General features: G+C 64.5%; 59 protein-coding genes, 2 tRNA genes, 1 rRNA gene and 1 pseudogene (1 of these 63 only partly in view). 27 read left to right on the top strand and 36 right to left on the bottom strand.

Annotated elements, in window-relative coordinates; genetic code table 11:
• Positions 1-540 carry the beginning of a glutaminase gene (locus Cocul_RS00310; protein ID WP_055121977.1) on the bottom strand. The gene continues 732 nt to the left of window position 1, outside the view, so the window shows 540 of its 1272 coding nt (coding positions 1-540); its start codon is at positions 538-540; its stop codon lies off the left edge, out of view.
• 133 nt (positions 541-673) lie between these two features.
• Between Cocul_RS00310 and Cocul_RS00305 the strand changes: the two genes are divergently transcribed.
• On the top strand, positions 674-1255 hold the full coding sequence (locus Cocul_RS00305; protein WP_055121341.1) for an isochorismatase family protein: 582 nt from the start codon (positions 674-676) through the stop codon (positions 1253-1255).
• A gap of 66 nt (positions 1256-1321) precedes the next feature.
• On the opposite strand, the gene Cocul_RS00300 is transcribed toward Cocul_RS00305, so the two are convergent.
• The 5 genes from Cocul_RS00300 to Cocul_RS00280 all read right to left on the bottom strand — a co-directional run bounded on the left by Cocul_RS00300 (position 1322) and on the right by Cocul_RS00280 (position 5184).
• Positions 1322-2173 carry a serine hydrolase gene (locus Cocul_RS00300; protein ID WP_055121340.1) on the bottom strand — a complete coding sequence of 284 codons (852 nt, stop codon included), beginning with the start codon at positions 2171-2173 and terminating at the stop codon, positions 1322-1324.
• Positions 2170-3048, bottom strand: a complete 879-nt coding sequence (locus Cocul_RS00295; protein ID WP_055121339.1) for a hypothetical protein — start codon at positions 3046-3048, stop codon at positions 2170-2172. Before Cocul_RS00295 ends, Cocul_RS00300 begins: the two co-directional genes overlap by 4 nt.
• A gap of 72 nt (positions 3049-3120) precedes the next feature.
• On the bottom strand, positions 3121-3399 hold the full coding sequence (locus Cocul_RS00290; RefSeq protein ID WP_055121338.1) for a DUF3618 domain-containing protein: 279 nt from the start codon (positions 3397-3399) through the stop codon (positions 3121-3123).
• Positions 3400-3588: 189 nt separating this feature from the next.
• Positions 3589-4422 (bottom strand): cytochrome c biogenesis CcdA family protein, encoded by an 834-nt coding sequence (locus Cocul_RS00285; protein WP_055121337.1) that lies wholly within the window; start codon positions 4420-4422, stop codon positions 3589-3591.
• Positions 4423-4425: 3 nt separating this feature from the next.
• Positions 4426-5184 carry a DsbA family protein gene (locus Cocul_RS00280; RefSeq protein ID WP_055121336.1) on the bottom strand — a complete coding sequence of 253 codons (759 nt, stop codon included), beginning with the start codon at positions 5182-5184 and terminating at the stop codon, positions 4426-4428.
• A 43-nt stretch (positions 5185-5227) separates the two neighbouring features.
• On the opposite strand from Cocul_RS00280, the gene bcp reads away from it, so the two are divergent.
• Positions 5228-5686, top strand: coding sequence for a thioredoxin-dependent thiol peroxidase (gene bcp / locus Cocul_RS00275; protein ID WP_055121335.1), 459 nt, complete (start codon positions 5228-5230; stop codon positions 5684-5686).
• A gap of 41 nt (positions 5687-5727) precedes the next feature.
• On the opposite strand, the gene Cocul_RS00270 is transcribed toward bcp, so the two are convergent.
• From Cocul_RS00270 to Cocul_RS00255, 4 genes are read right to left on the bottom strand one after another with little or no spacing between them, the layout of a single operon-like run.
• Complete coding sequence (locus tag Cocul_RS00270; protein WP_055121334.1) at positions 5728-6801, bottom strand: ABC transporter ATP-binding protein; 1074 nt, start codon at positions 6799-6801, stop codon at positions 5728-5730.
• A 12-nt stretch (positions 6802-6813) separates the two neighbouring features.
• Positions 6814-8145 carry an ABC transporter substrate-binding protein gene (locus Cocul_RS00265; protein WP_069723531.1) on the bottom strand — a complete coding sequence of 444 codons (1332 nt, stop codon included), beginning with the start codon at positions 8143-8145 and terminating at the stop codon, positions 6814-6816.
• 21 nt (positions 8146-8166) lie between these two features.
• Positions 8167-9006, bottom strand: coding sequence for a carbohydrate ABC transporter permease (locus Cocul_RS00260; RefSeq protein ID WP_055121332.1), 840 nt, complete (start codon positions 9004-9006; stop codon positions 8167-8169).
• A 1-nt stretch (position 9007) separates the two neighbouring features.
• Positions 9008-9955 carry a carbohydrate ABC transporter permease gene (locus tag Cocul_RS00255; protein WP_055121331.1) on the bottom strand — a complete coding sequence of 316 codons (948 nt, stop codon included), beginning with the start codon at positions 9953-9955 and terminating at the stop codon, positions 9008-9010.
• 397 nt (positions 9956-10352) lie between these two features.
• On the opposite strand from Cocul_RS00255, the gene Cocul_RS00250 reads away from it, so the two are divergent.
• From Cocul_RS00250 to Cocul_RS00230, 5 genes are all read left to right on the top strand, one after another.
• On the top strand, positions 10353-10868 hold the full coding sequence (locus tag Cocul_RS00250; RefSeq protein ID WP_055121330.1) for a CAP domain-containing protein: 516 nt from the start codon (positions 10353-10355) through the stop codon (positions 10866-10868).
• A gap of 326 nt (positions 10869-11194) precedes the next feature.
• The gene (locus Cocul_RS00245) at positions 11195-11743 is read left to right on the top strand and encodes an OsmC family protein (protein WP_055121329.1); all 549 of its coding nucleotides are present in this window, start codon (positions 11195-11197) and stop codon (positions 11741-11743) included.
• A complete protein-coding gene (locus Cocul_RS00240) occupies positions 11740-12783 on the top strand; it encodes an acyl-CoA dehydrogenase family protein (RefSeq protein ID WP_055121328.1) in 1044 nt (347 codons plus the stop codon). Before Cocul_RS00245 ends, Cocul_RS00240 begins: the two co-directional genes overlap by 4 nt.
• Positions 12784-13257: 474 nt before the next feature.
• On the top strand, positions 13258-13455 hold the full coding sequence (locus Cocul_RS00235) for a PLDc N-terminal domain-containing protein (protein WP_055121327.1): 198 nt from the start codon (positions 13258-13260) through the stop codon (positions 13453-13455).
• A 9-nt stretch (positions 13456-13464) separates the two neighbouring features.
• Entirely contained in the window at positions 13465-13695 is a 231-nt protein-coding gene (locus Cocul_RS00230; protein ID WP_055121326.1) for a PLD nuclease N-terminal domain-containing protein, read from the top strand.
• 18 nt (positions 13696-13713) lie between these two features.
• Here Cocul_RS00230 and Cocul_RS00225 read toward each other — a convergent pair.
• Positions 13714-13798 (bottom strand) — tRNA-Leu (locus tag Cocul_RS00225).
• Between the two features lie 89 nt (positions 13799-13887).
• Between Cocul_RS00225 and Cocul_RS00220 the strand changes: the two genes are divergently transcribed.
• Together Cocul_RS00220 and Cocul_RS00215 are read left to right on the top strand one after the other, a co-directional pair.
• Positions 13888-14307, top strand: coding sequence for a hypothetical protein (locus tag Cocul_RS00220; protein WP_055121325.1), 420 nt, complete (start codon positions 13888-13890; stop codon positions 14305-14307).
• A 26-nt stretch (positions 14308-14333) separates the two neighbouring features.
• Positions 14334-14708 (top strand): DUF3817 domain-containing protein, encoded by a 375-nt coding sequence (locus tag Cocul_RS00215; protein WP_055121324.1) that lies wholly within the window; start codon positions 14334-14336, stop codon positions 14706-14708.
• Here Cocul_RS00215 and rdgB read toward each other — a convergent pair.
• From rdgB to Cocul_RS00200, 3 genes are read right to left on the bottom strand one after another with little or no spacing between them, the layout of a single operon-like run.
• Positions 14705-15313: an RdgB/HAM1 family non-canonical purine NTP pyrophosphatase gene (rdgB, locus tag Cocul_RS00210; RefSeq protein ID WP_055121323.1), complete on the bottom strand. Its 609-nt coding sequence runs from the start codon at positions 15311-15313 to the stop codon at positions 14705-14707. The two genes, Cocul_RS00215 and rdgB, sit on opposite strands and share 4 nt — an antisense overlap.
• A 2-nt stretch (positions 15314-15315) precedes the next feature.
• Positions 15316-16050, bottom strand: coding sequence for a ribonuclease PH (rph, locus tag Cocul_RS00205; RefSeq protein WP_055121322.1), 735 nt, complete (start codon positions 16048-16050; stop codon positions 15316-15318).
• 22 nt (positions 16051-16072) lie between these two features.
• Complete coding sequence (locus Cocul_RS00200; RefSeq protein ID WP_055121321.1) at positions 16073-16840, bottom strand: MBL fold metallo-hydrolase; 768 nt, start codon at positions 16838-16840, stop codon at positions 16073-16075.
• Positions 16841-16949: 109 nt separating this feature from the next.
• On the opposite strand from Cocul_RS00200, the gene Cocul_RS00195 reads away from it, so the two are divergent.
• The 9 genes from Cocul_RS00195 (at position 16950) to Cocul_RS00155 (ending at position 24319) form a co-directional block, all read left to right on the top strand.
• Complete coding sequence (locus Cocul_RS00195) at positions 16950-17207, top strand: helix-turn-helix transcriptional regulator (protein ID WP_055121320.1); 258 nt, start codon at positions 16950-16952, stop codon at positions 17205-17207.
• A 98-nt stretch (positions 17208-17305) separates the two neighbouring features.
• Positions 17306-17713 (top strand): hypothetical protein, encoded by a 408-nt coding sequence (locus Cocul_RS00190; protein ID WP_160318471.1) that lies wholly within the window; start codon positions 17306-17308, stop codon positions 17711-17713.
• A gap of 34 nt (positions 17714-17747) precedes the next feature.
• On the top strand, positions 17748-18278 hold the full coding sequence (locus Cocul_RS00185; RefSeq protein ID WP_055121318.1) for a hypothetical protein: 531 nt from the start codon (positions 17748-17750) through the stop codon (positions 18276-18278).
• A gap of 2 nt (positions 18279-18280) precedes the next feature.
• A complete protein-coding gene (locus Cocul_RS00180; protein ID WP_055121317.1) occupies positions 18281-18838 on the top strand; it encodes a hypothetical protein in 558 nt (185 codons plus the stop codon).
• A gap of 12 nt (positions 18839-18850) precedes the next feature.
• Complete coding sequence (locus Cocul_RS00175; RefSeq protein WP_055121316.1) at positions 18851-19732, top strand: ABC transporter ATP-binding protein; 882 nt, start codon at positions 18851-18853, stop codon at positions 19730-19732.
• Positions 19729-20892 carry an ABC transporter permease gene (locus Cocul_RS00170; protein ID WP_055121315.1) on the top strand — a complete coding sequence of 388 codons (1164 nt, stop codon included), beginning with the start codon at positions 19729-19731 and terminating at the stop codon, positions 20890-20892. The genes Cocul_RS00175 and Cocul_RS00170 overlap by 4 nt, the downstream gene beginning before the upstream one ends.
• A 214-nt stretch (positions 20893-21106) precedes the next feature.
• A complete protein-coding gene (locus Cocul_RS00165) occupies positions 21107-21469 on the top strand; it encodes a DUF485 domain-containing protein (RefSeq protein WP_055121314.1) in 363 nt (120 codons plus the stop codon).
• A gap of 10 nt (positions 21470-21479) precedes the next feature.
• The gene (locus tag Cocul_RS00160; RefSeq protein WP_055121313.1) at positions 21480-23093 is read left to right on the top strand and encodes a solute symporter family protein; all 1614 of its coding nucleotides are present in this window, start codon (positions 21480-21482) and stop codon (positions 23091-23093) included.
• A gap of 56 nt (positions 23094-23149) precedes the next feature.
• Positions 23150-24319 carry an MFS transporter gene (locus Cocul_RS00155; protein WP_055121312.1) on the top strand — a complete coding sequence of 390 codons (1170 nt, stop codon included), beginning with the start codon at positions 23150-23152 and terminating at the stop codon, positions 24317-24319.
• Here the strand turns inward: Cocul_RS00155 and murI are convergent.
• Positions 24290-25105: a glutamate racemase gene (gene murI, locus Cocul_RS00150; protein WP_150114340.1), complete on the bottom strand. Its 816-nt coding sequence runs from the start codon at positions 25103-25105 to the stop codon at positions 24290-24292. The genes Cocul_RS00155 and murI overlap by 30 nt on opposite strands.
• A 130-nt stretch (positions 25106-25235) precedes the next feature.
• On the opposite strand from murI, the gene Cocul_RS00145 reads away from it, so the two are divergent.
• Positions 25236-26189 (top strand): aldo/keto reductase, encoded by a 954-nt coding sequence (locus tag Cocul_RS00145; protein ID WP_055121310.1) that lies wholly within the window; start codon positions 25236-25238, stop codon positions 26187-26189.
• Positions 26190-26202: 13 nt separating this feature from the next.
• On the opposite strand, the gene Cocul_RS00140 is transcribed toward Cocul_RS00145, so the two are convergent.
• The 4 genes and pseudogenes from Cocul_RS00140 to clpS form a co-directional block, all read right to left on the bottom strand.
• Positions 26203-26802 (bottom strand): rhomboid family intramembrane serine protease, encoded by a 600-nt coding sequence (locus Cocul_RS00140; RefSeq protein ID WP_055121309.1) that lies wholly within the window; start codon positions 26800-26802, stop codon positions 26203-26205.
• A pseudogene (locus Cocul_RS00135) lies at positions 26799-27736 on the bottom strand (P1 family peptidase). Before Cocul_RS00135 ends, Cocul_RS00140 begins: the two are co-directional and overlap by 4 nt.
• On the bottom strand, positions 27733-28281 hold the full coding sequence (locus Cocul_RS00130) for a DUF2017 domain-containing protein (RefSeq protein WP_055121308.1): 549 nt from the start codon (positions 28279-28281) through the stop codon (positions 27733-27735). Before Cocul_RS00130 ends, Cocul_RS00135 begins: the two are co-directional and overlap by 4 nt.
• A gap of 32 nt (positions 28282-28313) precedes the next feature.
• Positions 28314-28613, bottom strand: coding sequence for an ATP-dependent Clp protease adapter ClpS (gene clpS, locus Cocul_RS00125; RefSeq protein WP_082422080.1), 300 nt, complete (start codon positions 28611-28613; stop codon positions 28314-28316).
• A gap of 205 nt (positions 28614-28818) precedes the next feature.
• Here clpS and Cocul_RS00120 point away from each other — a divergent pair, with 205 nt between their 5' ends.
• The 3 genes from Cocul_RS00120 to Cocul_RS00110 all read left to right on the top strand — a co-directional run bounded on the left by Cocul_RS00120 (position 28819) and on the right by Cocul_RS00110 (position 33686).
• Positions 28819-30168 (top strand): nicotinate phosphoribosyltransferase, encoded by a 1350-nt coding sequence (locus Cocul_RS00120; RefSeq protein WP_055121976.1) that lies wholly within the window; start codon positions 28819-28821, stop codon positions 30166-30168.
• A gap of 164 nt (positions 30169-30332) precedes the next feature.
• Positions 30333-31706, top strand: a complete 1374-nt coding sequence (locus Cocul_RS00115; protein ID WP_069723530.1) for a PepSY-associated TM helix domain-containing protein — start codon at positions 30333-30335, stop codon at positions 31704-31706.
• A 6-nt stretch (positions 31707-31712) separates the two neighbouring features.
• On the top strand, positions 31713-33686 hold the full coding sequence (locus tag Cocul_RS00110) for an ATP-dependent DNA helicase (RefSeq protein WP_055121305.1): 1974 nt from the start codon (positions 31713-31715) through the stop codon (positions 33684-33686).
• On the opposite strand, the gene serB is transcribed toward Cocul_RS00110, so the two are convergent.
• The 3 genes from serB to nrdF form a co-directional block, all read right to left on the bottom strand.
• Positions 33683-34957: a phosphoserine phosphatase SerB gene (serB, locus tag Cocul_RS00105; protein WP_055121304.1), complete on the bottom strand. Its 1275-nt coding sequence runs from the start codon at positions 34955-34957 to the stop codon at positions 33683-33685. The genes Cocul_RS00110 and serB overlap by 4 nt on opposite strands.
• Positions 34958-35043: 86 nt before the next feature.
• Positions 35044-36741: an aa3-type cytochrome oxidase subunit I gene (ctaD, locus tag Cocul_RS00100; protein ID WP_055121303.1), complete on the bottom strand. Its 1698-nt coding sequence runs from the start codon at positions 36739-36741 to the stop codon at positions 35044-35046.
• Positions 36742-37087: 346 nt separating this feature from the next.
• Complete coding sequence (gene nrdF / locus Cocul_RS00095) at positions 37088-38086, bottom strand: class 1b ribonucleoside-diphosphate reductase subunit beta (RefSeq protein ID WP_055121302.1); 999 nt, start codon at positions 38084-38086, stop codon at positions 37088-37090.
• Positions 38087-38258: 172 nt separating this feature from the next.
• Between nrdF and Cocul_RS00090 the strand changes: the two genes are divergently transcribed.
• A complete protein-coding gene (locus Cocul_RS00090) occupies positions 38259-38753 on the top strand; it encodes a ferritin (RefSeq protein WP_055121301.1) in 495 nt (164 codons plus the stop codon).
• 111 nt (positions 38754-38864) lie between these two features.
• On the opposite strand, the gene nrdE is transcribed toward Cocul_RS00090, so the two are convergent.
• The 5 genes from nrdE to Cocul_RS00065 all read right to left on the bottom strand — a co-directional run bounded on the left by nrdE (position 38865) and on the right by Cocul_RS00065 (position 43834).
• Complete coding sequence (gene nrdE / locus Cocul_RS00085; protein ID WP_055121300.1) at positions 38865-41021, bottom strand: class 1b ribonucleoside-diphosphate reductase subunit alpha; 2157 nt, start codon at positions 41019-41021, stop codon at positions 38865-38867.
• A gap of 50 nt (positions 41022-41071) precedes the next feature.
• Positions 41072-41512 (bottom strand): class Ib ribonucleoside-diphosphate reductase assembly flavoprotein NrdI, encoded by a 441-nt coding sequence (gene nrdI, locus Cocul_RS00080; RefSeq protein WP_055121299.1) that lies wholly within the window; start codon positions 41510-41512, stop codon positions 41072-41074.
• A gap of 91 nt (positions 41513-41603) precedes the next feature.
• Complete coding sequence (nrdH, locus tag Cocul_RS00075) at positions 41604-41837, bottom strand: glutaredoxin-like protein NrdH (protein WP_055121975.1); 234 nt, start codon at positions 41835-41837, stop codon at positions 41604-41606.
• Between the two features lie 409 nt (positions 41838-42246).
• On the bottom strand, positions 42247-42369 hold the full coding sequence (ykgO, locus tag Cocul_RS00070) for a type B 50S ribosomal protein L36 (protein WP_005288826.1): 123 nt from the start codon (positions 42367-42369) through the stop codon (positions 42247-42249).
• Between the two features lie 97 nt (positions 42370-42466).
• Positions 42467-43834, bottom strand: coding sequence for a sugar porter family MFS transporter (locus Cocul_RS00065; RefSeq protein WP_055121298.1), 1368 nt, complete (start codon positions 43832-43834; stop codon positions 42467-42469).
• 34 nt (positions 43835-43868) lie between these two features.
• Here Cocul_RS00065 and nadE point away from each other — a divergent pair, with 34 nt between their 5' ends.
• Positions 43869-44699, top strand: coding sequence for an ammonia-dependent NAD(+) synthetase (nadE, locus tag Cocul_RS00060; RefSeq protein ID WP_055121297.1), 831 nt, complete (start codon positions 43869-43871; stop codon positions 44697-44699).
• Positions 44700-44703: 4 nt separating this feature from the next.
• On the opposite strand, the gene Cocul_RS00055 is transcribed toward nadE, so the two are convergent.
• The 6 genes from Cocul_RS00055 to Cocul_RS00035 form a co-directional block, all read right to left on the bottom strand.
• Positions 44704-45480: a fructosamine kinase family protein gene (locus Cocul_RS00055; RefSeq protein WP_055121296.1), complete on the bottom strand. Its 777-nt coding sequence runs from the start codon at positions 45478-45480 to the stop codon at positions 44704-44706.
• Complete coding sequence (locus Cocul_RS00050) at positions 45480-45908, bottom strand: pyridoxamine 5'-phosphate oxidase family protein (RefSeq protein WP_055121295.1); 429 nt, start codon at positions 45906-45908, stop codon at positions 45480-45482. The genes Cocul_RS00055 and Cocul_RS00050 overlap by 1 nt, the downstream gene beginning before the upstream one ends.
• Positions 45909-45965: 57 nt before the next feature.
• Positions 45966-46748, bottom strand: coding sequence for a cation transporting ATPase C-terminal domain-containing protein (locus Cocul_RS12560; protein WP_211257080.1), 783 nt, complete (start codon positions 46746-46748; stop codon positions 45966-45968).
• Positions 46675-48732, bottom strand: coding sequence for a cation-translocating P-type ATPase (locus Cocul_RS00045; protein ID WP_211257079.1), 2058 nt, complete (start codon positions 48730-48732; stop codon positions 46675-46677). Before Cocul_RS00045 ends, Cocul_RS12560 begins: the two co-directional genes overlap by 74 nt.
• Before the next feature lie 284 nt (positions 48733-49016).
• Positions 49017-49089 (bottom strand) — tRNA-Ala (locus Cocul_RS00040).
• 110 nt (positions 49090-49199) lie between these two features.
• A complete protein-coding gene (locus tag Cocul_RS00035; protein WP_055121294.1) occupies positions 49200-49949 on the bottom strand; it encodes a DsbA family protein in 750 nt (249 codons plus the stop codon).
• Positions 49950-50077: 128 nt separating this feature from the next.
• On the opposite strand from Cocul_RS00035, the gene Cocul_RS00030 reads away from it, so the two are divergent.
• Together Cocul_RS00030 and Cocul_RS00025 are read left to right on the top strand one after the other, a co-directional pair.
• On the top strand, positions 50078-50425 hold the full coding sequence (locus Cocul_RS00030) for a fluoride efflux transporter family protein (protein ID WP_245622051.1): 348 nt from the start codon (positions 50078-50080) through the stop codon (positions 50423-50425).
• Positions 50422-50751 carry a FluC/FEX family fluoride channel gene (locus tag Cocul_RS00025; RefSeq protein WP_055121293.1) on the top strand — a complete coding sequence of 110 codons (330 nt, stop codon included), beginning with the start codon at positions 50422-50424 and terminating at the stop codon, positions 50749-50751. Before Cocul_RS00030 ends, Cocul_RS00025 begins: the two co-directional genes overlap by 4 nt.
• 10 nt (positions 50752-50761) lie before the next feature.
• On the opposite strand, the gene Cocul_RS00020 is transcribed toward Cocul_RS00025, so the two are convergent.
• Positions 50762-53269 carry an ABC transporter permease gene (locus Cocul_RS00020; protein ID WP_342669489.1) on the bottom strand — a complete coding sequence of 836 codons (2508 nt, stop codon included), beginning with the start codon at positions 53267-53269 and terminating at the stop codon, positions 50762-50764.
• A gap of 48 nt (positions 53270-53317) precedes the next feature.
• Positions 53318-54106: an ABC transporter ATP-binding protein gene (locus Cocul_RS00015; RefSeq protein ID WP_082422079.1), complete on the bottom strand. Its 789-nt coding sequence runs from the start codon at positions 54104-54106 to the stop codon at positions 53318-53320.
• 7 nt (positions 54107-54113) lie between these two features.
• Here Cocul_RS00015 and Cocul_RS00010 point away from each other — a divergent pair, with 7 nt between their 5' ends.
• Positions 54114-54458: a hypothetical protein gene (locus Cocul_RS00010; RefSeq protein WP_055121291.1), complete on the top strand. Its 345-nt coding sequence runs from the start codon at positions 54114-54116 to the stop codon at positions 54456-54458.
• A gap of 579 nt (positions 54459-55037) precedes the next feature.
• On the opposite strand, the gene rrf is transcribed toward Cocul_RS00010, so the two are convergent.
• Positions 55038-55155: ribosomal RNA gene (rrf, locus tag Cocul_RS00005) — 5S ribosomal RNA — on the bottom strand.

Raw genomic sequence — 55155 nt, 5'->3', positions numbered from 1 at the left:
GATCACTCCGTAGCTGCGCAGCATGTGCGCGATGGAGAGGTTGCGGTCCGCGTGGTCGAGCTCGGAGTAGCACAGGGACTCGTTGAATCCGAGGTCTCGGCCGGCGAGGTCGCTCATGAGGGAGCGGATGACCTCCACGCGATCCTCTACCGTGGAGTCCTCGCCGTTGATGAGTTGGTTCACGGCGATGGCCCCGGCGTTAATCATGGGGTTCATGGGGAGGTTGGATTTTCCGTCTAGGGAGAGTTCGTTGAAGGCCTCCCCGGAGGGTTCCATGCCCACGGTGGCCATCACCGTTTCTATGCCGCGTTCCTGGAGGGCGAGCGCGTAGGCAAAGGGCTTGGAGATGGATTGCAGGGTGAAGGGGACGTCGCAGTCACCGGCGGAATAGATGCGCCCGGAGACGGTGCACATGGCGATGCCGAGGGGGTTGGGGTCTGCGCTGGCGAGTTCTGGGATGTAGTCGGCCACGTGGCCGGATTGCTCGTCGCGCACGGCGTCGAGGAGGGCGGAAAGGTACTGCGGGATAGGGGAGGTGATTTCTTGCACCGCCCCAGGGTACCTATTGCGCCGCCGCACGGCCCTTCTCACCAGATGAGATGGTGTGCCGGGGGCGACAGATTCACCATGCCGAACACGATTTTTCAGCCATAATGTGCAATAATGCTTATCCGTGAAGGCCTTGGTTATTGTAGACGTTCAAAAAGATTTCTGCGCTCTCGGCCCGCTGGCCACCGCCGATGGTGACCTCGCGGCCGATAGCATCCGCAGCCTCCTCGAATGCGAGGAGACCATGCGCGATTATGCCCACGTGGTGGCCACCCAGGACTGGCACATTGATCCGGGCGATCATTTCTCCGATTCCCCGGATTTCATCGACACCTGGCCCCCGCACTGCCGGGCGGGTACCCCCGGCGCGGCCATTCACCCGGTGGTGCCCCTCAAGAGCATCGAGGCGTTCTTCCTCAAGGGCAATTACAGCGTGGCCTACTCCGGCTTCGAGGGCTTCGCCGAGGGCGTCTCGCTTGCCCAGTGGCTGCGCGAGCGGGGTGTCACGGCTATCGACGTCGTGGGTATCGCCACCGACTACTGCGTGCGCGCCACGGCTCTCGACGGCCTCAAGGAGGGCTTCGATGTTCGCGTGCTCTCCTACTACTGCTCACCGGTGGACCCTAACCGCGGACAGGCGGCCCTCGACGAGATCGAAAAGGCTGGGGCGGAGGTCATCAACACCCCGCTGCGCAACTGCTCTTAGCGCCTCCGGGTAGCCGCAAAAGCGGGAGCGGGTTCACCTTCACGCCCCGCCCCGCTTCTGTGTTTCTTACTCGCAGCGCAACGCGGCGCTCACGTGCTGCGCCTCCTCGGTGAGCAGCCTCTGCGCGGATTCGTAGCTGCCGTCGGGGGCCTGCGCCGCTACGGCCACCCCCTTGCGCCCGCATGGGGTCTCGATGACGCCGAATTGGCGTACCGTGTAGCGCCCGTCGGGGTCCGGGCCCCATCCGCCTTTGAACCTCATGCCCTCGATGGTGCCCAATCCATAGGATTGCTCCGGGATTACCCGACCCATCGCGTCGAGCACGGGCTGCGCGCCGTCGAGGGTGGGCAGCACCACGGCAAAGGCCGCCTGATCTTCCAGCGTCCACGCGGTCTGCCCAAAGCTGGAAAACTCCGGGCGCACCTTGCGCGTTTCCACCCGCGTGTGATCATCGCCCGCCTCCCGCAGGATCGCCTGCACGGCGGCCCCCGCTTCTTCCGGGGTGCCCAGGGATTCCCACAGCCGCGCGGCGGCCTGATTATCCGAGGCGGTCAGCGCCGCCTCTACGTCCGCCCATGCTTCCGGGGAGGCCCGCAGCGCCGCGAGAGAAAGGGGTACCTTGCTGGTAGACCAGGCCGGACCCTCGTGCGTATCCCCCGCTGTGGTCACTCTCACCGAGCCGGCCGCCGTGTCAGCCACCGCCACCCTTGTGCCGGCCACGGCGGTGAGCACCGGGGCCGAGGGGGCCGGGCTGGCGCTTCCCCAGGCGCTCGGGGGAGCACTGCCGCCGGGGTTCTCTGCCGTGTTCCCGGGGCCTGCCTGCTCAACCTCCCCGATGGTGCAGGCGGAAAGCACCGCCGCCCCCAGGGCCAGCAGCGCGGCCGCGTGCCTATTCTGGGATTTCTTTGAGTGGCTCATCCGATGTACACATTCGCATTATCCCCGCCGGTGCAGTGCACATATTCCCCGGCATCACGGCAGGTCATCGTGTAGTTTTTCCCGGTGGTGGGGCTGTAGGCCTGCACCGTGGCATTGATCTGTCCGGTGTCTCGGTATTCGGAGAGCCACTGCCGGTGTACCACCTGGGCGAAGTCATCGCTGGTGGCCCCGGAGGCCCATACCCGCTGGTACTGCTCGCCGGTGTTGTTGCGTGCCGCGCTGTTGACCGGAGTGGCCTCCCCCGGCACGGCAGGTACGGACGCGCTGGGTGCGGGAGACGCGGAGGATTCCGGTCCCGCGTCCCGTGGGGCGCTCGTGATCGAGGCGCGCGGGGTGGCGGGTTCCGCAATGTCCGCCGTGGGCCGTTCTTCCCTCGTGGGCTGCGCGTGAGACGAGGGCGCGATGCTGCTGGGGCTCGGCGTCGCGCTGCGCGCCGTGGTGCGGCGCGTGCTCGTCGGGGCGGCCGACGCCGTGCTGGTGGCTCTTGCGGCAGACGAGGCACTTTCCGCGCTCGGGCTCTCCTCGGTAGAGGTATCCGCAGCCACGGCCGAGCGATCCCCCTCCCCACCGCCGGAGGAGAACAGGAAGATCCAGGTTCCCGCGCCCACGAGAACGAGCACGAAGAACATCGCCGCGATCGCCACGATCATGCTGGAATTGCTGCTCTCGAAGCGCGGCTTCCGGGGGCCTCGCGAATGCTCCGAATCAGAGTCCGCCTCCTGATAGGTGCCCACTGCTTCCGGGTCTGCCTTGGCGGACACGCGAGGAAAATCGGCGTAGTCCCCCTGCACGTTCTGTGCGGGAAAACGCCGCGTTGCCGGTTCGCGGTCCTCACCGCCGTGTTGGCTCGTCATGCTCGCCTATGCTGCCACACCAGGGGCGCGGGAGTCACCCGCCCTACCCCTTTTTCCACCCGGTCGCGGGGCTTAATCGCGCCCGGCCAGCAGGCGCTGCAATTCCTTGATGTCCTTGTTCTTCTTGCGGTTGCGCGCGATCGTCAACACGATGGCGGTAGCAAAGACCGCGCCCACGGCCGCCAGGATCTTCTGCGTCTGCGGGTCCTGGAGTTTTGCCGTCGCCTCACGCTTAGCATCGTCCACGAGGTTCTGCGGCTTGCTGCGGTCCGCAAGCTGATCCAGGGTGCTGGCCAGCTGGCGGCGGGTGCGCTCAATATCGCGCTGGATGTCCTCAATACTGCGTGCCACGTTCAATCTCCCAACAAATGCGAGTCAATTATTCCTTGTGCGACGTCTCTTATGCAGCCGCTGCCGCACTTATACCCACCGCGCCCGTGGAGTTTACCCCGCGCGGCGCGGTGGGCAGAAACACACCAACGATGCCCAGCGCCGGCTCAAACAACCGCTCAGGCAAATCCGGTGGTTCCTCTCTGCGCGTCATTCTAGCCTGTTCGCGGAATCCGCCGCAGCAGACTTCCGCCACCGGCGCGCCGCCAGCAACCCCACCCCGCTGAGCAGCGCCACCCCGGCCACCACCGCGGCGTCGGGAATCTGCGCGGTGGTGCGGATCACCCAGTTCTCCATCTCCGCCTGCTGGCTTACCCCCACAAAGCCGCCCAGGCTGGTGGTTCCGCTGGTGATCCACATCATCGCTCCCACCGCGATGGTCAAGAGACCACCCACGATGTTATTCCAGGAGTTCGTCCAGCGCCCCACCCGCACCCCGCGCGGGCGCACGAGGCCCTGCACCACGGGCAGCCGCGACCACAGCAGGCTAAGCACCACGAGCGGCACCGCCATGCCCAAGGCAAAGATCAGCATGGTGATCCCGCCCATCACGGCGTTTCCGCTCACCGCGGCCATCGTGAGCACCATGCCCAGCAGTGGGCCCGCGCACACCCCGGCCAGACCGTAGATGGTGCCCAGCACGTACACCGCGGCCAAGGAACTTCCTCCCGCCGCTCCGGCGTTGCCCGGCAGCGGGATCTCGATGCCCGCCAGCATGATGAGCCCCAAGGCGATCACCACGATGGAACCGCCCATCACAAAGGTCTCCCTGTTCTCACTGACCAGCGCCCCCACGGAACCGGCCAGCACGCCCATCGGCAGCAGCGTGGTAATCAGGCCCACGTAAAACACCCCGGTGCTGGTAATCAGGGAGGTAGGACGGGAGAAGGCATAGGAGAAAAAGGCCGGCAGCAGCATGGCCGAGCACGGGCTCAACAGCGTGAGCACGCCGCCGAGGAAGGCTCCAAGCAGGCTCAATTCCACGGTTTAGCTGGCCTCCTCAATCGCCTGATCCAGGAACGCCCGGAAGTTATCCAGGGGCTGCGTTCCGGCGAGCACCGAGCTGCCCACGGCAAAGAACGGCACGCCCTGCACACCCAGCTGGCGGGCCTGTGCGGTCTCCTCCTGAACCTCGGCCAGCAGATCCGGGTCCTTCATGTCCGCCTTAAAGCGCTCCATGTCCGGCACCCCGATCTCCTCGGCCACCTCCACCAGTTCCTCATCGGGCAACTCCGGGTGGCCGCTCTCCGGGGCACGGGCATAAATAGCCCGCAGATAATCCACGTACTTGTCCTGCTTAGCCGCGGCGCGGGCCGCCGCCGAGGCGGAGGCCGAGCGATCCCCGAAGTACACCACATCGCGGAACTCAATGCGCACCTTGCCGGTGTCCACGTACTCCTCCTTCAGCGTGGGCAGGATCTCCCGGGAGAACAGGCCACAGAACGGGCAGCGCAGATCCGTCCATTCCACCATCACCAGGGGGGCATCCACCTCACCGATCGCGCGGGGATCGTCCGCCTCGCGCCGCTCGATCAACGCCTTCAGCTCGGCGTCGGGATCGTCGCTCGCCGGGGCGCTCGCCGCGCTCTGGCCACTCGCCTGTTCCGAGGCGGAGTCCCTCCCCGTGAACTGCGCGATCAGTACCACCACCAGGAAAATCGCCAGCACGGCCAGCACGATATAAAACGGCGCGGTTCGGTACCACGGGCGCTGCGGATTGACGTAGGTATCGAATCGAGTTTTCACACCACGCAGGATACAGAACCACAGGTGCGGCTATGGTGGTGCCATGACGCTGAACACAGGAGACACCGCCCCCGGCTTTTCGCTTATCGACGACCGCGGAGCCACCGTATCCCTAAACGATTACGCCGGGCAGCGGGTGATCGTGTACTTCTACCCGCGCGCCAACACCCCCGGCTGCACCAAGGAGGCCTGCGATTTCCGCGATAGCCTCAGCGAACTGAACGGCATGAACATCGCCGTGGTGGGCATCTCCCCCGATACTCCAGAAAAGCTCGCGGAGTTCCGCAAGGATCACGAGCTCACCTTCCCCCTGCTCTCCGACCCCGATAAGACCGTGATGAAGGCCTACGGGGCCTTTGGCGAGAAAAAGAACTACGGCCGCATTGTAGAGGGAGTGATCCGCTCCACGTTCCTCATCGAGCCGGACGGCACCATCGGCGTGGCCAAGTACAACGTCAAGGCCACTGGACACGTGGCGCGGTTCATCCGGGATCTGGATTAAGACAACCTAGATGAGGCCCTGCCCACCTTTACCGTAGATCGTTACCCCACCCGTTGCCCCTCCGCGTCAAAGACGTGAATCACGGGGGCGTCGGAAAGCACCAGGGAGTACTCCTCCCCCGGGGTGAGGCTCACACGCCCCTCCATGCGCACCGCCACCGTGTCCGCCGCACCCGCCACGCGGAAGAAAGCATAGGACTCGTACCCCAGCTGCTCCACGTGCTGCACGCGGCCGTCCAGGCCCGCCCCCGGCGCCGCCAAGGTCAGATGCTCGGGGCGGATTCCCAGTCGAATCTTTCCGCCCACGGCGGCCTCTCGCTGTGGCTGGCTCAGGGCCACGAGCTGTTCGCCCAGCATCGCCCCGGTCTCGGTTACCTGGGCCTCCACGAAGTTCATGGCGGGGGAACCAATGAACCCCGCCACGAAGGCGTTGGCCGGGCGCTCGTAGATGTCCTGCGGGGAAGCCACCTGCTGCAACTTCCCGTCCTTGAGCACCGCCACCCGATCCCCCATCGTCATGGCCTCCACCTGGTCATGAGTCACGTACACGGTGGTGGTGCCCAGGCGTTTTTGGAGGGCCGAGATTTGCCCCCGGGTGGAAACTCGCAGCTTGGCGTCCAGGTTGGAGAGCGGCTCATCCATGCAGAACACCGCGGGATCGCGCACGATGGCTCGGCCCATCGCCACGCGCTGGCGTTGCCCGCCGGAGAGGTTCGCGGGCTTGCGGTCCAACAGGGATTCCAACTGTAAGATGCGCGCGGCCTCGTCCACCTTGCTGGCGATGGTGGCTTTATCCGCCCCCTGATTCCGCAGAGCAAAGCCCATGTTCTGGGCTACGGTCATGTTGGGATACAGGGCGTAATTTTGAAAAACCATTGCCACGTTGCGCTCTGCGGGAGATACCCCGGTGACATCGCGGCCGCCGATGGTAATGCGGCCTCGATCAGTGGGTTCTAATCCCGCCAGCATGCGCAGGCTGGTGGACTTCCCGCAGCCGGAGGGCCCCACGAGCACCAAGAACTCGCCGTCCGCGATGTCCAGGTTCAGTTTTTCCACCGCAGGAGTGGCGGATTTTCCATAGATACGGCTTACGCCCTCATAAACTACCCGTGCCATGTGTGCTGCCTCCTAAATAAGCGGTTTAACCTGATTCTCATAAATGCGGCTCATGATGTTATTGAGGTTATTCATCACGGTATCCACGTCCTTGCGGCCCGTGGCCACCATTTCCAGCGAACCGCCGATGCGGGGATCGGCTCCAGGAAGGGCCACGCGCACGTTGTCCTGCGGGCGGGTGTGCGGAAGTTGCTCCACGGCCACCCGGAAATTGGGGTTATCCGCCATGAACTTCTGTTGCTCGGGGTCCTCCACCGCCGTGGTGCGTACCGGCATGTAGCCCACGTTGCGGGACCAATAGGCGGTGTTTTCCTTATTGGTGATGAAGTCGATGAACTGGGCGGCGGCAATCTTGCGCTTTTCCGGCAGATTACGCGGGATCGCCAGGCCCGCGCCTCCCGTGGGGCATCCGCCCTGCCCGAGAGGATTGGGCAGTGGCGCAGTGCCGTATTCAAACTTGGCCTGCTTGCTCACCCCGCTGAGATCACCCGTGGAAAGCATGCCACTGGCGCAACGTCCGGCGGAAAAGTCCACGGCTAAGTCGGTGGCGATATAAGACCAGCCGGTATCCGGGGTGGTGGCCTCCTGGAACCAGCGCACCGCCGCGAGCGTCTCCGGGGAGGTCAAACGCAGATCCCAGCCCTGGGAGTACGCCCCGCCCATCGTCCACAGTGGCCCGCTAAACGTCCAGGAGAGGTTGTTGGCGGCGTTGTACCAGCCAAAGGGGCGCTGCTTGGGGTTTGCTCCCGCCAGCTCCCGGCCCCACTGCGCCATTTCCTCCCAGGTTTCCGGCCCGCGCTCGGGCAATCCCGCCTGCGCCCAGGACTGCTTGTTGTAATAGAACAGCGGCGTGGAGCGGGCATAGGGGAAGGCGTAATAGGAGGAATCAATCCGATAGTCCTCGTACAGCGCCGGAACATAGGTGGAGGGATCAATTCCCGCCTTATCCACCAGCTCGGATACCGGGGTGATCTGCTGGTTAATGGCAAAGTTGTACCACCAGACATCGGAAAGCACTACCACGTCGGGCAGATCAATTCCCGTGAGCGAGGCGTTAAACTTATTGGCTACCTCGGAGTAGTTCTTGCCCGCGTCCACCAGGTTGATCCGAATATCCGGGCGCTGCTGCTCCCACCGGCGGATCAACTCCAGCTCATGGTCCTTGGAGGAACCGGGGTGATTAGACCACCAGGTCAGGGAGGTCACGGGGCTGCCGTCATCGGCCGTGTTATCCATGCCGGCGGTGGAACCGGTGCCCGCGCAGGCGCTCAATCCCCCGGCGGCACCCCCGAGCAGCGCCAGCCCGGCGAGGGAGAGGAAGGAACGTCGCTTCATCGTCGTCATGATCTTCTTTACGCTCCTTAATTATCCCTTGACCGCGCCCGTGGTGAGGCCCTTAATCATGTACTTCTGCAAGGCCAAAAAGATCAGCAGGATCGGAATGATGGTGAGCACCGTGGCCGCCATCACCGGGCCCCAGTTGGATACGCCGTCGTTGTTTTGCAGCATGGTCAGCCCCACCTGGAGCGGGGCAACATCTGCGGTATCGGCCATGAGGAACGGCCACAGGTACTGATTCCACTCATTGACCAGCGTGATCACCGAAAAAGCCACCAGCGTGGGCATAGAAATGGGTAGGAGCACGCGGGTGAGCAGGCGCACCGGCCCGGCCCCGTCCATGCGGGCGGCCTCCACCAGTTCGTGCGGCAAGGAGAGGAAATGATTACGCATGAGGAAGGTACCAAAGGCCACGCCCGCCAGGGGCAAAATGATGCCTTGGAAGGTATTGCGCCAGCCCAGGGAGTTAACCAAAGCGTAATTGGAGATCACCGTGATCTCGCTGGGAACCATGAGCGCGGAAATAACTATGAGGAACACAAGGTTGCGCCCGGGAAAACGCAGGATCGCCAGTGCGTAGGCGGAGAGCACTCCGAGCACGATCTTCAAGAGGCACAGGAAGAAAGTGATAATGACGGAGTTGCGCAGATACTGCCAGAACGGCACCCGGGTGGTGGCCTCCTGGTAGTTCTCCGGGTACCAGGTGGGGGGAAGCCAGGTCACCGGGTCCGTATAAATATCGGCGCGGTGTTTAAAGGAGGTCATGAGAATCCAGAACAGCGGAACTCCAATGAGGATCAGCACCGCGATGATTCCCGCATAGCCGCCCAGGAGTTTCCACCAGGGGGCCTTGTGTGATTGCGCCATTTTACTTACTCCTCCCCTTATCCATGTACCGCACCTGCACCAGCGTGATGAGCAGCAAAATGAGGAACAAGATGGTGGCCGCCGTGGCCCCATAACCCGCACGGAAGTTCACGAATGTTTCCTGATACACCTGGTACACCAGCGTGGTGGTGCCCTCGATCTGGGGGCCGCCCCGCGTCATCACATTGATGATGTCAAAGACCTGCACGGAGTTCAGCGTCACCGTAATGGAGAGGAAGAAGGTGGTGGGGCGCAGCTGCGGCAGCGTCACCTTGGTCAGGCGGGTCCACCAGCCCGCGCCATCAATGGCGGCCGCCTCGTCGAGGTCCTTGCTCAACCCCTGCAAGGCCGCCAGGTAGATCACAAAGGTGTACCCCAGGTTCTTCCACACGAAAGTAGTGGTGACCATGAACAGGGCCCAACCGGGCACCTGGTAAAAATTGGGGCTTTCTAGCCCGAACCACCCCAGCACCGCCTGAATGAGCCCAAAGGAAGGATCAAAGATGAACTGAAAGGCCACGCCGATGGCCGCGCCGGAAATAGCAAAAGGAGCAAACACCACGGAACGGGCGAAGTTGCGCCCCATCAGTTTCTGATCCAGCAGCATAGCTAGCCCAAGGCCCAGCACCATCGAGCCGACCACGGCACACAGCGTGAAGATCAGTGTGTTGCCAAGGATCGTGCGGGTGTCCTCGCGGGTGAACCACTCCACGTAATTATCCAGGCCGATGAATTGCGCGGTGGGGCTGGAAATATTCCAGGCGTAAAAGGAAAGGCGGATGTTATCCACCAGCGGCCGGTACGTGAAGATGCCGAGCAGGAGGAGATTCGGCGCGAGGAGGGCCAGCGCCAGGAGGGCCTCCCTACGCCTGGAACCCGCACTCCGTTTTCTCCGCTCCCTCTCGGCCGGCCGGGAGCCTCGTGGAGGATCAGCGTATGCGTGTGTCACGGGGAATCATGGTGTCCCAGGAAAGTGAACGCCAAGCATCTGCCGCGTGAACAGTAGCCGTCAATTAGGCAAACAAGACGGGCATGCCGCTTCCGGTTCGGGGGCAAGATCAGAGGATAGACCGAGAACCCGCTCCCCCTCCGACGACAGTCATCATACGCCAAACCATATTTTTTGCCCGCCCGCATAAAGCACCCTGTAATACGTCCGACGAGAAGCCAAAAGCTCCAATTTAACCGCTCACCCACCCGCCACACACCCCGAACAAAAAACCTTTTATCCGCACTGGGGGAAGGTAAGGCAAGTGAACTTCTCACCGCTCATACCTTTTGTGGACACGTCAAAATACTTCCCCTACGCTCCCTTATAAACGCACCAGTCATTAAAGGAGAGACACGTGAAAGAAAAGAATGACACCGTAGAAAAAGCCGCCGGCATCACCGCCCTGGCCGCGGCCGGAGTAGCCGCGGCGGCGGGTAGCGCCACCGCAGAAGAAGCAGACGTCATGTCCACCGAGATTGCCTCCAGCGAAGGCGTGGAAATCATCTCCACGGAAACCCCAGACTCCTCCGTGGCCTCGGCAGAAAAAGACGCCCGCGACATTGTAGAAAAGACCAATGACATTCGCTCCGCCCACGGCCTGGAGGAACTCTCCGTCAACGAGGACCTTTCCGAGGGAGCCCACCAGTGGGCACAAACGCTCAGCGCCACCGGCACGGTGGAGCACGCCGAGGGAGACTTTGGCGAAAACCTGCACTGGGTGGGCGAGAAGACCCCCGTGGACGAGGTCATGCAGGACTGGATGGACTCCGACGAGCATCGCGTGAACATCCTTGACCCGGAGAGCACGGAGATCGGCACCGCCGTGGTGCACGATGAAAACGGAATGCACTCCGTGCAGCGCTTCCCCTGATCACCCTCGCCACCCTCACCATTCTCGCCGCGCAATGCCCCGACACCCCGACGCTTCCTACGATGACAACAACGCGGAAGCGATGGCAGCAGGAGCGAAACGCCAAGGAGACTCCACGCGGGCCGAAGGACTCCACGGTGAACGGAGCAGACCAAGACCAAGCGGTCTAGGCATTCTTCACCGCATAACATGGGAAACGCTGGGGCTGAGGAAATAAAAGTACAGACAGACTTGTTCACTACATGCATGGCGTGTAGTCTTGGGCGACAACACCGCGAGGGGCACCGCCCCTCGCTCCCCAGAGAACCAAAGAACAAGGAGAAACAATGTCTGACCTCACTCCGAACCACAAGGACGGCGAAGCCCTGGAGCCCATCGACGCCCAGAAGCTCTCCGAGCTAGCCCAGAAGAACATCAATAACCCCGAGGGCGGGCGCAAGAAGATCCGCACCCACACCGAAGCCGATGGCTTCTTCCGCAATTACACCCAGGTGCGCGACCTCGCCCCGGTGCTAGTCTCCGAGCCGCCGCAGCTGCTGGGCGATAACTCCGCCCCCAACCCCACCGAGGTGGCCCAGGCCGCCCTGGCCGCCTGCATCTCCGTGGGCATCCAGGCCATCGCCACCAACCGCGGCGTGACGCTGACCAAGATCGCCATTGATATTGAATCCGACATCGACATCTCCCCCACCTGGGGCACCGGCGACCTGGGCGATCACAAGCGCCCCGGCGTGTCCGATGTCCACGTGAAGATCGACCTCGACGGCGACGCCGACCGCGAAACCCTCGATCAGATCCAGAAGGACGCCATCACCTGGTCCCCCGTGGTGAACACCTACACTCGCCCCGCCAACCTCACCTCGGAGCTGGTATGAGCACGCTGACCTTCACCCCGCTGCCGGAGGACGTCCGCGAGGCCGTCGCCAGCAACGCCAAGGACGTCGATAAGGGCAACAAGGACGCCCGCTACGTGCTGCCGCTGCTGGCCGAGCACCGCCTGATCGGCACCGGCGTGCGCGATACCGCGCGCACGATCCGCGCGTTATCCGCCGAGGACCTCTCCACCGGGTTCACCCTCTGGGCCACCCGCTGCGCGCTGCTGTACCTGGAAACCGCGGGCACCGAATACGCGCTCTCGCTGACCGATCAGCTCCGCTCCGGTGAGCGTCCGGGCGTGTCTGGCATGGCCGGGGCGTTCAAGGACTTCACCGGCGCGGGCGAGATCACCCTGCGCGCCGAGAAGGCGGAGGGCGGCTACCGCATCAACGGCAAACTGAACTGGGCCTCTAATCTCTACGAGGACGCCATCGCCGTCACCGGAGCCAAGACCGCCGAGGGGCACCGCTTCCTCTTCGCCTTCGAGGCCGGGCATGAAGGCATCACCTTCGGCGCGCCCTTTGGCCTACTCGGGCTCAACGCCACCGCGTCCGCCTGGGTGGAATTTAAGGACGTCTTCATTCCGCAGGAGCAGGTGCTCACCGAGGACTTTGCGGACTTCGTGCCCAAGGTACGCCCCGCCTTTGTACTCTTCCAGATCGCGGAGTGCCTGGGCGTGGCCGAGGCCACCACGGCCGCCGCTACCGAGCGCCTCACCGGGCTCAACGCCACCTTTGCCGAAGATCACGCCGCCGTGCAGGAGAAGGTACGCGAGGCCATCGAGCGCCACGAGGAGATCCTCGGCCGCGTGGAGGCCGGCGAAAAGGTCCTGCCGGTGGAACTGCTGGAGTTGCGTCTCGACGCCGCCCAGGCCGCCGTGGAAGCCGCCAACATCGAGGTGCGCGTGGCCGGGGGCGCGGGGTACGCCAAGAACTCCCCCACCTCCCGCCGCTACCGAGAGGCCTCCTTCATTCCCGTGCAGTCCCCCTCCGAGGCGCAGTTGCGCTGGGAATTGGCGCGGGCCAAGAAGAACGCGTAGCGCTGTAGTTTTGCTGTATTTTTTCTGATCCCCATGCCGCCGGGATCGCTATCCTGGCGGAAATGGTCTATTTTCCTTCTGTCCCCGCTAGCGTCCCAGGTTTAGCCTCGCCATCGCATCTTCCACCAATCACCCTCGCGAACTCAGTTCCGTATTCTCTTTCACCGGAACCAACCAGCATGCTTTAAAGAACAGAATCGAAGCATGGAATATTACGGGGAAAGGGAGGTACTCTGAAAATTTCAGATACCACGATCGGCATTACCAACGGAACTCCCATCAGGGCCATCTACCGGCTCCTAAAGGAGAAAAGGCTTGGGACATATGTGCACAAGCCGAAAAGCAATGGAAACTCATTGATGTTCACCCTTTGCCCCATCACAAGGTAAAGGATCATGCCGACAATACGGAAGCCATGCTACTGCACACATAAGGAGCAGCCCCCACCGACTCATCTCTGTTATTCTGGACACTATGCTCCTCACCATCCTCATTCCGCTCCTCTTCATCGGCTTACCTCTCGCCGCCATCATTGTGCTGCTCAGGGATAAGCGTCCGGGACAGGAAACCGCGATATGGGCTCTGGTGATCATATCTGCCCCGGTTTTCGGGGCAGCCATCTACCTCATCTGGCGCCTAATGGAAAAGAGAAAAGCCGCACCCCGCTACTAAGGAGTCACCATGCCCAACATTGGCACCACAGAATTATTAATCTTCGCCCCGTTCGCCATGGCGATGTTCGTCTTACCCATCGTCGCGCTTATCTTCTTATTCCGGGATCGCCGCCCCGGGGTAGAAACCGCCGTCTGGTGCCTGGTCATCGTCATCGCCACGTTCTTGGGCCCCATCGCCTACCTCGTGTGGCGTAAGGTTGAGCAAAAAGATAGCCCCGCTAAGCCCCCGCTGCCCTGATTCGTGTGGCTACGTAAATGGTGCGCCCGGGGGGACTTGAACCCCCACGTCCTTAGACACTGGAACCTAAATCCAGCGCGTCTGCCAATTCCGCCACGGGCGCGCGCAAGGGGAACTATACCACGGCACCCCTCGCGCCCAGCGCACCGCACCTGCTGGGATCAATCCACCAAGCGGGGTACCCTAGACCCCATGAGTGCGCAGAAGCAGGGTCGCGCGCGCAAAAAGGTGCGCGCCTCACACGTCATCTTCCTCGCCCTCGCCGTGGTGGCTACTCTTGCGCTGGCCTGGTGGCAGTGGACGCGCTTCCGCTCCGGTTCCGGTACTTTCCAAAACCTGGGTTATGCCTTGCAGTGGCCCGTGTTCGGCGCTTTTTTTGTGTATGCCTACCGCAAGTTCATGGAGTATGAGAACGAGCGGATCGACGCGGAAAACGCCACCAATGATCCCGATTTCCTCTACGAACGCGATGTGGAGCGCTTCGGCGCCGAGCCCACCGCCATCGATGAGGATTTCCTGCCGCAGCGCCCCACTATCGACGTCGCGGAGTTCAACCAGCGGCACAAGCCCCGGCGCGGTGGCAATGCCCTCGACGGCGTGCCCCGCGAATAGAAACCAATAACGTATAAGGAAAAACTATGACGCAGCCTGCACAGCCTAAGATTCATCCCGAACGCCAGCGACGAGTGCGCAATGCCCTCACATTCTTTTCCATCGCCGCCTGGGTCACAGGTGTATTTTTGCTTGCGCTCTGCGCCGTGATGATCCTCCGCGAACTAACCCCCGTTGATGTTCCCGAGTGGAGTAAGTACGTGGCTATTTTCCACGGCTGGGTGTACATCGTCTTTGTTCTCTCCGCGTTTAACCTGGGCCTTAAGGCCCGGTGGGAGCCTAAGACCTGGATTATCACCGCGCTGTGCGGCGTGGTACCGTTCCTCTCCTTCTACGTGGAGAAGAAGCGCCGCGAAGAAACCATCGAGCGTTTCCAGCTTGGCAATCCCAAGGTTCTTTAGCCCTCCACCAACCCCGCGATTTTCTCCGCCAGCCCCGCCAGCGCCCGCGAGCGGTGGGAACTGGCGTCTTTTTCTTCCGGGCTCAGTTGCGCGGAGGAGCGCCCATCACCATCAGCAGGAGCAAAGAGGGGATCGTAGCCGAAGCCGTTTTCCCCCACCGGCTCGCGCAGAAGGCGGCCCTCCCAGCGGCCCTCGGAGAGGAACTCCTCGCCGCTGGGCAACACCAGGGCGCACACGGACACAAAAGCGGCCGCGCGGCGCTCGTCGGGTACGTCCTTCATCTGGGCCAGCAGCAGGCGGTTATTGGCCTCGTCGTCGCCGTGGCCGCCGGACCACCGCGCGGAGAGCACGCCCGGCATGCCGTTCATTTCCTCCACGGCCAGGCCGGAATCGTCGGCCACGGTGGGCAGGCCCGTGTGCGTGGCCCCGGCGCGGGCCTTGATGAGGGCGTTATCGGCAAAGGTGCGGCCGTCCTCCACCGGCTCGGGGTAGGCGGCTGCCTCGGAGAGGGAGAGCAGTTCCACTCCGGCCACGTGGGCGGAGTCGAGTATGCGGCGCAGTTCGCGTAGTTTCTTGGGGTTGTTGGAGGCTACGAGCAGTTTCATGATTATCCCTCCAGGGCGGCGCGCTGGGCCTCGATGAGGTGCGCGCACCCGGCGGCGGCGGCGTCGAGAAGCTCTCCCAGCTGGGCGCGGTCGAAGGTGCCGTCCTCGCCGGTGCCCTGGATCTCCACGAAACGCCCGGAGGCGGTCATCACCACGTTCATGTCCACCTCGGCGCGGGAGTCCTCCTCGTAGGGGAGGTCGAGGCTCACGCGGCCGTCGATGATGCCCACGGAGACCGCCGCGATGGGCTCACGCAGCGGGGAGCCGGTGACGGCGCCGCGCTCGCGGAGGGTGGCCACGGCGTCGGCCAGCGCCACGTAGGCCCCGGTGATCGCGGCGGTGCGGGTGCCGCCGTCGGCCTGGAGCACATCGCAGTCGATCTGGATGGTGTTCTCTCCCAGCTCGCGCAGGTCTACGGCGGCGCGCAGGGAGCGGCCAATCAGGCGAGAGATCTCGTGGGTGCGGCCCTTGACCTTGCCTTTCATGGATTCGCGCGGCATGCGCTCGGAGGGGGCGGCGGGCAGCATGGCGTATTCGGCGGTGAGCCAGCCCTCGCCGGAGTCTCGCTTGAAGCGGGGCACGCCTTCCTCTGCGGTGGCGGTGCACAGCACCTTGGTGTTGCCGAACTCCACGAGCACGCTGCCCGCGGGGTTGGTGGTGAAGCGGCGGGTGATGCGCACGGGGCGCATTTCGTTGAGGGCGCGGCCATCGGCACGAGTGAAATCCTGAGAACTCATGCTTGTGAGGGTACCCGGCGCGCTAGACCTCGTACACGGTGCCCGGCCAGCCGAACTCCACGGGACCGTCAAACTCCTTTTGCGCCGCCGTCACGGCCTCCTCCGGGTCGAGCCACGGCGGCACGTGCACGATCACCAGGCGTTTCGCCCCGGCCAGGCGGGCGGCGCGCCCGGCTTCCCCACCGCTGAGGTGCATGGCGGGGGCTTTGTTATCGGTACTGGTGCCCCAGTTCGCCTCGCAGAGGAAGAGGTCTACGTCGCGGGCGGCGTCGATAAGGCTGCGCGTCCAGGCGGTGTCCCCGGAGAAGGCTATCGACGCCCCCGTGCGTTCCGTTACCCGCAGCGCGTAGGCCTCCACGGGGTGCACGACCTTAAACGGGGTGACGCTGAGGCGATCGATGGTTTCTTCTTGGCGATCCTGCCAGGGGCTGAAGGCGAAGGTGTCGGAGAAGTCATCCACGCCGTCGGGTTGATCGTCGGAGAAGAGGCGGCCCAGGTGCACCGGGGCGTAGCCGGGGGCCATGAACTGGTGGCGGCGCTGCGCGGCCAGGGTGGGGTGGTAGCGCCGCCACACCAGCAGGGAGGGGAAATCCATGCAGTGATCCGCGTGGAGGTGGGAGAAGATGACGTGAGCCTCCGAGGGGTTGCTCAGCGTTTGAAGATTAGCCAGGGTGCCTGGGCCGAGATCCATGATGACCCCCGGCATGCCTGGGGCCTCGATGAAGTATCCGGACGCCGGGTTGCCGGGGGCACCGAGGCTTCCTGAACTACCAAGGACGGTCAACTTCATGGGTTTTACAGTGCCATGAATCGCACGGTTTTACTAACCCTCGGGCAGGGAACGCGCGACGTGGTGTTAAAAATTGACAGATCGTTGTGTTTATACAACACTATATGGTATGTCCCCAAAGAAAAAGGCGAAGGATCCCATCTTTAACCGGATCAGGGTCCTGCGCGCGGAACGGGACATGTCGCGCGTACAACTCGCGGAGCTCATCGACGTCAACCCCCAGACCATCGGAGCCCTAGAACGCGGGGATCACTCCCCCAGCCTCGACCTCGCGTTCCGCATCTGCGAGGTCTTTGACCTCCCCGTGGAAGCCGTGTTCAGCCGCACCGAGTTCGCCCCCATGTCCACCGCCATGTACCAGAAATGAGAGTTATCGCTATGCCCTCCTCCCCCGCACCCCCTACCAGCGCCAGCGTCCGACGCCGCTCTATCCTGGGCGCCTACGTCAGCCTGGGCCTTGCAGTGGTGTCCATTCCCCTTTCCTTCATCTTCCTTACTCCATCCATGATTCTCTGGGCAGTGGGCATAGCAGGATATGTCGGTTGCGTGGTCTCCTTACTCAAAGCCACGGGCGGTCAAACCCAATCATCACGCCTCGACGATCTCGACGAATATCAACGAGAACGAGCTCTTATCGCCAGAAGCCGCGCCATGAATATTTTGCTATGCGGTCTACTGGCTGTCATGTTGACGCTACTCACACTGCCCGCGCTCATCACCACACTTCAACCCAGCCCGGAGGAAACAGCCACCTGGGTGCGCGCGATAGGCATGTCCGCCGGAATCATCGCCTTGGGTTCCACCATCGCCATATTCAGAGACATCGCCACCGGTATGAACCGCGATGAAACCCTATCCCCAGACCTTGGTTAACCCCCTCCCTATAGAAACAGCCCCAAGGAGAACCATGTCCCTCACCGACTTCATCATGGGTTACGACGAGCGCCAGGCCCGGCGCTGGCACGCCAAACAAGAACGTCGAGGCACCCCACTTCCCGCCTGGCGCACCCCGCAGCGCCAACGATTGCTCATCGGCACGTATTTTGGCGCTCTCTCCGTGAGCTTCATCGCCGCCATAGGAGTCTTCTTTTCGCTCCCCTTCATCTGGCTGTGGATTTTCACAACGCTCATCAGTTTCGGCTCCTGGTGCATATTGCGGGAAACCATCGACCACAAAGATTTTGCCCCCGCCGCCGTGCTCGATGAGTACGAGAATCAGGTGCTCAATACCTGGCGCTCCCTGGCCTTTGGCCTATGCACATCTATTCTTCCACTTTTAGCCTGTGCCCTCGGTGTACTCAGCGTCCTTGACTCCGCAAATCTGAGCCGTTGGCTCTTCTCACTAGCTCTGTTAACGGCAAGTACCGGTTTTCTCATCGGAATGCTCCCCGCCGTGGGATACAGCCTCGCCTTCCACACCTCCGATCCAAAGGAATAACCATGATTTCCCTCGATACCCTGTACCGCAATCACGAGGCGGCCAAAGCCCGGCGCTGGGAAAAGAACCAGGCACAGAGTGGTGCCTGGCTTGCCTCCTGGCGCAACCGCACCACCACCCTGAGGCTCGTATTTTCCCTGTGGGGTTTATGCGCGCTGGCCCTCACCCTCGCCGTGATCGGGCTGTGGTGGCGGCCTGCATATTTTGCCAGCCTCGTTGTCATGCTTCTTGTCTGCGTACCATGGATACTGCTGCGGATCACCATTAATTCCAAGGAAGATGCCCCTGCCACGGTGCTCGACGAGTACGAGAACTCCGTGGTGAATTTCTGGAATCGCATCACCTTGCGCCTGCTCATCGCGTGGGGTTTTGCCTTCTTTCTCATCCTCAGCCTTACCAATTCTTTCTCCCTATATACCGCAGTCGATACTCCCCCAACCTGGTGGAACGTCATTCTCGGAGGGATCTTTCTCATTGCCTCCCTCCTCATCACCACCCTCCCCGCCGTGGGCTACGCCCTCACCTTTCACGCCCGCCCCGACACCGATTCCACAGAATAAGGAGTAACCACCATGCCCGATCTTCACATACGCGGCCTCAATAAATCCTATGGCGATCACCGCGTGCTCACCGATATGACCTTTTCCGTGCGCGAGGGCGAGGTCTATGGCTTCGTGGGCTCCAACGGCGCGGGCAAGTCCACCACCATGCGCATCGCGCTGGGCGTGCTGGCCGCTGATTCCGGCGAGGTGCTGCTGGGTAATTCCCCGCTCGACGATGATCTGCGCCGCCACATCGGATACATGCCGGAGGAGCGCGGCTTGTATAACAAGGAGCCCATCGCGGACCAGCTCATTTTCTTAGGGCGCCTCCACGGCATGACCAAGGCCGCCGCCGCCCGCAGCGCACAGGACCTCCTGGAGAAGTTGGGCCTGGCCGAGCGCGCTAAGGATCCCCTCAATGACCTTTCCCTGGGCAACCAGCAGCGCGTGCAGCTGGCGGCCTCCTTGATCCACGATCCCCGCGTGCTCATTCTCGATGAGCCCTTTTCCGGACTTGACCCCGTGGCCGTGTCCGTGATGAGCACCATGCTTTTAGAGAGGGCCGCCGCCGGGGTGCCTGTTCTCTTTTCCTCCCACCAGCTCGACCTGGTGCAGCGGCTCTGCGATCGCGTGGGCATCATCTCCGGCGGCGCCATGCGCGCCGAGGGCACCGTGGCCGAACTGCGGCAGCGCGGCCCGCGCCGCTACGAGGTGAGCACCCCGGCGCGCGGCTGGTACCCGCCGGGGGCCACGGTGGTGGAGGAGACGTCGGAAGCCGTCATCGTGGAACTCGCCGCCGAAGCCGATGAGCAGCAAGTGCTCCGCGCTGCCCTGGCCGCCGGGCCCGTCCATTCCTTTACTCCGCACGTTCCCGATCTCACCGACCTGTTCCAGGAGGTTGTCCAGGCATGAGTTACTCCCGCATGAACACCATTGGCACCGTGGCCGCCCAGGAGGTGCGCATTGCCACGCGCAATAAGGCCATCAAGTTTTCCCTCGCCATCATCATCGTGGCCATCGTTGCCGCCTGCGGCGTGTTTAGTTGGCTGCAAAACCGCGATGCCGATCAGCCGCACCTGGTGGTGGCGGGCATGGAGGCCTACGAGTTTCAGGAACTCTCCGGCGCTCCCGGCATCGAGGTTTCCACCGCCGACGCCCCCACCGCGCGCGAGCAGGTAAAAGATACTGCCGACGCCGCCCTCATCGCCACCCCGGAGGGCTGGGAATTGCTTGCCGACGGCACCCCGGATTCCACTATCGCCGCCGCCACCGAGGCCGCCGCGCAGGCTATGGCGCACCGCCACGCCCTCGATTCCCTGGGGCTCAGCCCCACGGATTACGCGCAGGCCGCCGACCCCGTGAATATCACCCACACCACTATCGGGGAGGAAACGGACTTTGGCACTGTATCCTCCGTTCTGGTCGGAATAATAGTGGTGATGTACTTCATCATGCTCTTTGCCGGGAATATCGGCGGGCGCGTCACGGAGGAGAAGTCCTCGCGCGTGATCGAGTTGATCCTGGCCACCGCCCGGCCAATGGACTTCCTGGCGGGCAAACTCCTGGGCAACCTCGCCATCGGGTTTATCAGCACCCTCATCGTCAGCGCCGTGGGTGTGACGGCCCTCAATGTCACTGGCCTGGCAGAGAATATCAACTTTCACTTCGCCCTGCTGCCGCTCTTCCTGGTGGCGTTCGTCCTGGGCATGTTGTTCTTCGGCACGCTGTGGGCGGCGGCGGGTTCGATGGTCAGCCGCAGCGAGGATCTGGCCTCCACACAGGCGCCCATCATGACGCTGGCCTTTGCCACCATCTACGCGGCGTCCTTCGGAATGAACGCCACCGATTCCACCATCATGCACGTGCTCGCCTGGGTTCCGCCCTTCTCCCTCACGGTGGCCCCCACTCAGTACGCCGCCGGGGAGATGAGCGGCCTGGGCCTCGGGTTGAGTTATGGGGTGCTGGCCCTCGCCGTGTTGGCGGCGCTGGCGCTCACCGCCCGGGTCTATCGCCGCTCCATCCTGCGCAATGGCCAAAAGGTCACCTGGCGCGCGGCCCTGAGCGGCAACTAGCCCTTCAACACCACACGGATACCCCCACGTACCACCCCCACGCTCCCGGCATTTCCACTGGTCACCACGCTTCCCCCACCCACATGATTGGGTGGGGGAAAATTATTCCCTACAGTTTTTCAGCGGAACGCAACCTTTATGTACACTATCCGACAATCTCACACATATAGTGAGTCAACCCACTCATTATGGACTACGGATAGGCAGGCTACGCATGACCACCGCCACCTCCGGGGCCGCGCCCCACACCCCCACTAGCGAGGAGTTCCGCCGGGCCCAACAAAGCCCGGAGTTCCTCGAATTGCGCTCCAAGATCCGCTCCTTCACGTTCCCCATCACCATCGCAGGCCTGACATGGTTTGTGCTCTACATCGTCCTAGCTATGTATGCCCCCAGCCTCTACGCCACCCCCGTGATAGGCAACATCAACCTCGGCATCGTGCTGGGACTGCTGCAATTCCTCACCACGTTCCTCATCACCTGGGCCTACGTGCGCTACGCGGAGCGCCAGATTGAGCCGCGTTCCTCCGCCCTGCGCGAGAGCCTCGAACAGCCCCACACCGCGGACCACGCCTAAAGGAGCCACCATGAATCACACTCACATCCTCGCCCAGGGCGATACCGGCAATCCCCTGCTCAACATCGGCGTCTTTGCCGCCTTCATCATCGCCACCATGACCATCGTCATGCGCGTGGGCCGCACCACCACCAAGGCATCGGACTTCTACACCGGCGGGGCCAGCTTCTCCGGGCGGCAAAACGGCCTGGCCATCGCCGGGGATTATCTCTCGGCGGCGTCCTTCCTCGGCATCGTCGGGGCCATCTCTCTGACCGGCTATGACGGCTTCCTCTACTCCATCGGGTTCTTCGTGGCCTGGCTCGTGGCCCTGCTGCTGGTGGCCGAGCCGCTGCGCAACACCGACAAGTTCACCATGGCAGACGTGCTTTCCTTCCGCCTCAAGCAACGCCCGGTGCGCATCGCCGCCGCAATGGCCACGCTCTTCGTCTCCCTCTTCTACCTGATCGCACAGATGGCTGGCGCAGGCGCCCTGGTCTCCGTGCTGCTGGATATACACGAGAAATCCGCCCAGGCGCTCGTCATCGCCGTGGTGGGCGTGATTATGACGGCCTACGTGCTCATCGGTGGCATGAAGGGCACCACATACGTGCAGATGATTAAGGCCGTGTTGTTGTGCGGCGGCGTGATCGTGATGACCATCATCATTCTGGTCATCGTGCGGGGCAACTTCTCCGAACTCCTCCACATGGCCGTGGACAAGCACGGAGGCAACACCGCGATCCTGGAGCCGGGCATGAAGTACGGGGCCTCCAACACCTCCAAGCTGGACTTTATCTCCCTGGGCCTGGCCCTGGTTCTCGGCGTGGCGGGCCTACCCCACGTGCTCATGCGCTTTTATACCGTGCCCACCGCCCGCGAGGCACGCAAGTCCGTAACCTGGGCCATCGTGCTCATCGGCGGGTTTTACCTGCTCACCCTCCTCCTGGGCTATGCCGCCGCGGCCCTGGTGGGCCCGGACGCCATCAAGGAGGCCCCCGGCGGAGCCAACGCCGCCGCACCCCTGCTGGCCCTTTCCCTGGCCGGGCCGATCTTCATGGCCCTGATCTCCGCGGTGGCCTTTGCCACGGTGCTGGCCGTGGTGGCGGGCCTGGCCATTACCGCCTCCGCCTCCATCGCGCACGATATTTATGATGCCGTGCTACGTGACGGCACCTCCACCCTCGAGGAGCAGGTGCGCGTCTCACGGATCACCGTGATTATCATCGGCATCGTCTCCACCATTTTGGGAATCGCCGCCATGGATCAAAACGTCGCCTTCTTGGTCTCCCTGGCCTTCTGCACCGCGGCCTCGGCCAACGTGCCCACCATCTTGTTCTCCCTGTACTGGAAGCGCTTTAACACCACCGGTGCGGTGGCCTCCATGTACACCGGGCTCATCTCCTCCCTGGTGCTTATCATCTTCTCTCCGGCGGTCTCCGGCTCGCCCACCTCGGTGATCCCGGGGGCGGACTTCGCGTTCTTCCCGCTGAATAACCCCGGGCTCGTCTCCATTCCCTTGGGATTCCTGGCCGCGATCATCGGCACCTACCTGGGCCGCCCAGATAACCTCGATCATCTCCAGGCGGAGATGGAGGTGCGCTCGCTCACCGGCGTGGGGGTGGAGGCCCCGGTGCAGCACTAAAGCAATTCGGGGGTAGGGTTTTCTATAGATCAAACGAAAACCCTTAAGGGAGGCCCATGCGCCAGCACACCTGGATTCTGCTGCTCATCGTCATGGCCCCGCAGCTGGGCCTCTCCCTGCTCAACCCGGCCAACTCCACCATCGCGGCGGATCTGGGAATACCGCTGAACCAGGTGGAGTTCACCCTCACCCTATACATGTCCGGGTACGCGCTGAGCATGTTCCTCGCCGGAACCCTGGCGGATCGCTTTGATGCCCGCCGCCTGCAATCCCTAGGCTTAGCACTCTTCGCCCTGGGCAGCCTGATCTGCGCGGCGGCCCCAAACATCGCTGTGCTGGGAGCAGGCCGTTTTCTCCAGGCCCTCGGCGGTACCTCGGCCACGGTGCTCTGCCGGATCATCGTGCAGCGCCACTATCCCGCCGAGGCCCGCGTGGGCGTGCTGGCCTCCATGTCCATGATGATCTCGCTCACCCCGGCGCTCTCTCCCTTAGTGGGCGGGGCGCTCTCCCAGGTCGCGCCCTGGCGCATGCTGTTCCTGTTCACCGCGATCTTCGCAGTGGCGCTCATCCCCTTGCTGGAGTTACTGCTGGCCCCCGCCACACCCACCAACCCCAGCCGCCCCTCGGCGCGGCAGTACGCTGACGCCATCACCCAGGCCCTGAGCAACAAGCATTTCCGCTGGTACGCCCGGTGCATCTGCCTGGTGTGGATGACGTACTTCGGTTTCATTCATTCCTCCAGCACGCTGCTGCAATCCATGCTCGGGCAATCCTCCCTGGCCTACGGGGCTCTGGTGGCCATTCCCGCGCTGGGTTATCTGTGCGGCAGCTTGATGGTCAAGCGCTCCGCCTCGCTCAACCAGGCGATGACCAGGGCAGTAACCAGAGCTATAGCCTGTGGAGCGGCGGGGCTGCTGCTCAGCGTGGGAGCGGGGCTGCTCGCTCACCCGCTCGCCCTGGTGATAAGCCTGGCGGTGGCGTTCGTCGGGGTGGGTGCCGTGATCCCCTACGCCCAGGCGGGGCTGCTCGGGGTGCGGACCACCTATCCGGGGCTTAGCACCGGCTTCTTCTTTTTCCTGCAAATGGCCAGCGGTGCGCTCTACGGGGTGGTTCTCAGCACCCTGGCCCCCGCCACTGTTCCCGCCCTGCTCGCCGCGATCCTCCTGCCGCAGGCGGTGCTCACCGCGTGCTTCGTTTTAGCCCACCTGCGTGGTTCCCGCGTCTAGATCCGCCACGCCGGGGCCAAGGAATCGGCTGGCGAGCTGGGCGAAGAGGGCGGGATCGCCGGTGGTTTCAAAGCGGCGCACAGGCGGCGCTGCACCGGAAGCGGCGGCGTCGGCAAGCAAATCTCGCTGGGACAGAGCCTTGAGCACGTCCTTGGTGGCCTCCTCGGCGGAAGATACCAGGGCCACATTATCGCCCATTGCCAGCTGAATCACGGCGGAGAGCAGCGGGTAATGCGTGCAGCCCAACACCAGGGTGTCCACATCCTGCTCCTTGAGCGGGGCAAGGTATCCGCGCGCCACGTCCAAAATCTCCGGCCCGGAGGTCACCCCCCGTTCCACGAAGGGCACGAACTGCGGGCAGGCCTGGGCGGTCACTCGCACGCCGGGGTTGATGGAAAAGAGGTCTTGGTACGCCCCGGAGTTGATGGTGCCCTGGGTGCCAATCACCCCGATGCGCCCGTTGCGGGTGGTGGCCATGGCGCGCCGCACGGCGGGGTGGATGACCTCGATCACGGGGACGTCGTAGCGCTCCCTGGCATCGTGCAGGAAGGAGGCGGAGGCCGTGTTGCAGGCGATGACCAGCATCTTGCAGCCGCGGCCCACCAGTTCATCGGCGATGCGGGTGGCGTGGCTGCGCACCTCCGCAATGGGCAGGGGGCCATAAGGGCCGTGGGCGGTGTCTCCGATGTAGATCACCGATTCGTTGGGCAACTGATCCATCATGGTGCGCGCCACGGTCAGCCCGCCGAGGCCGGAATCAAAAACACCAATGGGCGCGTTGCGCATCGCAGTATCCGTATCCACGTCTGGCCATCCTACGCCCCCGCGCTATGCCTCCTACCCCACACTCAGCGCGCCGCGGAGGAAACGCCTACCATCGCTCAGGAGACATATTCCTCGCCCGGAAAGGCATTCCATGAGGCCCACCGTTGCTCTCCCCGGCACCGACCTCCGCGTATTCCCCCTCAACCTGGGCGGAAATACCTTCGGTTGGACGGCCGACGAAGCCACCAGCTTCGACATTCTGCACTCCTACGCCCAGGCCGGGGGCAACTTCCTCGACACCGCCGACGTCTACTCCGCCTGGGTTCCCGGCAATCGGGGCGGGGAATCGGAGAGCATCATCGGCTCCTGGCTGCATACCCTCAGCGCCCCGGAGCGCGAGGAGATGGTGATCGCCACCAAGGTGGGCCGCCTGGAGCCTCACGCCTCGGTGGGCGCGGCGGACATCATCGACGCCACCTGCGCCAGCCTGGATCGCCTGCGGATCGACACCATCGACCTGCTCTACCTGCACTTCGACGATGACACCACGCCCATCGAGGAGCAGATCGAGGCCTGCTGCGACCTCATCAAGCGCGGGCACGCCCGCTACATCGGTCTTTCCAACTACGCGCCGCAGCGCATGCGGGCCTTCCTCGACCTCTCGCGCGGCACCGAGGCCGCCCCCGTGGCGCTGCAACCGCACTATAACCTGCTGCACCGCCACGACTACGAGCGCACGCTGCGCCCCCTGCCCCAGGAGCACCGCACGGCCGTATTCCCGTATTACGCCCTGGCCTCGGGCGTACTCACCGGCAAGTTTCGACGCCGCGAGGACACCTCCGGCACCGCGCGGGAGAACAGCACCGCCGCGCTGATAACCCCAGAAACCGAGGCCGTGCTGAACACCCTAGACCGCCTCGCCTCGCTTCACGACGCCTCCCCCGCCACCATCGCGCTGGCCTGGCTGCGCGCCAAGGGAGCCACCGCCCCCATCGCGTCCGTCTCTCGGCCCGATCAACTCCCCGAACTCATGGCGGTGGCGCACACGCAGCTCTCCGTCTCGGAGGTCATGCAACTCGACGCCGCCTCGCAGCCCTTCGCCTAGCCCCACGCCCCGCCTACAGCGGCTGCGGCTCCACCTGCTTGGCGCGCGGCTGGGGATCGTCGGAAGTAATCACCATCGCCGCCACGATGCCCCCGAGCGCCCCAAAGAGGTGCCCCTGCCAGGACACCCCGGCGGTTCCCGGCAGCACCCCCCAGATCAGGTAGGAATACGCCGAACCCAGGATCACTCCCAGCAGGATCTGCCGCAGGCTGCGGTTAAACAAACCACGAACCACCAGGTAGGAGAGCCAGCCGTACACCATACCCGAGGCACCCACGTGGGTGGTGCCCACCCCGCCGAAAAGCCACATGCCCATTCCGGCGAAGATCACCACGAATCCCGTGACCTCCCACCAGGTGCGCGGGCCGGTCACGCCGATGAGGAAGCTGAAGATCGCCCCCGGCACAGTATTAGACATCAGGTGGGCGTAATCCCCGTGCAGGAGAGGAGCCGTGAAGATCGCCCACAGGCTCGACACGTCGCGGGGATGCACGCCAAAGGCCACGAGGCCGCCGCCAAAGACCGCGTCATTAATGATGTGCACCGCCCAGATGGCCACCACGTAAAGCGTGGCGAAGCTCAGCCCGGAGACCAGCCGGGAGCCGGCCGTCACGAGGCAATCTCCCGGTAAGCGGTCACCTCAAGGTCCTCGCTGGCCTCTGCCGAAACCACCGCGTCCACGATCGCGCGGGCCACCACCTCGGCGGCCCCCGAGCACAGGTGCGCCAGCACCGGCACCGCCACACCCAACGGCTGCCAGGCCGTAGAGAGCGCGAAGAGGGTATCGCCGTCCATCGGCAGGTGCGCCGGGCGCACCGCCCGGGAGAGGCCATCGTGACCGGACATGGCCAGGCGCTTGGCATGGGTGCTGGTGAGCGGCGCGTCCGTGGCGATCACGCCGATGGTGGTGTTCAGGTTGGCCCCCGGCGCGCTGAGCTTGCCAAAGGCCTGCGGGTCCACCTTGCGGGAGGGATCCGCCCACAGCGTGCCGTCCTGGGGGTTCACCACCCCCCCATCGGGTTGGCCACCACTAGGGCGGCCACCCGGTAATCGCCCACCTTGAGCGCGGCCTGGCCCACCCCGCCGCGGAGGCGGCCCGCGGTGGCCCCGCAGCCTGCGCCCACGCTGCCTCGGCGCGGTTCCTGAGCGCGATAGGAATCCTTCAACGCCTCTACCCCCTGGGCGGCGCCCGGCAGGCGCTGATCGCCCACCAGGAGATCAAAGATCACGGCCCCCGGCACAATGGGAATGCGGATGTTCTTGGTGGCCGGAAAGCCCACCTTTTGCTGCGCCAGGCCGCGCATCACGCCGTCGGCGGCCGCCAGGCCAAAGGCGGAGCCTCCCGCCAGCGTGATCGCGTGAACCCGCTCCACGGTGTTGTGGGGATCGAGCAGGTCGGTCTCCCTGGTGCCGGGGCCGCCGCCGCGCACGTCCACGGCAGCGAGGGCGCCGTCACCGTCGGTCACGCGGATCACGGTGACCCCGGTGCTGTCCATGCTGTGATGCCCCACGGCCAGGCCGGGGATGTCTGTTAAGGAACCGCTCATCGCTCTCCCATCATCGCTTCCAAGAGGGAATCCTGGTGATAGGCCAACCACTCCACCAGGCGCTCCGCCTCGCGCACCCCTTGCGGGGTCTCGCCGCCCTGCGCCCCGGCGGAGACGTAGAGCCGCAGGTCATTGACGGCCGCCAGCCAGGAGTGCACCTGGGATTCCTCCAGGGTCACGTTCACCGAGCCGTCCGGCCCCAGGGCCTGCACGATCACCTGGAGGTTCTCCAGCTTGCCGCGCACGATGTCGTTTTCGTGGAAGGAACGCAGCAGGGAGTTGTCTCCCTCGAACTCCTCGTCGCCCTCGCGCTCAAAGTCCGGCAGGAGGCGCGCCAGGGAGGGGTCCTCCGGGGCCTCCTTGTGCCCGGTGGACAGGCCGGTCATCTCCGCTAGTTCATCCCTGGGGGCCGAGCGCACGCGTTCGATCAGCGCCTCGGAGACCGCCGAGGCAAGGTTGCCCATCACCTCGCGCTCCATGGGGTCGAGCACCGTGGAATACTTGGGCGCCCGCATGAGGCTTTTCTTTTTCCGCCACTGCTGCATGAGTGTTTTTGTTGCTCCTTGTGTTCCTGCGGTTAACCGGCTTGCTGCATGGTCGCCCACAGGCCTGCCACCTGGAGCTTTTTCACGTCGCCCTCCACCTTGTCTCGCTCGCCGGAGGACACGGCCGCCTTGCCCTCCGTGTGCACCTGCATCATCAGCTCGGTGGCGCGCTTGCGGTCATACCCCAGCACGGTCTGGAACACGTAGGCCACGTAATTCATCAGATTCACAGGGTCATCCCACACCACACACACCCACGGCAGGTTTTCCGCCGAGGCCACGTCCACCTGGACCTCTTCATCCAACTCGGGCATGGCCATTGGGGAACTCATGGCTACGGGGCAATTCATGCCACACAGCCTAGTCAACACCCCACCCCGGTGCGAGGCCCCACCCCGCTACCCCCGGCATGCGCCCCGGACGCACCCAGTCCGAACGCACCAGCCCTCGCCCAGAAAACAGGCGCCCGCACCCGGCTCCCACAACCAGCGCCCAAAAACGGGGGCACTGAGCCGGGAAGATACTAAGATGGTGGCGATGAACACATCTCGTACCTCCGGTTTCGCCCTGCCGGCGCAGCGCTCCACCTCCCTGCTCACCGATAAATACGAGCTGACCATGCTGCAAGCGGCCCTGCGCGACGGCACCGCCCACCGCCAGTGCACCTTCGAGGTCTTTGCCCGGCGGCTGCCCAACGAGCGCCGCTACGGCGTGGTGGCGGGCACCGCGCGCGTCTTAGAGGCGGTCTCGGACTTCATCTTCACCGAGGAGCAACTAGCCCACCTGGACTTCCTCGATGAGCGCACCCTGAATTATCTGCGCGATTTCCGCTTCTCCGGCCACATCGACGGCTACCGCGAGGGCGAGCTGTACTTCCCCTCCTCCCCCATTCTCACGCTGCGCGGCACCTTCGGCGAGTGCGTCATCCTTGAGACCGTCATTCTCTCCATCATGAATGCGGATTCCGCCGTCGCCTCGGCCGCCGCCCGCATGGTCACCGCCGCCGACGGCCGCCCGATCATCGAGATGGGATCGCGCCGCACCCACGAGTACGCGGCCGTCTCCGCCTCCCGCGCCGCCTACCTGGGTGGGTTTAGCGCCACCTCCAACCTTGAGGCCTCGCAGCGCTACGGCATTCCCGCCTCCGGCACCTCCGCGCACTCCTGGACGCTGCTGCATATCGACGCCGACGGCCAGCCCAACGAGGCCGCCGCCTTCCGCGCGCAGGTCGAGGCCCTGGGCACGGACACCACGCTGCTGGTGGATACCTACGACATCACCCAGGGCGTGCGCACCGCCATCGACGTCGCGGGCACCGAACTCGGCGCCGTGCGCATTGACTCCGGCGACCTGGGCGTGATGACGCGCCGCGTGCGCAAGCAACTCGACGAGTTAGGGGCCTATAACACCAAGATCGTGGTGTCCTCCGACCTCGATGAGTTCACCATCGCGGGCCTGCGCGGGGACCCGGTGGATTCCTTCGGCGTGGGCACCTCCGTGGTGACCGGATCGGGCGCGCCCACCCCGGGCATGGTGTACAAGCTCGTAGAGGTGGAGGGGCACCCCGTGGCTAAGCGCTCCCGCGGCAAGGCCATGACCGGGGGAACCAAGCGCGCGCTGCGCACGCACCGCTCCACCGGCACCGCCATCGAGGAGATCGTGCTGCCCTTCCACGCCCCCGATCCCGACCTCGGCAACGTGCAGTCCCGCGAACTCACCATCGCGCTCATGCGCGACGGCGAGGTGGTGGCGGATCTGCCCAGCTTGGATGAGTCCCGTGACTTCCTCGCGGAGCAGCTGGTCACCCTCCCCTGGGAGGGCCTGGCGCTTTCCCGCGATGAGCACGTGGTGCCCACGCGCTTCATCGGCTTTGATCCGGCGCTATAAGCACGCGCCATAGGTCGCCGTAGATCGCTGTCCCCGGGCCCAGGCCCCGGGTGTGATCTTCCCCGATCCCGGGAACTTTCACCGGGGGTATTATGGGTGTCTTTGCCGGTCACGACTTTGCCCCGGCGCGGAACCCGCTTAGCAATGCGTCCGACTTCTAGGACATGAGTACTTCCATCGAGACACCCTCGCGGCCCCCGCGCGCGGGGGCGGCGTCGCCACGGCGGGTGGGCAACCTGCGCGCCACCCTCTACCGCATGCACAGCTGGGCCGGGATTCTGGTGGCCCCCTTCCTGGTGATAGCGGCGCTCACCGGCCTGCTCTACGCCCTCGCCCCCACCCTGGAGCAGGTTGTGTACCGCGATGCCCTCACCACCTCCGCCACCGGGGAGCACATTTCCGCCGCCGAAGCCATAGAGATCGCCAGGGCGGAGCACCCCGACCTTGACCTGGCTGCCGTGCAGGTGGATGACCGCGAGGACGCCACCATGCGCGTACTATTCACCGATCCCTCCCTGCCCAGTTCCACCTACCGGCAGGCGGTGTTCCTCGATCCCGTCACGGGGGAGGTGGTGGGGGATATGCCGCAGTACGGCAGCTCTAGCTCCCTGCCGCTGCGTGCCCTGCTCAGCGAGGGCCACGCGAACCTGTGGCTGGGCGAGCCCGGCCGCTTCTACTCGGAGATGGCGGCCTCCTGGCTGGGGGCCATGACGCTGACCGGCATGTTCCTGCTCTTTCAGCGGTGGCGGCGCTCCACCAGCAAAAAGAACGCGCCGCGCCGGTGGCACTCCCTCGTGGGGCTGCTGTGCATTCCGGGCTTCCTCTTCCTCACCGTCACCGGCCTCACCTGGTCGAGCACCGCGGGCGGCACCATCGGGGAGATCCGCACCCAGCTGGATTGGCGCCGTCCCACCCCGGACGTCACCGCCTCCCCGCTGGTGGAAGCCCCGGGGACGGCGGGCGGCCTCACCGCCGCTCCGGCTGGCGACGCCGGGGCGGACGTCGCCATCGCCACGGCGCGCGAGGCCGGACTCACCGGGTTCATCACCGCCTCGGCCCCCACCGAACCCGAGGCCCCCGATGTGTGGTCGATCGCGGAATCCACGGCCCAGCCCTGGGTGTTGAGCTATGACGCCGTGGCTGTCAACGCCGCCACGGGTGAGGTGGTGGACTCGGTGCCGTTCTCCGCTTGGCCGCTGCCCGCCAAGTTCACCGAGTGGCTGATCCGCGCGCACATGGGAATCCTCTTTGGGTGGATCAACCAGGTTGTTCTGGTGGGCCTCGCCCTGGGGCTCCTCGCTGCGGTGGTGCTGGGGTACGTCATGTGGTGGCGGCGCGGTAAGAACTCCTCCTTTGGCCGCCTGCCCGCCCCCCGAAGCTGGGATAATGTCTCGCGCCCGGCGCTGATCTCCTTCCTGGTGATCTTGATCGTCTACGGCTTTTTCGCCCCGTACTTTGGGCTCAGCCTGCTGGCCTTTCTGGTGCTCGACGCCGCCTACCGGGCATTCCGGCGGCGCCGCGCCCGCCCGCTACACTGAGTCATCATGCCCGACGCTCCGCTTAGCCCCTCCACCGACGATCTCCTGGACGCCGCCGTCTCCGCCCTGGGCGGGGCCCGGCGCGAGGGCCAGGTGCGCATGGCGCAGGCGGTCACGGCCGCGATGGAAAAGGAGCGTCACCTCGCGGTGCAGGCGGGCACGGGCACCGGGAAGTCCCTGGCTTATCTAATTCCCGCGCTGCGGCACGCGCAGGCCACCGGCAGCACCGTGATCGTCTCCACCGCCACCATCGCGCTTCAGCGCCAACTGGTGGATCGGGATCTGCCGCGCCTGGCCGACGCCCTGGAGCCGCTGATGGAGCACCGCCCCACCTTTGCCATTCAAAAGGGGCGTTCCCATTACCTCTGCCTCAACAAGATCGCCCGCGAGGAACCGGAGGAACAGGAGGCCCTCCTCGACGAGGAGGAGCTGAGCTGGCTGGGCCGCCATATCCGGCGGGTGACGGACTGGGCGCAGGAAACGGAGACCGGTGACCGCGACGACCTCGAACCCGGCGTGCCCGATCAGGCGTGGCGGCACGTCTCCGTCACCTCCACCGAATGCATAGGGGCCACCCGCTGCCCTCACGGCGAGGAATGCTTTGCCGAACTCGCCCGCCAGGCCACCCGCAACGTAGACGTGGTGGTCACCAACCACGCGCTGCTCGCCATCGACGCGCTCTCCGACGCCCCCGTGCTCCCCGAGCATGACGTGGTGATCGTGGACGAGGCCCACGAGCTCGACGGCCGCATCACCGCCGTGGCCACCGCCCACATCACCGCCACCGCACTCACCCTCGCCGCCAAGCGGGCGGGCAAACTCGGCGCGGACGGACAGGATGCCAAACTTATCGACGCCGCCGAGGCCTGGGACGCCCACGTCCCCGCGCTCCCGGTAGGGCGCTGGACCAGCGTGGACGATCACACCCGCAGCCTGCTCGTGGCCCTGCGCGACGAGATCTGGGGCACCCGCTCCCGCATCGCCAAGGCCCCCGAGGGGGAATCCGCCAACGATCCCGAGACCTTTGCGGAGCGCCACCACCTCTCCGCGCACCTCCTCGAACTCCACGACGCCCTCGTGCGCATGCTGGAGGTCTTTGATACCACCGACCCCGGCCAGCAAAGCGACGTCGTATGGCTCACCGTGGACGAACGGCGCGGCACCTCCCTGACCGTGGCTCCGCTCTCCGTGGCGGGGCTGCTGCACACCCGGCTCTTTGCCGAGAACACCGTGGTGCTCACCTCCGCCACCCTTTCCGTGGGCGGCAACTTCCAGGCCCTCGCCGCCGCCTGGGGGCTACCCAAGGGCACCTGGGACGGCCTGGACGCGGGCACGCCCTTTGATCCACAGCGAGCCGGGATCATGTATGTTCCCACCGCCCTACCCGATCCAGGGCGCGAGGGCCCCACACCCGAATCCCTCGACGAGATGGCCGAACTCATCACCGCCGCCGGGGGCCGCACCCTGGGGCTGTTTTCCTCCCGCCGCGCCGCGCAGCTGGCCGCGGAGAAACTCCGCGCGCGCCTGCCCTTTGACATTCTCCTTCAGGGGGAGGACAGCACGGGCGCGCTCGTGGAGGCCTTCGCCCACAACGAGAACACCTGCCTTTTTGGCACCCTCACCCTGTGGCAGGGGGTGGACGTTCCGGGGCCGTCCTGCTCCCTCGTGTTGATTGACCGCATCCCCTTCCCCCGCCCCGACGACCCCCTCCTTCAGGCCCGCAAAGAGGCCGCCGACGCCGAGGGACGCAACGGCTTCATGGAGGTGGCCGCCACCCACGCGGCCCTGCTCCTGGCGCAGGGGGCTGGCAGGCTGCTGCGCTCGGTGCATGATCGTGGCGTAGTGGCGGTGCTGGATCGACGGATCGTGACCAAACGCTACGGGGGTTTCCTGCGCGCCTCCATGCCTCAATTCTGGGCCACCACGGACGGCCAGAAGGTGCGCGGAGCGCTACGCCGCCTAGTGGCCGCTTCTGCTTAATCCGTGCCCAGCGGCACCCGGCGATAGGTACCGGCTTCCCTTTCTGCGGCCTCCACCTCGTCACGCGGAATCCCCAGAATGTGCAGCACCTCGTCTAAGAAAGGGTGCGTCACCGCGGTATCCGCCACCTCCCGCAGCGCGGGCTTGGCATTGAAGGCGATGCCCAATCCGGCGGCGGAAATCATGTCGATGTCATTGGCGCCGTCCCCCACGGCCACGGTCTGCTCCATGCCAATGTGATTCTCCTCCGCGAAATCACGCAGGAAGCGCGCCTTGGCCGCTCGATCCACCACCTCCCCGATGACCCGGCCCGTGAGCACGCCGTCCGCTATCTCCAGGGTGTTGGCCCGCACATAATCCACGCCCAGTTCCTCCGCAAGATCCTCCAGAACCTGGGTGAATCCCCCAGAAACCACCGCCACCGTGTATCCCATGCGTTTGAGAGTGCGCACGGTGGTGCGGGCCCCTGGGGTGAGCACGATGGCCTCCGCCACCTCATCGAGCACCGTCTCCGGCAGGCCCTTGAGGGCGGCCACCCGCTCGCGCAGCGATTCCTCGAAGTCAATCTCCCCGCGCATGGCCCGCTCCGTTACGCGGGCCACCTCCTCTTCACGCCCGGCGTGGACGGCCAGCATCTCAATGACCTCGCCGGTGATCAACGTGGAATCGCAATCAAAACACACCAGCCTCTTGGATCGCCGCGCCAGGCCCGCGCGCTCCACCGCGATGTCCACCCCCGCCTCCCGGGTGTGCTCGGCCAGGGCCTTGCGCAGCCCAGCCACCCCTTCCGGGGAGCCGTCCGCCACGGTGATGGAGAGTTCCAACCCGGTAACGGGATAATCCGAGATACCCCGGATGCGGTCGATGTTGGCCCCCTGATCCGCCAACACCCGCCCCACCACGGACATGTCCGCCGCGCAGATCTGGTGCCCCAGCATCACCACCGCGTGCGTGGAGCGAGGACGCGCCGCTATGTGTTCGACGTCGCGCTCCACCGTCACCCGCTGACCCAGGGGGCTGAGCGCGGAGGTCAGTTCCTCCTCAAGGCCGTTGGCGGCGGAGTCCGACAGGTGGACGAAGGCGGCCAGGGAGAGCCTGCCCCGGAAGTCCGATTGCTCGACGTCCAGCAAGGGAATACCCCGGGTAGACAGGACGTGAAAGAAGGCGGCTGAGACTCCGGGGCGATTGGGGCCGGTCACGGTGATCACGGCCGGGTTATCAGGGGAGGCAGCCGGTAGATCGGCGGCCTGGGCGAGGTTCTTGTTCTCCATCGCCTTATTCTTACACACGGAAAGCCCCCTTCGGGGAGAAAAACCGAAGGGGGCAAACTACGTGTAGTCAGCAGGCTTGGGGTGGCTTAGTGGCCGCCGCCCGTATGTGCCTCGCGGCGCATGCGCTCCACCATGTGCGGGTAGTGCAGCTCGAAGGCGGGGCGCTCCGAGCGGATGCGCGGCAGGGACACGAAGTTGTGGCGCGGGGGCGGGCAGGAGGTGGCCCACTCCAGGGAGTTGCCATAACCCCACGGATCGTCCACGGTCACAACCTCGCCGTAGCGCCAGGACTTAAACACGTTCCACACGAAGGGCAGCACGGAGCAGCCCAGCAGGAAGGAGAAGATCGTGGAAATCTGGTTGAGGGTGGTGAAACCGTCCGTATCCAGGTAGTCCGCGTAGCGGCGCGGCATGCCCATGTTGCCCAGCCAGTGCTGCACCAGGAAGGTGCCGTGGAAGCCCACGAAGGTGAGCCAGAAGTGGATCTTGCCCAGGCGCTCGTCCAACATGCGGCCCGTCATCTTGGGGAACCAGAAGTAGATGCCGGCGAAGGAGGCAAACACCACGGTGCCAAAGAGGGTGTAGTGGAAGTGCGCGATGAGGAAGTAGGACTCGGCCAGCTGGAAGTCCAGCGGCGGGGAGGCCAGCATGATGCCGGTGAGGCCGCCGAAGAGGAACGTGGAGATGAAGCCCACGGCCCACACCATCGGGGTCTCCCAGGTGATGTGCCCCTTCCACATGGTGCCCGTCCAGTTAAAGAACTTCACGCCGGTGGGCACGGAGATCAGGAAGGTCATGAAGGAGAAGAAGGGCAGCAGCACCGCGCCGGTGACGAACATGTGGTGAGCCCACACGGCCATGGACAGCGCGCCGATGGAGAGGGTGGCAAAGACCAGGCCCACGTAGCCGAACATCGGCTTGCGGGAAAACACCGGAATGACCTCGGAGACGATGCCGAAGAAGGGCAGCGCCAGCACGTACACCTCGGGGTGGCCGAAGAACCAGAAGAGGTGCTGCCACAGGATCGAGCCGCCATTGGCGGGATCGTAGATGTGCCCGCCCAGCTTGCGGTCGTAGAGGATGCCCAGGGCCGCCGCCAGGAGGAGGGGGAAGATCAGCAGGGCGATCACGGAGGCCACAAAGATGTTCCAGGAGAAGATGGGCATGCGGAACATCGTCATGCCCGGCGCACGCAGGCAGAGAATGGTGGTCACCATGTTAATCGCGGAGGCCACGGTGCCCACGCCGGTGGCACCCACGCCCACGATCCAGAAGTCCGCGCCCACACCGGGGGTGTGGATCGCGTCGGACAGCGGGGAGTACATCGTCCAGCCGAAATCGGCGGCGCCGCCGGGGGTGATGAAGCCAGCGAGCATGGCCACCACGCCCACCTGGGTGATCCAGAAGCCAAAGGCGTTCAGGCGGGGGAAGGCGACGTCGGGAGCGCCGATCTGCAACGGCAGGACGTAGTTGGCAAAGCCCCACACGATCGGGGTACCAAAGGCCAGCAGCATGACGGTGCCGTGCATGGTGAAGAGCTGGTTGAACTGCTCGTTGGACAGGTACTGCAACCCGGGAGTGAATAACTCCGCGCGGATCAGCAGCGCCATCAGGCCGCCGGCGAAGAACCACACCAGCGACATGATGATGTACATGATGCCCAGTTCTTTGTGATCCGTGGTGGTGAGCATCTTCCACATCTTGGAACCCTTGCGGGCATTGCCCGTCGGCGCGGGACGGACGGGCTCGACGTAATTATCGAGCCGTGGTGCCACAGCAGTCATTCGATCCTCCTGACTATGAGACAACCCTCGGGAACACAGGGTTATCCAAGTTTTCTACCGCTTCATAGTAAAACACGCCTGCGCACATTTTCCAGCCGTCTCACCAGTCACAAAACGCCGCGCAGCAGGGACTTTCATCGAGAAAGCTGCCAGCTTTCTCAGCAATTTCCAGCGTTACCCCAGCCCCGACGGCTACCGATCCCCGCCCCCACCGCATACCACCCCGGGAAATTAGTGACCTTTTCCACAATTTAGGGCGCGCCGCCACCCCGGCACCGCGCCCCTCGCCCGCAAAAACTACCCCCGGTGTGAATCAACCTTTAGGATGAGCGCCCCGTCGCGAGCCCTAAAAGTCCCAGTCGTCGTCGGTGGTGTTCTCCGCCTTGCCGATCACGTAGGAGGAGCCGGAGCCGGAGAAGAAGTCATGGTTCTCGTCGGCGTTCGGGGACAGCGCGGAGAGGATCGCCGGGGATACCCGCGTCTCATCGGCGGGGAAAAGCCCCTCGTAGCCCAGGTTGTTGAGAGCCTTGTTCGCGTTGTACCGCAGGAAGCGCTTGACGTCCTCGGTCCAGCCCAGGCCGTCGTAGAGGTCCTCGGTGTACTGGCTCTCGTTGTCGTAGAGATCGTAGAGCAGGTCGAAGGTGTACTCCTTGAGTTCGTCGCGTCGCTGCTGCTCGGAGGCCCGCACCCCCTGCTGGTACTTGTAGCCGATGTAGTAGCCGTGCACGGCCTCATCGCGGATGATGAGGCGGATGATGTCCGCCGTGTTGGTGAGCTTGGCGTGGGAGGACCAGTACATGGGCAGGTAGAACCCGGAGTAGAAGAGGAAGGACTCCAGCAGCGTGGAGGCCACCTTGCGCTTGAGCGGATCGGAGCCCTCGTAGTAGGAGAGCACGATCTTGGCCTTGCGTTGAAGATTCTCGTTCTCCTCGGACCACCGGAAGGCATCGTTGATCTCCGGGGTGGAGGCCAGCGTCATGAAGATGTTGGAGTAGCTCTTGGCGTGCACGGACTCCATGAACGCAATGTTGGTGAGCACCGCCTCCTCGTGGAGGGAGGTGGCGTCGGGGAGCAGCGAGACCGCGCCCACGGTGCCCTGGATGGTGTCCAGCAGCGTGAGTCCGGTGAACACACGCATGGTGGTTTGGCGTTCCAGCTCGTTGAGGGTGCTCCAGCTCTTGATGTCGTTGGACACCGGCACTTTTTCCGGCAGCCAGAAGTTGCCGGTGAGGCGATCCCACACCTCTAGATCCTTCTCGTCGGGGATCTCGTTCCAGTTGATTGCCTGCACAGGCTTGGGGTGGCTGACCAGGTATTCCTCGTAGGATTCCGGCTGCGGAGCCATGCGGTGACCTCCAAAAGTTTTCGGTATTTTTCTGCGCTCCTGAGCGCACTTCCTCTACCCTACCGCGCGGGGTCTACCGCGCACCGTTACCTAGAGCGACCTTCGCCTAACCTCACATTTATTCGCCTAACCTCAGATGACAGCCCCGATTAATCAGTCTATTCTCTGAATCATGGCTATCAACGACAAACTGGCAAAGGCATTCAACGAGCAGGTCACGATGGAAATCGAGGCCTCCCTGATCTACCTGCAACTCTCCTACGCCCTCGACGACCTCGGTCTGACCGGCATGCGCGACTGGATGAAGAAGCAGCACGACGAGGAGCTGGAGCACGCCGAGCGCTTCGCTCAGCACCTGCTGGACCGCGGCTACGTCCCGCAGATCCAGGACATCCCCACGCCGAAGCTCTCCGTGTCCAACGCCAAGGAGGCCTTCGAGGCTTCCCTGGAGCACGAGCGCAAGGTTTCCGCCTCCATCCGCAACCTCGCCGCCCTTCAGGCGGAGGTGCAGGACTGGGATTCCCGCCCGATGATCGACTGGTTCCTCGACGAGCAGATCGAGGAGGAGTCCACCGTCTCCGAGATCCTGGATCGCCTGGAGCTCGCCGGCACCGAGGGCTCCGGCATCCTGCGTATCGACGCCGAGCTGGCCTCCCGCGGCGAGTAATCCGCACCGCAGGCGGGGCACCCGTCCCGCTCGCATGATAAAGGGGTGTGCCCCTCACCACGAAGGTGAGGGGCACACCCCTTTATCTATTCCTTATATATAAGGAAAGGCTTAGAGCATGCAGCTCACGCAGCCCTCCACCTCGGTGCCCTCCAAGGCCACCTGACGCAGGCGGATGTAGTAGAGCGTCTTGATGCCCTTGCGCCAGGCATAGATCTGCGCCCGGTTGATATCGCGGGTGGTCACCGTGTCCTTGAAGAAGAGCGTGAGGGAGAGCCCCTGATCCACGTACCGGGTGGCCACCGCGTAGGTGTCAATGATCTTTTCAAACCCGATGTCGTAGGCGTCCTCGAAGTACTCCAGGTTCTCGTTATCCATGTGCGGCGCCGGGTAGTACACGCGCCCGATCTTGCCCTCCTTGCGGATCTCAATCTTGGAGGCGATGGGGTGGATCGAGGAGGTGGAGTTGTTGATGTAGGAGATGGAGCCCGTGGGCGGCACCGCTTGAAGGTAGCGGTTATAGATGCCGTCCTTCATCACCGCGGCCTTGAGCTCCGCCCACTCCTGCGCGGTGGGGATATGCGCAGAGGAGGCCTCAAAGAGCGCCTTGACCTTGGGGGTTTGCGGGAGGAACTCCGCCGGATCGAAACGATCAAAATACGAGCCATCGGCGTATTCGGAGTCCGCAAAGCCCTCGAAGGTCTCGCCGCGTTCGCGGGCGATCTTGTTGGAGGCCCGCAGGGCGGCGTACAGGATAGCCGCAAAGTAGGCGTTGGTGAAGTCCAGGCCCTCCTCGGAGCCGTAGCGGATGTACTCGCGGCCCAGGTAGCCGTGCAGGTTCATCTGTCCCAATCCGATGGCATGGGCGGCGTCGTTGCCCTTGCGGATGGAGGGCACCGAGTCGATGGCCGTCTGGTTGGACACGGCGGTCAGCCCGCGGATGGCGGTTTCCACCGTGAGGCCGAAGTCCGGGGAGTCCATCGTCATGGCGATGTTGAGGGAGCCCAGGTTGCAGGAGATGTCATCGCCCACGGTCTCATAGCTGAGGTCAGCGCGGAAGGTGGACGGGGTGTTCACCTGGAGGATTTCCGAGCACAGGTTGGACATATTCACCCGCCCCGCGATCGGGTTGGCGGCGTTGGCGGTGTCCTCGAACATGATGTACGGGTAGCCGGACTCAAACTGGATCTCCGCGAGGGTCTGGAAGAACTGGCGCGCGTTGATCTTGGTCTTGCGGATGCGCGGGTCCTCCACCATCTCGTCGTAGAGTTCCGTGACGGACACGTCAGCAAAGGGCTTTCCGTACACGCGCTCCACGTCGTAGGGGGAGAACAGGTACATGTCATCGTTGCGTTTAGCCAGCTCGAAGGTGATGTCCGGGATCACCACGCCCAGGGAGAGCGTCTTGATGCGGATCTTCTCATCGGCGTTCTCGCGCTTGGTGTCCAGGAAGCTGAGAATGTCCGGGTGGTGGGCGTTGAGGTACACCGCCCCGGCGCCCTGGCGCGCGCCGAGCTGGTTGGCGTAGGAGAAGGAGTCCTCCAGGAGCTTCATCACCGGAATCACGCCGGAGGACTGATTCTCGATGTGCTTGATGGGGGCGCCGGCCTCGCGCAGGTTGCTCAGCAGCAGGGCCACGCCGCCGCCGCGCTTGGATAGTTGCAGGGCGGAGTTGATGGAGCGCCCGATGGACTCCATGTTGTCCTCGATGCGCAGCAGGAAGCAGGACACCGGCTCGCCGCGCTGGGCCTTACCCTCGTTGAGGAAGGTGGGGGTGGCGGGCTGGAAGCGCCCGGACATGATCTCGTCCACCAGGTGCTCGGCCAGGGACTCGTCGCCGTCGGCCAGCGCCAGGGCCACCATGGATACGCGATCCTCAAAGCGCTCCAGGTAACGGCGGCCGTCAAAGGTTTTCAGCGTGTAGGAGGTGTAGTACTTGTACGCCCCCAGGAAGGTGTCAAAGCGGAACTTGAATCCGTAGGCCCGCTTGAACAGGTCCTTGATGAACTCGAAGTTGTAGCGCGCCAGCACCTCGGGATCGTAGTACTTGTTTTCCACCAGGTAATCCAGCTTTTCGCGCAGGTCGTGGAAGTACACGGTGTTCTGATTGACGTGCTGGAGGAAAAACTGCTTGGCCGCGTCGCGGTCCTTATCAAACTGAATCCGGCCGTCCTCGTCGTAGAGGTTCAGCAGCGCGTTGAGCGCGTGGTAGTCGGTCTGCTCCGCCGGAGCCACTGGCTCTGCCACGGTCTTTCCCTTCTCGGTCACTCTTTTGAGCCTTTCGCAGATATGGAATTGAACTTGGGTCAAAGTCTTTGCTAGGAGGCCACCGCCGGGGCCCGCAGCCCCAGCGCCTCCGCGTTGCTGAGCAGACCCTCGCGGAGGATCTCCACATCCTCCGGGGTTCCCAGCAACTCAAAACGATACACATAGGGCACGTGGCACTTGGCGGCGATGACGTCCCCCGCCTTGCCGTAATCGGCCCCAAAGTTGGTGTTTCCGCTGGATACCACCGCTCGAATAAGTGAGCGATTGCGCTCATCATTGAGGAAGCGAATCACCTGGGTGGGCACGGGCCGGGAGTTTTGGTGGCTTATCGACGCCCCTCCCCCATACGTGGGGCACACCAGCACGTAGGGTTCCTCCACCCGCAGCGGGGCCTCCGTGCGGCGCAGGGGAATCCGCGCCGCGGGGAAGCCGAGCTTGTGCACGAAGCGATGGGTGTTTTCCGTAGCCGAGGAGAAGTACACGACGAGCATGTTCCTACCCCCACTTCCTTTCCCTGTTCATACACGTGTGGCCACCGGCTTTCCTCGGTGGCCACGGTTGTTCAGTACACGCTTAAGCGGGCTACGCCACCCGCGCGCTCAGCTCGCGAATGCGCTCGGGGCGGAAGCCCGACCAGTGCTCGCTGCCCGCTTCCACCACGGGGGCCTGGAGGTATCCCAGGGCGAGGACGTAATCACGGGCTTCATCGTCCATGGAGATGTCCACGAGCGTGTAATCCAGGCCGGCCCGATCCAGCGCCTTCTTGGTGGCGTTGCACTGCATGCAGGCGGGCTTGGTGTACACGGTGATAGCCATAATGTCCTCAACTTTGCGCTCTCGCGAGCCCGTCACGCCGCAGCGCAGGCGCTGCATGGGCCCTCTTCATGCTTTTCATCAAATCTTTACGCCGTTCCCGACGACATGAAACGACACTATACTTTGTGGTCAATCGGTGCAACCAACACAATATATAGTAGTTACACCGACGATATTCCCAGGTGCCCACCGCCGGGCACCCCACATATTGAAGCAAGCCGGAGCGCCTAACTACATCGCTGCAATTCCCACCTGCACTTTCCCCGAACGCCCGCCGTCAACTATGACAAAAATCTTTCTTCAACCTTAATGTAACCCAAGATACCTTCACCCCCGGGACGTCGATACGCCCCCACATACAGAAAACCGCTCACCCCGGCGGGGTGAGCGGCATCTCGGGAGGCATCTCCTAGCCCTGGCGGGCCTTGAAACGCGGATCCTTCTTATTAATCACGTAGACCTTACCGTGGCGACGCACAACCTGGGCGCCCGGCTTGTTCTTCAGCGACCGAAGCGACTTGCGGACCTTCATCGGGCGCTCCTTCCTGTATGCGCTACATTTTTCCGTGGCCGCCACCTCATGCCGGGCGCAATTCCCGGCAAGCACGGCCATGACACGGAGGAAAATACTACCCCACCTCGCGGGCACCGCCAAAACGCCGCCGGAAGCCCTCGCCCACCTCCTCCAGGCTCCGCCCGGCCGTCTCCGGCGCCCAACGAAGCACAAACCCCAGCGCCACCAGCCCCAACACCGCGAAAAGCAGGAAGGCCCCCTGCCCGCTCACCGCCTCCACCAGCGGGAGGAAGAACTGCGCCACCACCCAGTTAGCCAACCACAGCGCCAACCCCGCCAGGCCCATGCCCACCCCACGCACCGGCAGGGGCACCAGCTCGGAGATCAAAAGCCACGTGGTCAGCGACACCGCCGCCTGCTGGGAAACCATGAACAACGCCATCATCGCCAGGGAGATCCAGGCGGCCACCGCATGTTCGTCGGCGAAGGAGTAGGCCACGGCAAGCCCCACGAGCGCCACGACGTTGCACGACAGCCCCAGGCAAAGCAGGCGCTTTCGGCCCACCCGATCCACGATCCTCAGCCCCACGTAGCAGGACGCCACGCTCACCGTGCCGATCACCAACGAGGTATGCACGGAGCTTTCCACCGAGATCCCCACGCTGTGCATCATGGTGGGGGCAAAATACACCACGGCGTTCACCCCCGTGATCTGTTGAATCACGCCCACCGCCACGGCCGTTCCCACCGCCGCCGTCAGCCATTTTTCGGTACGCAGCCGCCGCCACTGTAGGAACTGCGCGCCGCGCCGCTCCCGCGAACCCACGCTCGCCTCCGTCACGCCCAGGTCCGTCAGGGTGAGCCCGGCGCGCGTGGCGGTGCGGCGGGCGGCGTCGATACGCCCCTTAGCCGCGTACCAGGCCGGGGTATCGGGCAGCAGGATCATGCCCAGGGCCAGCATCGCGCCCGGCACGGCGGCGAGGCCGAGCATGAGCCGCCAGTTCCCGCTGGGGGCGATGACGGAGTTGGCCACGTAGGCGCTCAGCTGGCCCACCACGATCATCAGGGTATTCAGCGATACCATGCGGCCCCGCCATCGCGCCGGAGACATCTCGGAGAGATACATGGGCACCACGATGCTCACCATTCCCACGGCCAGGCCCAGCACCAGGCGCGCCGCCACCATGCTTGCCACCCCTGCGGCCACCGCGCACCCCAGGGAGGCACCGATGAAGATCACCCCGCCGAGGATCAGCGTGCGACGCCGCCCCCACCACGCGGCCACCGCCCCGGAACCCACCGCCCCCAGGGCCGCCCCGGCCAGAAGCGCGGAGGTCACCAGCCCCTCCTGGTGGGCCGTGAGCCCAAACTCCGGGGAGAGGAAAAGCAGCGCGCCCGCCATCACGCCGGTGTCATAGCCAAAGAGGAGCCCGCCGAAGGCCGCCACGAGCGCTACAGTGAGCACATAAGTTTGTTCCCGCACCCGCCCATCCTGTCACCCGAGGGAGGCACAGCCCATGTCCCCGCTGCCCCACGCCCGGCAACAAGAGATCATCTCCGCCCTGCGCACGCGCCCCTTGATCGATTCAGAAAAAGAGATTCGCCGCCGCGTGGATTTTCTGGTGGACTACCTCCGCGCCACCGGGGCGCGTGGCTACGTGCTTGGCATCTCCGGCGGCCAGGATTCCACCCTGGCGGGCAGGCTCGCGCAACTCGCCGTGGAGCGCGCCCGCCCCGCCGAGTTCTGGGCGCTGCGGCTGCCCTACGGGGTGCAGGCCGACGAGGCCGACGCCCAGGCGGCCCTGGACTTCATCCGCCCCGATCACCGCGCCACCGTGAACATCAAGGAGGCTACCGACGCCCTCGCACGCGCCTCCGCCGACGCCCTGGGGATCGCGCGCCTCGATGACTTCCACGTGGGAAACATCAAGGCCCGGCAGCGCATGGTGGCCCAGTACGCCCTGGCCGGGCAGGAGAAACTGCTGGTGATCGGCACCGATCACGCAGCGGAAAACCTCACCGGGTTCTTCACCAAACACGGCGACGGCGCGGCCGACCTCCTGCCGCTGGCCGGGCTGACCAAAGGCCAGGGCGCGCAACTGCTCGAAGCCCTTGGCGCCCCCTCCGCCACCTGGATGAAAGTGCCCACCGCCGACCTGGAGGACGCGCGCCCGGCCCTCCCCGACGAGGAGGCGCTGGGGGTCACGTATGCGCATATCGACGCCTACCTGGAAGGCCGCCGCGTGCCCGAGGCCGCCGCCGAACGCATCGAACGCCTCTGGCAAACGGGCGCCCACAAGCGCCACCTGCCCGCCACCCCGGACGATTCCTGGTGGCGCGTCCGATGAGGCCTTAGCCCGCCAGGGCCGCCGTGGCCCGCGCAGCCCGCACCAGCTCCGAGCCGTAACCGGGCCCGTGCGTGACCGCATGCACCGCCAGGGGGTGCAGCTGGTGCAGCGGTATGCTCTCGCGCCAGTCCTCGGGTAGCGCGGAGACCTCCGCATAGCCCGCGTAGATCTCCTCCAGGTGCGGGGCCCCGAAAAGCGCCAGCATGGCCAGATCCGTCACCGGGTGCCCGCCGTGGGCGGCGGGGTCGATGAACACCGGCCCGGCGGTGCCGAAGAGCAGGTTGCCCGCCCAGAGGTCGCCGTGAATCCGCGCGGGCGGCGCATCCCAGCCCCGTACCCGCATGATCCTTGGTAGCGCGTCTAGCGCGCGGCGTACCTCCGCCCAGCCCTCGGCGTCGAGATGGCCCGTCTGATGGGCACGACGAGCAAAAGGAAGAACCCGCTGCTCGGTGTAGAACCGCGCCCAATCCTGGGCAGGACGGCACTCCTGGGGCTGGGTGCCGATGTAATACGGCCCCGGCCACCCCGGCGGCGGGCTGCCATGGGCGGGAGCGCCGGCCGCGTGGATTCGGGCCAATTCCCGCCCCGCCCTCCGCGCGGCCTCGGCGGTGGGCGGGACCTCCTCCACCCGCCTTGTGGCGATCACCCCCTCGGCCGCCTCCACTACCTCGGCCACATGCGCGCTGGCCTGGGCTAACCACCGCAGCCCCGCCGCCTCTGCCTGGGCGGCACCGGGCTCTCGGGGATATTTGCGCACCACCCCGGCCGTCTCAGTAGCCATCAGTACCGCTCCGGCTCCTCCCCGAGTTCGAAGGCTCGGCCGCTGATCTCCCCCACGGTCACGCGCACGTAGTTGTATTTCAGCGTGGGCACCCAGGGGCGCAGCGGCAAGGAATCGGCGTATTCGATCTCTTCCGCGCCGCTCAGCGCGCTGGCGCTGCCGCGCACCACCACCGACCACGCCTGCCCGTCCGAGACCTCGTCGGCCTCAAAGAGCACGTCGGGGTTGAGACTGAGGCTAAAGAACTTGGTGCCCTCGGCGGTGCGGAAGTAAATCTCGCCGTGGCCGTCCACCACGTAGTTCACGGGGAAGATATCCATCTCCTCGCTGCGGCGCACCACCAGGCGGCCGAGAGTGAGGCCGCGGAGTCTTTCCAGGCACTCCTCGGCCGAGAGGATACGCACGCCGGAGGAATCATCGCTTGTCATGGCCCCCATCCTATCCCTGTCCTCCGGGCCCAGGAGGGGGCAACCGCCTGCCACTCGCTACCGGCGCGAGGAGGCCTCCGCCCGGCCGCTTTGGATAAAGAACTTGTTTTGGCCGAACTTCATCAACTCCACGATCAGGAAGATCGCCAGGCTCACCAGCACGGCAGCCCCCAGCTGGGCCAGGCCCAGCGGTGCGGTATCAAACAGGGAGTTCATAAACGGCGCGTACGTAAACAGCGCTTGCAGCACCAGCAGCGCCCCCACGGACATCCAGATCACCTTGTTGCCGGTCAGCGCCCGCACGTGCAGCGAGGAGCGGTAAAGGAAGCGGGAGTTAAACAGCACAAAGATCTGCGCGGTCACCAGCACGGCGACGGCCGTGGTGCGCGCCACCGCCTGATCGGCGCCGTCGTTCATCATGAGGCGGTAGGTGGCGATGGTGGACAACGCGATCATAAGCGAGATCCACAGGACGCGCGCCCATAGCCAATAACTCAGGAGCGCCTGCTTGGGATCGCGCGGCATGCGGCTCATGATGCCCTTCTCCGCGGGTTCGTAGGCCAGCGCGATGGACAGGGCGATGGCCGTCACCAGGTTCACACAGAGGATCTGCGTCGGGGCCAGCGGCGGCTCCCAACCAAAGAGGACGGAGAAAAAGACCACCATGCCCTGCGCCAGGGTCGTGGGCAGCAGGAAAACAACCGACTTCAGGATATTGTCATAGATGCGGCGCCCCTCGTGCACGGCGCGTTCGATGGTGGAGAAGTTATCGTCCGCCAGCACGATGTCCGCGGCTTCCTTCATGGCCTCGGTGCCCTTGATCCCCATCGCGATGCCCACGTCGGCGCGGGTTCGCGGGGGCGTCGTTGGCCCCATCGCCCGTCATTGCCACAACCTGATCGTGGGACTGAAGCGCGTCCACGATGCGAATCTTGTGTTCCGGGCTGGTGCGGGCAAAGACGTCAATGCCCACCACCCGCTCGGCCAGATCCACGCGACTCATGGCCTCGATGTCCGCGCCGGTGATGGCCACCGGTTCCTGGCCCTGGCGCAGATCCAGTTGCCGGCCGATTGCCTTCGCCGTCTCCACGTGATCCCCGGTAATCATCTTCACGCTGATGCCGGCGGCATGGCAGGACTTGATCGCCTCGATCGCCTCGGCCCGGGGCGGGTCGATCAGGCCCACGAGCCCCACCAATTCCAACCCCGTCTCTACATCGGCGTGATCGAGTCCCCCGTGCTCCGGGACGCTCTTGCGTGCCGAGGCCAGCACGCGCATGCCTTGGGACGCCAGCGCGGCCACCTCCGACTCCCAGTAGCCGAGGTCAAAGTCCACGAGCCGCCCCTGGGCGTCGCGCTGAGAGGAGCAGCGCGCAAACAGCACGTCCGGCGCGCCCTTCATCAGCAGCTCCTCCCCGGTGGCCACAACGGGCCCGGCGACGCGCACGGCCATGTACTTGTAGGCGGAGTCGAAGGGGATCACGGCGGTCCGCTGGTAGGCCTCTGCCTCGGCCGCGCCAAAACCCGCCTTGTGGCTGAAGATCACGAGCGCCGCCTCGGTGGGCTCCCCGATCACGCTCCACATGCCGGCTTCCTCGCCCTCGCCCAGCACGGCGTCGTTGCACAGCGCATTAATGCGCGCGAGATCCCTCAGACCGTCCTCATCGCTGGAAGCCCGCGCGGTTAGTTCGCCTTCCTTGACAAAGCCATCGCCCGTGACGTCGTAGGTGGCGCGCGGGGTGCGGGCCACGCGCGCCGTCATCTCGTTACGGGTCAGCGTGCCGGTTTTATCGGAGCAGATGGTGGTCACCGCGCCCAGCGCCTCCACGGCACCCATCTTGCGCGTGATGGCCTTGTGCCGGGCCATCTTCTGCACGCCGAGGGCCAGGGTGATGGTCACCAGCGCGGGAAGCCCCTCCGGCACGGCGGCCACCGCGAAGCTCAGCACATCCGTCAGCAGGGCCTCCGGGGCCATATCGTGCACAAAGCGCCCCAGGATCATGAGGAGCGCGGACACGCCGACGATGCCGATGGCAAACTGCGTGCCGAGCTTGTCCATCTGTTGCGTGAGCGGCGTCTTGAGGCTATCGACGTCATCGACCATCGCCTGAATGTGGCCGATCTCCGTGTCCCTGCCCGTGGCATACACCACGCCGTAGCCGCTTCCCTGCGTCACCACGGTGCCGGAATGCGCGATATTGGTGCGATCCCCGATTCCGGCACCGGGCTCCACCTCACTCGGGGTCTTCGAGGCCGGCTCGGACTCGCCGGTCAGCATGGACTCGTCAATCTTGAGGCGCTGAGCATCAAGAATACGAATATCGGCGGGGATCTTATCCCCCGCACCAAAACGAACCACATCGCCCGGGACAAGGCTCTCCGATTCCACGTCCTGCCACGAGCCGTCGCGCTTGACCATCGCGTGCAGGGAAAGCATGCCGCGTATTCCGTCGAGCGCCTTCTCCGCCTGCCCCTCCTGGATATAGCCGATCAGCGCGTTGCCAAAGGCCACGGCGATGATAACCCAGAAGTCCACCCAATCCTGGAAGATCGCCTTCACGATGCCGGCGACCAGCAAGATATAGATGAGAATATCGTTAAAGTGAGCCAGGAACTTAATAATCTCCGGCTTCTGTTTGGCCTCGGGGAGTTTATTCGGCCCGTATTTTTCGGCGGCGGCACCGGCCTCGGCGGCGCTAAGACCAATATCCCTGGAATTCAACCTGCCAAGGGCTGTATCGGTGGTCACCGCGTAGATCGGGGCCTCCGACCCCGATGCGTCCACGGTCGGGCCCGTGGGGTTGGCGGTGGGAGAGTCGTTCATGGCTCAACCGTTCTTTCTCGTGGTAGCTGCTGCGAGAGAGGCCTGTGCCATCAAACGCTTAGGGTGCAGCCTAGTTGCGCACCGTCCGCAAAGTCAACGGTTGTTGAAAAAATCGAGGGAGGCACATCCCGGATATTTCATCGCCAATCCCCCATGTTTTTGATGTAGGCCAAAATCACATAACACGCGCACCGGCGCAGCATTGCACTTACCTGCCCCCTGAACCCACGCCGACCACAAAAACGGAAAATCCCCTCATCAGAAACTCTGGTGAGGGGTTATTGTGGAGCTAACGGGATTCGAACCCGTGACCCCCACACTGCCAGTGTGGTGCGCTACCAGCTGCGCCATAGCCCCGCATCGCTACACCACCCTTAAGCGGGTAAGCGCTTCATGCGAACGAGAGTTAATGTACCCCGATCCCCCGAAAGCGCCAAACCCGCTGGTAGAAAGCCACAAAAGCCGTTTTACTGGCGCTTGTACTGGTTCACCCAATCCGTATTCCCGGCAAGCTCCTTCTCCTCGCCGTTGATGAACACGCGCGGGGAGGATACCCCGCCCTCGGTCTTTTCCAGGTCGGCGGCGTTGGCCGATCCGACCTCATCGGTCTTATCCGCGTACTTGCCCTCGCGGATGGCCGTGGCGGTCTCCTCCGAGGCCCCCAACTCCTTGGCCGCCTCGGCATACTTCTCGTTATCCCACTTGGTGCTGTAAATATCCGACTGGTTGGCAAAGATGTAATTGCGCAGGTTCCAGTACAGCGCTTGATCCTCGCCCTCGGCGGATACCGCCGCCAGCACGGCGGCGAGGCCACGGTGGGAGTTGCCGTCCTTTTCCTCGTCGCTGGTTTCCGCATCCCGATTGGTGTTATCCATGAACACCAGCGGGTGAATCTTCACCACCAGGTCGCCATTATCCACGGCCTCGCGCATGTCCTGGCGGTCACCCTCGGCCAGCGTGGCGCAGTGGGGGCAGGAGAAATCCTCGTATAGGTCGGCCACCGGGGTGGAGTCATCCACGCCCTCCCCCTTGAGGGTGATGGTGTTGCCCTCCCAGGTGCTGCTGAACGCCACGGTATCAATCATGGCCTCGCGCTTGGAGTTCTGTCCGTTTATCACGATGCATCCCACGATGACCGCCGCGATCACGACGATGCCCACGACGGCCCACAGAAAGCCGTTGCTCTTTTGGTTGGGAGATTTCACGGTGCTGCTCACAGTCATCCTTTATCTTGTCGCTGCGGATCAACGTGCCCGGTTCGGGCGCACCAATTCAGTGTATCGAACCCCCCTCCGCGCACCAGAGGCCTCGGGCAAGATTCACAGCACAATAGCAGGGACGTAACATGACGGACATGCTTCGCGACGCCACCATCGTGGGCAGCGGTGCCGCGCTCGGCGTCGCCGCCCGACTGCTCGCCACCATGATGATGAACGATCTTTCTTCACTGTGGGTGCTCCTCACCATCAACGTGGTGGGCTGTCTTTTCCTGGGGGCCTGGGGTTCCAGCCTCTTCCTGGGCAAGGGAATCCTTGGCGGCTACACCAGCTTTTCCGCCTTCGCCCTGGTGCTGGTGCAGGCCCCGGCTGCCACCGCCGCCGCGTACCTGGCGGCCACGGTGGTGGGCTGCGTGGGGGCCTGGCTGATCGGCCACGCCCTTGCCGCCCCCAGAACCCCGGGGGCTCCCGCATGATCGCGCTCTTTCTTGCCGTGAGCGTCGGGGGTTTCTTCGGCGGAGCCGGCCGCTATTTCTTAAGCCGCTACCCCGGGGGCTGGCGCGGTACCTGGTGCGCCAACGCCCTGGCCTGCCTGATCCTCTCCTTCAGCCTGCACCACGGCGGCCTGGTGGCGGCGGCCTGGGGAACGGGGGTGGCCGGAGCGCTATCCACCTGGTCCACCCTGGCCGCCGAGGTGGGCCAGGCGCTCCTCTCCGGGGGTTCCCGGCGGCGTCGCCAAGCGGCCCTGTACCTGGGCGCCACCCTGTGCGCCGGGTGCGGAATCATCGCACTCTTTGCCTGAGTTCTGCCGGTTATTCCGCGATGGCATCAAGCGGCGGGGTCTTGGCGGCGTAGCGCGCGGGCCACAGCGCGGCGAGCACCCCCACCACGGCGGAGCCTGCCACCATGAGCAGAAGTTGCAGCCACGGCACCTGCGCCGCGCCGAGCCCCTGTTCCTGCAAGATCCCCAGGAAGGCCCAGCCCAGCCCCAGGCCGATGAGCATGCCCGCCACCGCTCCGAACACCGCCACCTGCACGGCCTCCAGCACGATCATCACGCGCACCTGGCTGCGATGCACGCCCACCGCGCGCAGCATGCCGATCTCCTGGCGGCGTTCGATCACGTTGAGCGTGAGCGTATTCACGATGCCCAGCACCGCGATAATCACCGCCAGGGCCAGCAGCGCGTAGAGAATATTCAGTACCTGATTGACGGCCTTTTGAATCTCCCCGGCCAGGTCCTCGGCGTCGAGCACCTGCACCACCAGGTAATCCTTCATGGATTCCTCAAGGTTCTCGCGCAGATCCTCGTGGGAAACAAAGCCATCGCTCACGGCGTCCACGCTCTGCAACATCATCTCCGTGGAAGGGATGAGTTCCTCGGCGGTGGTCTTGGAAATCAAGAGGGAACCAAAGCTATTGTCCTCCTGGTAGATGCCCAGCAGCGGGGCCTCCACGGTCTTATCGTTCGTGGCCGAGCTGATGGTCACCGCATCCCCCACGGACCAGCCCATCGTTTTCGCCTGCTTCTCCGAGGCCACGAATCCCTCCCCGCTGAGGTCAAGGTCCCCCTCGATCGCGGTGTTGCCGGTGATCTCGTTGAGCTTCCCGGAAAGCACCAGGGTGTAATCCCCAAAGGGCACGCCCCATGCGCCGTCCGCCTTCAGCGGGGCCAGGTAGGTTTCCACGAGGCTGCCCACGCCGTCGGTCTGCGCGGCGGCCTCCACCGCCTCACGCGGCACGGGGAAGCTCCCCGTGGGCGGGCCCATGAGCCGGAAATCCGCCCGCATGTTGTCCTCGAAGGAATCGGAGACCGCCGACTTCGCCGTGGCCCCAAACATGCCGATGGAGGTCACCAGCGCCACCCCGAGGGTCAGGGCAAAGGCCGTGGTGGCGCTGCGGCGGGGATTGCGCGCGGAGTTCGTGGCGGCCAGGCGCCCCACCATGCCGAAGGGCTTGCCCACCACCCGGCCGAGCCAGGGGACCGTCGGCAAGGCAAGGGCCGGGCCCACCAGGAAGTAGCCCACCACCACTCCCAGAGAGCCGACGCCCACCAGCAGCACTCGCATGCCCGTGCTCGCCTCGGAGAGCGCCCCCACCAACGCCAGGAGGATACCCACGCTGCCCATCACCGCGCCCAAGAGGGTGCGAGCTCGCAGGGAGGCGGAGGCCGTGGATTCCGTGGTGCGCATGGCCTCCACAGGGCGCACGTTGCCGGCGCGCTGGGCGGGTAGCCAGGCGGAGATCACCGTGACCGCCACCCCCACCAGCAGCGGAATGAGGATCGCGCTCAGGCTCAGCCCCAGGCCCGAATCCGGCAGCACCCTACTGCTTGAGAAGAGCACCGCCTTGATGCCCACCACCAGGAGCATTCCCACGAAGAGACCCACCAGCGAGCCCACCGCGCCGATGAGCGCGGCCTCCAGGACCACCGAGCGGGTGATCTGCTTGCGCGAGGCCCCCAGGGCGCGCAGCAGGGCAAATTCCTTGGTGCGCTGCGCCACGATCATGGAGAAGGTATTGGCGATGAGGAAGGTGCCCACCAGCAGCGCCATGAGACCAAAGGCCACCAGGAAGTAATTGACAAAGCTCAGGCTGGACTGGATGGAACTGCTTTCCTGCTTGGCCAATTCCGCCCCGGTTTCCGCGGAGACGTCCGGCCCATACACCGAGTTGATGTGCGCCATCAGTTCTTCCGCGCCAACTCCCTCGGCGGCCTTCACCAGCAGAGAGGCCGCCGTGTTTCCCTCGGTGAACTTGTCCAGGTAGGCGGATTCATCCATCCGCAGCGCCGCCGTGTTCGCGCTATCCAGCGCCATGTCATAGATGCCCACCACCGTGAACTCGTGGCGGCCCTTAGGGTCCACCACCGTGAGCGTGGTACCCACCCCAATGTCCAGGCTCTTGGCAGCCTTCTCGTTCAGGATCACCTCGTCCTGCCCGCTGGGGTTGTTCCCCTCCAGGATCTCCTCCGGCTGGCGCACCGTATCCTCCGGCGTGTACCAGAGGCTCAACGAGGCGTTGCCCCGAAACTTCAGGGACTCCCCCTCCGCGTTACCCAACACCACGGGATCGCGGTCGCGCACATTCACCCCGGAAACCTTGGGGTCCTCCGCGATCACCTTGCGGGTAGTAGCGGAGATTCCGCGTTGCCCTCCACCCCCGGTGACCATGACGTCCACCCCGTCATACTCCGTGGCCACCATGTCGTCATAGCTCTGAGAAAGAGTATTGGTGAACATCAAGGCTCCGGCGATGAACGCCGTACCCAGCACCACGGACAGCACCGTGAGCGCGATGCGGAGCTTATGCGCTGCCACCGTGCGCACGCTCACCTTCCACATCGTGTTATTTTTCCGTGCCATTAATTACCCACGCTCAATTCCGGCCATCGTGGACAAAACCTGATCCATCGTCGGCTCGCTCAACTCGTTGACGATCTTCCCATCCGCCAGGAAAATCACCCGATCCGCGTACGACGCCGCCCGCGCATCGTGCGTAACGATCACCACCGTCTGATTGTCCTTATCCACCGAGGCCCGCAAGATATTAAGCACCTCCGTGGAGGAAAGAGAATCCAAATTACCCGTGGGCTCATCACCAAAAATAATCTCCGGGTTAGCCACCAGCGCCCGCGCGCAGGCCACCCGCTGCTGCTGACCACCCGAGAGCTCCGAGGGGCGGTGCTCCAGGCGCTCGGTGAGCCCCAGGCGCTGCGTGATCTCCTTAAACCACGCCTCATCCACCTCTCCCCCCGCGATGTCGATGGGCAGGGTAATATTCTCCGCCGCCGTCAGCGTGGGCACCAGGTTAAACGACTGGAAGATGAAGCCCAGGCGATCGCGGCGCAGATCCGTCATCTCCTTATCCTCAAGATCGGACAGGTTCGTATCACCGATGAACGCCTGGCCCGCCGTCGCGGAATCCAGCCCCGCCATGCAGTGCATCAGCGTGGACTTGCCGGAACCCGAGGGCCCCATGATCGCCGTGAACTCACCCCGACGGAACCCCACGCTCACCTGATCCAGGGCCACCACGGAGGTATCCCCCTCGCCGTACTGCTTGGTCAGTTCCACCGCCCGGGCCACGTACCCGCCGCCGCGCCCAAACTGCTTCTTCTGCGGTGCCGAGGCTGGCCGTTGCAGCCACGAAGCCACCGACGGCGTGGCCGGAGGCGTCCGCTTCGTGGACTTCGGTTCCTTCGCCGGCTTCGCTGGGGTCGCCTTGGGCGCGGCTTTCTTGGCCTCCTTCTTCGGCTCTGGCTTCTTCTGCTCCGGCCGCACCGCCGTGACCGTGGGCTTTTCCGCTGGCTTCCGCGCAGGCTCTTTCTTGGCTTCCTTCTTAGCTTCCTTAGGCGCGGCAGTCCCGGTGGGTTCGGTGGCCCCTGTAGGCCGCGCGGGCTTAGCCACCGGGGCCGCCGGAGGCACAGGAGAGACAGACTTCGCCGGAGCCGCCGGGCTGGGCGGGGGTGCGGTCTTGAACTTTGGCGCCGGGGGCTGGTTCTTCTGAATCTTCGGCTTCGGAGGGTTCTCCGGTGCACTCTGCCGCACCTTTGGCCACGCCGAATCAGCCCCTTGCTCACCCTTCTTCACGGACGCAACGGGCGGTTCTTCCTTTTCCTCCGCCCGCTGCACCTGGGGCCAACTACCCGAAGGAACCTTGGGGTTTAACTTGGGCCCGGTCCCGGATTTAAACTTCGGCCCCGCCGGAGGCTCGGGTTTCTTCTTTTGCTTATCGACGCCCTCCTTCGCCTCCTTCTGCTCAGGCCGCTCCGGGGTCGCCGCAGGGCGCACTGGGGGCCAAGCCCCTTTCTTTTCTTCCTTCTTTGAGGAAGTCGGCATCGCCTCGGCTTTGGCCCCAGCCGGCCGCGGCCACGCGGCCTTATTGGAGCTTCCCCCCTGGGATTGCGGCTTTTTATCAGACACTATCCGTGACCTCCCTGTGCTACAGACTTTCTGCTCCACAATCTACCTTGTGGGGGCCTATAGCAGTATTGGAGATCCTCTCCGTTTTTATGTAGATATGTGTGTGGGGGTGTGGGTCACCACAACCCACACCCCTACACACATACCACTATGAATTTTTAGTGTTGGCGGCAACCTACTCTCCCACACCCCAACGAATGCAGTACCATCAGCATGAAATGGGCTTAGCTCACCGGGTTCGAAAAGGGACCGGGCGTTTCCCCACCACCATCAACCACCAA

The organism is Corynebacterium oculi (assembly GCF_001412105.1).
GTDB lineage: Bacteria > Actinomycetota > Actinomycetes > Mycobacteriales > Mycobacteriaceae > Corynebacterium > Corynebacterium oculi.
The sequence above is the reverse complement of the archived record's forward strand: the minus strand, read 5'-3'. Positions and strand labels throughout refer to the sequence as shown.

What these genes read in the sequence shown, in the direction of transcription:
- Cocul_RS00300 (WP_055121340.1), bottom strand. Translation starts at nt 2,173, where the DNA reads ATGAGCCACTCAAAGAAATCCCAGAATAGGCACGCGGCCGCGCTGCTG.
- Cocul_RS00295 (WP_055121339.1), bottom strand. Translation starts at nt 3,048, where the DNA reads ATGACGAGCCAACACGGCGGTGAGGACCGCGAACCGGCAACGCGGCGT.
- bcp (WP_055121335.1), top strand. Translation starts at nt 5,228, where the DNA reads ATGACGCTGAACACAGGAGACACCGCCCCCGGCTTTTCGCTTATCGAC.
- Cocul_RS00270 (WP_055121334.1), bottom strand. Translation starts at nt 6,801, where the DNA reads ATGGCACGGGTAGTTTATGAGGGCGTAAGCCGTATCTATGGAAAATCC.
- Cocul_RS00265 (WP_069723531.1), bottom strand. Translation starts at nt 8,145, where the DNA reads ATGACGACGATGAAGCGACGTTCCTTCCTCTCCCTCGCCGGGCTGGCG.
- Cocul_RS00260 (WP_055121332.1), bottom strand. Translation starts at nt 9,006, where the DNA reads ATGGCGCAATCACACAAGGCCCCCTGGTGGAAACTCCTGGGCGGCTAT.
- Cocul_RS00245 (WP_055121329.1), top strand. Translation starts at nt 11,195, where the DNA reads ATGTCTGACCTCACTCCGAACCACAAGGACGGCGAAGCCCTGGAGCCC.
- Cocul_RS00240 (WP_055121328.1), top strand. Translation starts at nt 11,740, where the DNA reads ATGAGCACGCTGACCTTCACCCCGCTGCCGGAGGACGTCCGCGAGGCC.
- Cocul_RS00235 (WP_055121327.1), top strand. Translation starts at nt 13,258, where the DNA reads ATGCTCCTCACCATCCTCATTCCGCTCCTCTTCATCGGCTTACCTCTC.
- Cocul_RS00230 (WP_055121326.1), top strand. Translation starts at nt 13,465, where the DNA reads ATGCCCAACATTGGCACCACAGAATTATTAATCTTCGCCCCGTTCGCC.
- Cocul_RS00220 (WP_055121325.1), top strand. Translation starts at nt 13,888, where the DNA reads ATGAGTGCGCAGAAGCAGGGTCGCGCGCGCAAAAAGGTGCGCGCCTCA.
- Cocul_RS00215 (WP_055121324.1), top strand. Translation starts at nt 14,334, where the DNA reads ATGACGCAGCCTGCACAGCCTAAGATTCATCCCGAACGCCAGCGACGA.
- rdgB (WP_055121323.1), bottom strand. Translation starts at nt 15,313, where the DNA reads ATGAAACTGCTCGTAGCCTCCAACAACCCCAAGAAACTACGCGAACTG.
- rph (WP_055121322.1), bottom strand. Translation starts at nt 16,050, where the DNA reads ATGAGTTCTCAGGATTTCACTCGTGCCGATGGCCGCGCCCTCAACGAA.
- Cocul_RS00200 (WP_055121321.1), bottom strand. Translation starts at nt 16,840, where the DNA reads ATGAAGTTGACCGTCCTTGGTAGTTCAGGAAGCCTCGGTGCCCCCGGC.
- Cocul_RS00195 (WP_055121320.1), top strand. Translation starts at nt 16,950, where the DNA reads ATGTCCCCAAAGAAAAAGGCGAAGGATCCCATCTTTAACCGGATCAGG.
- Cocul_RS00185 (WP_055121318.1), top strand. Translation starts at nt 17,748, where the DNA reads ATGTCCCTCACCGACTTCATCATGGGTTACGACGAGCGCCAGGCCCGG.
- Cocul_RS00180 (WP_055121317.1), top strand. Translation starts at nt 18,281, where the DNA reads ATGATTTCCCTCGATACCCTGTACCGCAATCACGAGGCGGCCAAAGCC.
- Cocul_RS00175 (WP_055121316.1), top strand. Translation starts at nt 18,851, where the DNA reads ATGCCCGATCTTCACATACGCGGCCTCAATAAATCCTATGGCGATCAC.
- Cocul_RS00170 (WP_055121315.1), top strand. Translation starts at nt 19,729, where the DNA reads ATGAGTTACTCCCGCATGAACACCATTGGCACCGTGGCCGCCCAGGAG.
- Cocul_RS00165 (WP_055121314.1), top strand. Translation starts at nt 21,107, where the DNA reads ATGACCACCGCCACCTCCGGGGCCGCGCCCCACACCCCCACTAGCGAG.
- Cocul_RS00160 (WP_055121313.1), top strand. Translation starts at nt 21,480, where the DNA reads ATGAATCACACTCACATCCTCGCCCAGGGCGATACCGGCAATCCCCTG.
- Cocul_RS00155 (WP_055121312.1), top strand. Translation starts at nt 23,150, where the DNA reads ATGCGCCAGCACACCTGGATTCTGCTGCTCATCGTCATGGCCCCGCAG.
- murI (WP_150114340.1), bottom strand. Translation starts at nt 25,105, where the DNA reads ATGCGCAACGCGCCCATTGGTGTTTTTGATTCCGGCCTCGGCGGGCTG.
- Cocul_RS00145 (WP_055121310.1), top strand. Translation starts at nt 25,236, where the DNA reads ATGAGGCCCACCGTTGCTCTCCCCGGCACCGACCTCCGCGTATTCCCC.
- Cocul_RS00130 (WP_055121308.1), bottom strand. Translation starts at nt 28,281, where the DNA reads ATGCAGCAGTGGCGGAAAAAGAAAAGCCTCATGCGGGCGCCCAAGTAT.
- clpS (WP_082422080.1), bottom strand. Translation starts at nt 28,613, where the DNA reads ATGAGTTCCCCAATGGCCATGCCCGAGTTGGATGAAGAGGTCCAGGTG.
- Cocul_RS00120 (WP_055121976.1), top strand. Translation starts at nt 28,819, where the DNA reads ATGAACACATCTCGTACCTCCGGTTTCGCCCTGCCGGCGCAGCGCTCC.
- Cocul_RS00115 (WP_069723530.1), top strand. Translation starts at nt 30,333, where the DNA reads ATGAGTACTTCCATCGAGACACCCTCGCGGCCCCCGCGCGCGGGGGCG.
- Cocul_RS00110 (WP_055121305.1), top strand. Translation starts at nt 31,713, where the DNA reads ATGCCCGACGCTCCGCTTAGCCCCTCCACCGACGATCTCCTGGACGCC.
- serB (WP_055121304.1), bottom strand. Translation starts at nt 34,957, where the DNA reads ATGGAGAACAAGAACCTCGCCCAGGCCGCCGATCTACCGGCTGCCTCC.
- ctaD (WP_055121303.1), bottom strand. Translation starts at nt 36,741, where the DNA reads ATGACTGCTGTGGCACCACGGCTCGATAATTACGTCGAGCCCGTCCGT.
- nrdF (WP_055121302.1), bottom strand. Translation starts at nt 38,086, where the DNA reads ATGGCTCCGCAGCCGGAATCCTACGAGGAATACCTGGTCAGCCACCCC.
- Cocul_RS00090 (WP_055121301.1), top strand. Translation starts at nt 38,259, where the DNA reads ATGGCTATCAACGACAAACTGGCAAAGGCATTCAACGAGCAGGTCACG.
- nrdI (WP_055121299.1), bottom strand. Translation starts at nt 41,512, where the DNA reads ATGCTCGTCGTGTACTTCTCCTCGGCTACGGAAAACACCCATCGCTTC.
- nrdH (WP_055121975.1), bottom strand. Translation starts at nt 41,837, where the DNA reads ATGGCTATCACCGTGTACACCAAGCCCGCCTGCATGCAGTGCAACGCC.
- ykgO (WP_005288826.1), bottom strand. Translation starts at nt 42,369, where the DNA reads ATGAAGGTCCGCAAGTCGCTTCGGTCGCTGAAGAACAAGCCGGGCGCC.
- nadE (WP_055121297.1), top strand. Translation starts at nt 43,869, where the DNA reads ATGTCCCCGCTGCCCCACGCCCGGCAACAAGAGATCATCTCCGCCCTG.
- Cocul_RS00055 (WP_055121296.1), bottom strand. Translation starts at nt 45,480, where the DNA reads ATGGCTACTGAGACGGCCGGGGTGGTGCGCAAATATCCCCGAGAGCCC.
- Cocul_RS00050 (WP_055121295.1), bottom strand. Translation starts at nt 45,908, where the DNA reads ATGACAAGCGATGATTCCTCCGGCGTGCGTATCCTCTCGGCCGAGGAG.
- Cocul_RS00045 (WP_211257079.1), bottom strand. Translation starts at nt 48,732, where the DNA reads ATGAACGACTCTCCCACCGCCAACCCCACGGGCCCGACCGTGGACGCA.
- Cocul_RS00030 (WP_245622051.1), top strand. Translation starts at nt 50,078, where the DNA reads ATGACGGACATGCTTCGCGACGCCACCATCGTGGGCAGCGGTGCCGCG.
- Cocul_RS00025 (WP_055121293.1), top strand. Translation starts at nt 50,422, where the DNA reads ATGATCGCGCTCTTTCTTGCCGTGAGCGTCGGGGGTTTCTTCGGCGGA.